Source organism: Puribacter membranae (assembly GCF_055380425.1).
Window position 1 is genome coordinate 1,146,067 of record NZ_AP040167.1, and the last position, 57,671, is coordinate 1,203,737.

Here is a 57,671-nt window from a genome sequence, read left to right on the forward strand (position 1 = left end):
GAAATGTCCCACGAAAAAAGGCTCGTTCATGGTCACGTTTTTAATCGCCACCAAACGCTTTTGAGGCTCGACCTCAATCACCCGATCAATCAATAAAAAGGGATAACGATGCGGCAAGCGTTTTACCACTTCATTAATGTCGTACCCCGAATCTGTCATAGTCAAGCTCATGTCTGCCTCTCAATGCTTACTTATTTTCTGTATCTGATACATGCTCAGATTTTCTTTCCAAACCACGAATCCGCTTACGCAAATCCGCCAGATGACGAACCAACGAAGCATTTCGTTCCCATTCGCGATGTGTGCTGGCTGGGTAAACCCCTGTATATTGTCCTGCGACTGTCACGTCCGAGGTAATCGCTGTGCCACCGGACACCACCGTATGATCGGCAATCGTCAAATGCCCGCCCAGCATGGCCGCACCCCCAATCATACAGGACTTGCCAATGATCGTGCTACCGGCAATGCCCGCACAGGCCGCAATCGCCGTATGCGCACCGACTACGCAATTATGCGCAATCTGCACCAGATTATCAATTTTGACATCGTCCTCGATCACGGTATCGGTCAGCGCACCCCGATCAATCGTGGTATTCGCGCCGATTTCCACGTCATTGCCAATCATCACGCGGCCAACCTGAGGAATTTTTTGCCAGCCATTGCCCGTCGGGGCAAAGCCAAAGCCATCCGAGCCAATCACCGTACCGGCATGAATCACACCACGCTCGCCAATTTCACAACCCTGATAAATCGTGACGTTCGCATAAACTCGTGTCCGCGCACCAATGCGTACCTGCGTACCGACGCGCACTCCCGATTCAATCACCACGCCATCGCCAATCTGTGCATCGGCTTCAATCACAACATACGCGCCAATCCGCACATTTTGCCCGATCTGTACCGTATCGGCAATCACCGCCGTCGGGTGAATTTCGCTTGATTGTGGCGCTTGAGGCAGGTAACAGCGTTGCGCCACCATCGCATACAAAGCATACGGCTGACGGCAAACGGCAAACGTGGTCTGTGTGCCGTTAAATGTCGGTTGGGTCTGCAACCATTCGTAGTCGGCCTCGCTCAAGGCGATCACGCTCGCTTGACAATCGAGAAGTTGCGCGCGCATTTTGGCATTGCTCAAAAAGGCAAACGCGCCCGCACCTGCCAGATTCAGGGGTGCCACATGCGTAATGCATACATCGCCCAAAGCCACGCCCGACGCCAAATGTATCTGTGCTTGTACCGCTGAAAATAAATCAGCCAGTGCTTGTGGTTGAACCAACACTGGCTTGAATGAAGTTACCGTACTCATCTACCTGACTTTCCCGCATGGGTCATTTTGACTAAAACAACCAACAATGGCCCATGCTCCGATTGCATTATTTCAAACGTTCCAATACACGTTGGGTCATGTCGTATTGCGGTTTGATGTACACTGCTTCTTGCACCACCAGATCATAACCATCTTTTTCCGCGATGTCGCGAATCACTGTATTGGCGTTTTTGAGTAAATCTTGCAGCAATTTATTTTGAGCTTGGGCCAATTCGGTCTCAAACGCAGTACGCTCAACGTCAAACGCTTCCACCGCCTTGCCGATTTCGGCTTCGCGTTGTGCGCGTTGCTCATCAGTCAACTTGGGGAAATCTTTCTCATAAACCTGTTGCTTATTGCGGATGTCTGCGGCCTTTTGCTCCAAACCGCGCTCGCGCGATTTAAAGTTTTTATCCAAAGTCGCGCGGGCATTTTTTGCAGGCGCCGATTCGGCCAGCAGTCGATCCAAGCTCACATAACCAACCTTGAAGTCCTGAGCCATCGCCGAAAAAGACGGAAGCGCCAAAGCGATCGCCAAACCAACCGCGACTTTTTGAGTTGCCCATTTATTCGTCCATTTTCTTGCATTCATCACTTCCACCTTTATCATCATGTTCATTCATATACATTAAACAGATACAGCCTGCATCATAGCAGATTAGAACGAGGTACCAATCTGGAATTGGAAACGTTGCTCTTCATCACCCGCTTTTTTCTTGATCGGAATACCATAGCTGAATTTCAGCGGTCCAATTGGCGATGCCCACAGCAACCCTAAACCGGCTGAATAGCGCATGCCTTCGCTACCTGCCACATAGGCGCTGGATTTTTGATCTGCCCAGACACCGGCCGCATCAGCAAAGACAAACAATCGCGCCGCCTTGCTCTTGGTCATCCCCGGGAATGGGAACTGCAATTCCACATTGGCAATCGCTCGTTTGTTACCGCCGACATAGTTATAACCGGTTTGCGTCGGATCATTCGGGTTCCGGGTTTCACGAGGGCCAACGGTGCTGCTGTCGTAGCCGCGAACCGACCCCAAGCCACCGGCAAAGAAGCCATTGTAAAACGGATAAACCGAGCTGCCCAAACCTTTACCGTAGTCAAACTGGGTGTTCAACGCCAGAGTGAAGCGCTTGCTCAACGGCACATATTGCTGGTACTGATACGACAACGTGTAGTATTTCAAATCACCAAACGGCGCAATGGAACCCAATACTTTCTGGTATTGACCACGGCTCGGCATCACCACCGAATCACGCGTATCGTAGCTCCAGCCCAAGGTCATGGCGTAGGTCATGAAATGATTTTTATCTTTACCGTACTTTTTCATGAAGTCCAAATAACCCACAGGACTTCTGGTTTGGTCCAACTCAATTTTGTTGTACTCAGGGTTCATCCCCAAATACAAACGATGACGTTCAGTCAAAGGAATGCCGTAAACCAAATTCAGACCGGCTGTGGTATACACCGACGTTGACAAATTCAGCTTCGATTGATCGGTCCGACGATAGTACGCACCCACCGTTTGGCTAATACCATCTTTGGTAAAGTAGGGATTGGTAGTGGAAATGCTGATATTGCGCGATGATTTGCTGGTGTCAATCGCCACGGACAATGACTGACCGCTGCCCATAAAGTTGTTTTCGGTAATCGAGCCGGACAAGGTGACTTTATCACTGGTGCTGTAGCCCAAACCGAGCTTCAAGTCACCGGTTGGTAATTCGTTCACACTGTAATTCACATCTACCTGATTATTAGTGCCTTGCACGGGAACCACTTCAACGTCCACCTTGTCAAAGTAACCCAAACGGTCAATACGGTCGCGCGACAAGCGTACTTTCGCTCCGTCAAACAGGCCGCTTTCCATCTGGCGCACTTCACGACGAATCACGAAGTCTTGCGTTCGGCTATTACCCGTAATATTCACACGGCGCACATACACGCGCTCCATCGGATTAACCGCGATGACGACATCGACCGTATGATCGGCGCTGGGCTTCGGTTGAACATCGACCTGAGCCAATGCGTAGCCGTCTTCGCCCAAACGATCATGAATATTTTCGACAATTTTGCTGATTTTTTCACGCGAATAGGCACTGCCCATGCGGTATTTCAATAATTTTTCAATGTCGGCGCGCGGTGTGCCTTTGGTGTCGCCGACCAGCGTCAAACTACTCACGCGATAGGGTTCACCTTCTTTGACCGTCAAATTCAAATCCACACCATTTCCTTTGGCCGATGGCATCACGCGTACATCCGTGAAGTCAAAATCCAAATAGCCACGATCATAGTAATACGCACGGATGTTTTCCAAATCCGCTTTCAAACGTTCTTCGGAATAAACGCTGTCCTTGGTGTACCACGAGAAAATACCGTTTTTGTCCATTTCCATCTGATTACGAATGGTGTAGTCGGATACATGGGTATTGCCTTCAATATTGATGCCACGAATTTTTGTACTTTTGCCTTCTTCAACCTTGACATTGACGATGACTTGATTGCGATCTTGTTTAATCACTTCGGTAGTCACCGATGCATCAGTCAAACCGGAGTCACGATAGGCTTGGGTCAACTCGGCTTTGATTTGCTCCAATGCCGCCGGATTGTACGGCATCCCTTGTGCAAAGCCTTTCGATTTCAGGGTTTCTCGGAAGGCTTTGACATCCAAACGTTTCATGCCGGTGATTTTGAACTCCGAAATAACCGGACGTTCGCTAAGCTTGATGTGCAAAACCGAGCCGCTCAAATTCGCACTCACATTTTCATATAAACCCGAGTCGTATAGGGATTTCACGACCACGGCTTCGGAATCCTTGGAATACGTGTCTCCGACCTTGATCGGCAAAATATTGAAAACCGTGGTCGGGTCGCTGCGCTCCAAGCCATCTACCGTGATATCCGAGAGGACTGTGCCTACCGCAGCCTTTTGAGCAGTGGCTTTGGCTGGTACCGCAACGGCTTTTGCTTTGGGCTGTGATGCAGTCACCGCGGTCTGTGCCCACGCAGGACTGGCTGCCAAAGCCCCTACCATGATGATGGCCATATATCCGGGTGTGAAGCGCAGGGTATGTTGTTTTGCAGACATGTTATTCCTATTTTCCATATGAGTTAACGTCTTTTGGCTTTCTGAACCGACTGATGCGATGTGTTCCAATTGGATCACGCAAACCAATGCGCGTCATTGAACAGTGCAATACCCATCAGTAGCAGCAACAGTAGAAAGCCTATTTTTTGTCCAACCACTAAAAATTGTTCTGGCAAAGGCCGCCCTCGGACGGCTTCTGCGGCGTAGTATACCAAATGACCGCCGTCTAATACAGGAATTGGCAATAAATTTAACGTTCCAAGACTGACGGATAATACGGCCAAAAAACCGAGAAATTGTGTGAAGCCGCCATGTGCGCTATTGCCCGCATGCTTGGCAATCGTCACCGGTCCACCGATGTTTTTCACACTCAAATGGCCTGTGAGAATTTTATATAAACCCTTTAAATTCAAGCCCATTTGTTCGATCGTGGTGTTCACGCCCAAATAAATCGCCTTGAAAAATCCACGATGTTCGGTCACCATCGGCACATCCGCAGCAACCTGTATACCCACACGCCCAACCGTGATTGGAGCTTGTCCGGGTTGATTGACCGGCAGCGTTTCGGCCTTCGGCGTGATTTCCGCAGAAAAAGTTTCGTTTTGGCGCTGAACCATCAAGGTCACCACGCGATTCGGACTGGCATGAATGGTATTCAAAATTTGATTGCCGCTGGCACGAACGCCATTGACACCGATCAAAACATCACCGACCTTCAATCCCGCCTGCTCCGCCGGAGAACCGGCCACCACCAGACCAATCGGCGCATTTTTTTGGTACAGCGCCAAACCAACCTGCTCTTGCCAATTTTGTTGATCCAAACTGATCTGAGCCAAGGACAATGGCGAGCTGGTGTGCTCATTGCCTGCCGTGTCGCGCCATTTCAGCGTGATACTGCCTTGATCCAACAGGGTTTTAATCACCGTAGTTTGAACATCTGCGTAGTTTTTAACCGGCTCTTGATTGATTTGCAGCACCGTATCGCCATCTTTGATGCCGGTTTGTGCCAATACCGACTGCGTATTCGGCGAGGCCAACACTGGCGCAGGCATTTTCGCCGTGCCATATTGCAGCCCCGCAAAGACCACAGCGGCAAAAATTAAGTTCACCAGCGGACCGGCCGCGACAATCGCCATGCGCTGCCACACCGAGCGCGAAGCAAAGCTGCCTGCAACGGCCTGTGACTGCGACTCTTTGGTCGCTATGCTGTATTCGCCACGCATTTTGACATAACCGCCCAGCGGAATGCTAGCGATGCAAAACTCCGTGCCTTCACGGTTTTTCCAGGTGTACAAGGGTTTGCCAAAACCGACGGAGAATTTTTCAATCGCCACGCCCGCACGTTTGGCCACCCAATAGTGTCCCCACTCGTGGATGGTCACCAGCACCAAGATGGCGACTAAAAAGGAGAAAAACTCGATCATATAATATTCCTATCGCAGACCAAGCCAAAGACTGACATGGTCTGTCACTATTGAATGGACGCTTTAATATACGCATGCGCCCACGTTCTAACCTGCGCATCAACGGCACAAACGGCCTCTAAACTATCCGGCGCATCGGGATGTAAGGCATTGAGCGCCTGCTCGTTGACCCGCGCGATGTCCAAAAAGGCGATTTGACCGTCCAAAAACGCAGCCACGGCCACTTCATTGCTCGCATTGAGCACAATCGACGCCGCGCCGCCCGTTGTGAGCGCGTCAAACGCCAAACGCAAATTGGCAAATTTCTGCAAATCCGGCTCAAAAAACGTCAGTTGTCCGACGCTGGCCAAGTTTAACAGATTCACTCCCGAGTTCATCCGCGCCGGCTCCTGCGCGGCGTGTCCCAACGCATGGGCAATCGGCACCCGCATGTCGGGATTGCCCAACTGCGCCAAACTCGAGCCATCGACATAATCGACCAAGGAGTGAATCACACTCTGCGGGTGAATCACCACATGGATGCGTTCTGCCGGTACACCAAACAACCAATGCGCCTCAATGACTTCCAAACCCTTATTCATCATGGTCGCCGAATCCACTGAAATCTTGCGCCCCATTTGCCAACGCGGATGCGCGCACGCCTGATCGGGCGTAATATCGCGTAACTGCGCCAGCGGCGTATGCAAAAACGGCCCACCGGAAGCGGTCAAGGTCAAACTTGCGACACCGCGCGCATTCACGCCGGTGATTGATTCGCCACACGGCGGCAAACATTGGTACAGCGCATTGTGCTCACTATCAATCGGCAACAGCGTCGCGCCATGCTCGGCGACCGCCTGCGTCATCAGCGCACCGGCCATCACCAGCGACTCTTTATTCGCCAATAACAATTTTTTACCCGCGCGCGCCGCCGCCATGGTTGGCAGCAACCCCGCCGCACCGACAATCGCCGCCATCACGGTGGTGACTTCGGCAGCACTGGACACGTCACACAGCGCTTGTACACCGACCAGAACTTCAGTTGCACATCCGGTTTCATTGGCCACCGCCTGCAAACGCGCCCGCACATCCTGCGCCACCGCCTCATCCAAAACCACGGCATATTTCGGCTGAAATTGCACGCACTGTTTGACCAACAATTCCGCCTGAGCATTACCCGTCAGTGCAAATACCTCAAACTGCTCGGGATGACGCGCAACCACGTCCAAGGTTGAGCAACCGATCGAACCGGTCGCGCCCAATACCGTAATGACCTGTTTATTCATAAAGCCAATTCAATTCAAAATGATTAACCGCGATGCATCGACAACCAACTGAGCAAAACGATCTGCAACGGCAGCACCGGCAAAATGGCATCAATACGATCCAAAATCCCACCATGACCGGGCAGGCTGGAACCGCTGTCCTTCACGCCCGCGCAGCGTTTGAGCCACGACTCAAACAAATCGCCGATAATACTCTGATAGGTCAAGAAAAACGCCATAATCAGCACCACGCTGACCGAAATGCGCAAATCAGCAAAGCCATCTGGCTTGAGCCACAGCGCAATCACCGCCAAATAAATCGTCACACCAATCCACGCGCCCGCAGCACCCTCAATCGTTTTACCCGGACTGATAGATGGCGCCAATTTATGTTTGCCCAAGGCGCGACCCGTGAAATACGCAGCAATATCCGCGATCCAAACCACTGCCAACAAACCGAGCAAAAACCAACCTTCCTGCGGCGATTGACGAATGTACAAAAAGCACAAACCGGCAGGCAGCAGTACCAAGGCACCACACAGCATCAACAACCAACGATTGCTCACTTTCCAGCCAAAATACAACCACAGCGGCACGATAAGCAGCCAAAAAGCCACTGAAACAAACATCGCCATAGAAAAGACCCAAGGATGGTAATGGTTGGCAAACGAGATCCACAGCAAGGCCAGTAAAACCGGCATCAGCATGACATACAAAGCCTTTGGAATCTGTGGCAGCTTGGCCAAATTCGCCCATTCCGCCGCCGCCCACGCCATCAAAATACCCACGCCCGCAAACCACACGCGATTCGGCGCAAAAAACACCATACCGGCAAAAACCAGCAACATAATAATAGCGGTGATGATGCGTTCTTTAAGCATCTCGTCTCCCAATCATTCTAAGATTTCCGTTCAAATCAGTCGTCACATAAATAATCAGGCCAATTCCGTTATTCGTCCCTTAGCACGGGCGCTGTTGGAATTGGCCGTTATCTGAAGCATTCGATTTATGCACTGACATTCTGCACTTGCGCACTGGTTCGACCGAAGCGGCGTTCGCGCTGTTGGTACGAATCAATCGCCTTGGCAAACTGCTCGCGGTCAAACTCAGGCCAATACACCGGCGTGAAATACAATTCAGTATAAGCCAGCTGCCACAACAAGAAGTTCGATACGCGCGCCTCACCACCGGTACGGATGAATAAATCCGGCTCCGGCAAATCAGACAGTTGCAAATACGGGCGCAATTCGCTTTCTTCGACAAATGCATCAACCGCCACACCTTGACGCGCGCGCTCGGCCAGCATTTGATTCATTGCATTCAAAATATCCCAACGGCCACCGTAATTCGCACATACGGTCAGCGTCATCACTTCGCCATCCACCGTGGTGTCGTGCGCTTGCTTGATCAAGCCCTGAATCGTCTGGTCAAACGCCTCCAGCGCACCAATCACGCGCAAACGAATACCATTGTCAGCCAAGGCCTTGATTTCACGGCGTAAACTGCGCATGAACAGCTTCATCAAAAATGACACCTCGGTCGGCGGACGACGCCAGTTTTCCGAGCTGAACGCAAACAAGGTCAAATGACGCACGCCCATATCCACGCAAGCGCGCACCACTTCGCGCACCATTTGCACACCGCGCTTGTGCCCCCAAACACGCGGCAAGCCGCGCGAAGTCGCCCAGCGACCATTACCATCCATGATAATCGCGATGTGTTGGGGAATCGCCCCGACCTCAGGAACGACTTGGGTGCTGCTGACCGCTGAAGCTGGCACGGCGGATGAAGGGGACTGTGTACTCATAATATTTTCTGCTCAATAATCCAACGCGGCGCTCGCCACGCGGAAGGGACATTGTGACGATGGATGACGTCAACGCAAATCGTGACTACAAAAACCAACTCACTCGAACGCTCACTCGTCATCCACATACGCAACAATGATTAAACCGTCATGATGTCGGCTTCTTTTTGTGTCACCAGTTTGTCAACTTCCGCCACAAATTTATCGGTCATTTTTTGCACATCGTCCTGCGCACGACGCTCATCGTCCTCAGAGATGTCTTTGTCTTTCAACATTTTCTTCAAATGCTCGTTCGCGTCGCGGCGGATATTGCGCACCGCGATTTTGGCGTTTTCGCCCTCGTGTTTGACCACTTTCACCAGCTCTTTACGACGCTCTTCGGTCAAAGCCGGCATCGGCACGCGAATCAAATCGCCCATGGACGCAGGATTCAAGCCCAGGTCCGACTCACGAATGGCTTTTTCCACCGGCGCGATCATATTCTTTTCCCACGGCTGAACGCCGATGGTGCGTGCGTCGATCAAGGTCAGATTGGCCACTTGTGACAACGGCGTGGGCGAACCATAGTAATCAACGTGTACTTGATCGAGCAAGCTCGGATGCGCACGGCCGGTGCGCACTTTGCTCAAATCATTTTTGAGCGACTCGATGGATTTTTGCATTTTTTGGTCGGCGTTTTGCTTGAGTTCTGACACAGACATAATGGCTCCTTGAATGGGTATTTTCACTATTTTTCAGGTATTAACCACTTCTGGTTAAATGCTCGGCGCGAGCACTCTGGCTCGCGCGCGTGAACTACGCTATTTTACTTCATTTTTCAGGGGAATCGGTAAAAATGCGGCGCAAGGACATGAGAAAACGCGAGGCATTTGCCTCGCGTCTCTCGCGTTTACCGTAATGGAGTGTTATTGAAGCGCTTTTAAAAATCGCCTGCTTAGAAAAACGCCTGAATACCGGTCTGCGCACGCCCCAAAATCAGGGCATGAATGTCGTGCGTGCCTTCGTAGGTGTTGACCACCTCAAGGTTGACCAGATGACGTGCGACGTTGAACTCATCGGAAATGCCATTGCCGCCAAGCATATCGCGCGCCAGACGCGCCACATCCAGTGCTTTACCGCATGAGTTGCGCTTCATCATCGATGTGATTTCCACTGCCGCCGTACCCGCCTCTTTCATGCGTCCCAGACGCAAACAACCTTGCAGGCCCAGCGTGATTTCCGTTTGCATATCGGCCAATTTCTTTTGAATCAATTGGTTAGCGGCCAACGGGCGACCAAATTGCTGGCGATCCAGCACATATTGACGAGCGGTATGCCAGCAATCCGCTGCCGCACCCAATGCCCCCCAAGCAATGCCGTAACGCGCCGAGTTCAAGCACGTAAACGGCCCTCTGAGACCGCGCACATCAGGAAAGGCGTTTTCAGCAGGGACAAATACCTCGTCCATGACGATTTCGCCGGTGATTGAGGCGCGCAGGCCGACTTTGCCGTGAATCGCCGGTGCGGACAGACCTTTCATGCCTTTTTCGAGGATGAAGCCGCGAATCTCGCCCGCATCGTCTTTCGCCCAAACGACAAACACATCGGCGATGGGTGAGTTGGTGATCCACATTTTGCTACCGGTGATAGAGAAACCACCGTCCACCGCGCGGGCGCGGGTGAGCATACCGGCGGGGTCAGAGCCGTGGTTCGGTTCGGTCAAGCCAAAGCAACCGATCCATTCGCCTGCTGCGAGTTTGGGTAAGTATTTTTGCTTTTGCGCCTCGGTACCAAAGGTGGCAATCGGCAACATCACCAAGGAACTTTGCACGCTCATCATCGAGCGATAGCCTGAATCCACTTGCTCAACGGCATAGGCGATCAGACCATAACACACGTCGTTCAAACCCGAACCGCCATACTGCGGATCGATGGTCGCGCCGAGTAAACCGAGTTCGCCCATTTCTTTGAAAATCGCGGGGTCGGTGGATTCGTTGCGGAAGGCATCACGCACGCGCGGCGCGAGCTTTTCCTGCGCATACGCCGTCGCGGTATCCAGCACCATGCGCTCTTCATCAGAGAGTTGGTCACGCAACAGCAGAGGATCGTCCCAGACAAAGCTGGCTTTAGTGGTAGCAGTCATACAGGCCTCTTTAACAAGTTGGAAAAATTAAAACTGTGTTTATCATCAGCCAAAATGTTTACAAACGCAAGCACCACTTAAATCAGCGCATTCAACCACCGACTCCAATGACCGATGATGCCAAGCCTCAAAACAACGCGACATACTGCAACAACAATTTTTCGACCCACGAACGGATATTCAGCGGATGATCGGCCGCGCGCTTTTCTTGCGCCAATTGCTGGGTAAAAGCGTGCAATTTCAGCAAAAAACCATGATGATGCGTTTGCGTGAGTTGGCGCAATGCGGCTTGTGTCTTGGGATAATAGCGCGGCACACCACCGTTTTGCGCCACCATCGCCAAATCGTACAACCAGCGTTGCAGCCACGTCATCAGCGCGAGCATATCCACCGTGCGCTGCTCTTCGCCTGCCAGACGAGCTTTATTCGCGTCGGCAATATGCTTTTCAAATGCCGCTGCTGTGGCGACCACATCCAATTTTGAACCTTTGCTCAGCGCTTGAATCCATTGATTTTGGATGGTGAAATAATCGGTATCAATCAACTCGGCCACGCGCATCACTGCGCCGTTTTCCTGCTGTAAATATTCCGCCCAATTCGGATTGGGTTTGAGCGCGTTCAAATAGGCCAATGCGTCTTCGGCGGACGGCGCAGGCGCGTTGACCAACTGACAACGGCTGACTATCGTCGGCAGCAATTGCCGCACATCATGCGCCAATAGAATAAATACGGTGTGCGCAGGCGGCTCTTCCAGCGTTTTGAGCAGCGCATTGGCCGCATTGCGATTGAGTTTGTGCGCCGGATACAGCACCACCACGCGCTGACCGCCGCGATGGCTGGTCTGGTTGACCATATTGTCCAGCGCGCGAATATCATCAATCGTGATTTCTTTGGATGGCTTTTCGGGACGCAATTCTTCAATCGGATGCGCCGTATTCATAATGCTCGGGCGCAACAGCCGATAATCGGGGTGGCTGAATGCAGCCAACAAATCACAAGCCGCGCACTGCCCGCACGCATGATGCGCCGACGTTGGCGCATCGCACAGCAAACTAGCGGCCATCGCCTGCACCAATTGCTCACCGCCGGTATCTTCGGGCACAATCAGCAAATACGCGTGCGCCGCACGCTGAGAGTGCTGACGCTCAAACCATTGCTGAAAAACCGTCTGATGCCAACTCAATGGCGTGGAAACACTCTGGGTCATATCGTTATTCAATCGTCAATTGTAATTGCGGTCGCGCCACAATCGCCGCGCGAATCTGCGCCTTCACCTCATCCAGCGAGCGCGTGCTGTCGATCACCGCCATGCGTTGCGGCGATTGCTCGGCGCGTTGTAGATATGCCTCGCGCGTGCATTTGAAAAATCCAAATGATTCTTGCTCAAATTTATCCAAAGCCTCTTGCGTCTGCGCCGCACGTTGGGTCAAGCGCGCACGCGCTACATCCAGCGGCACATCGAACAGCAGCGTAAAGTCCGGCTGCAAATCGCCCTGTACCCAACGCTCCAACTGCGTAATTTTATCAAACGCCACACCGCGTCCGCCGCCTTGATAGGCAAAGGTCGCGTCGGTAAAGCGATCCGAAATCACCACCTCACCCCGCGCCAACGCAGGCAAAATGACCTGTGCAATGTGTTCACGGCGCGCGGCGAACATCAGCAGGGTTTCGGTTTCCAAATCCATTTTCTCGTGCAGCAGCAACTCACGCAAACACTCGCCCAGCGGCGTACCGCCCGGCTCGCGGGTCAAGACGGTAGTGCGCTGTGCGGTGATTTGCTCGGCCAGCCACGCCATCGCAGTGGATTTGCCCGCACCATCCACGCCCTCAACGGTAATGAATAAACCCTTTTTGTTCGAATCGTTCATGCTTATTGTTTCAAAATATATTTGCGTACCGCCGCATTGTGGTCGGCCAAATTATTGGTGAACACGCTGCTGCCGTCCCCTTTGCCAACGAAAAACAGCACATCGCTGTCCGCCGGTAAAAACGCCGCGCTGATCGAGGCTTGGCTCGCGGTGGCAATCGGCGTTGGCGGTAGGCCGCGCCGTGTGTAGGTGTTGTACGGCGTGTCGGTGCGCATCATCACCGTGGTCAAATCGCCTTTGAATGCCTCGCCCACGCCGTAAATCACCGTCGGATCGGTTTGCAACGGCATGCCTTTTCGCATTCGATTGACGAACACCGCCGCGACCATTGGACGATCCGCATCCAAGCCCGTTTCCTTCTCAACGATGGATGCCATGATCAAGGCCTCATACGGCGTTTGGTAAGGCAAATTCGGCGAATGCTTTGGCCACAACTCGGCTATTTTTTTGTTCAACAGATCATGCGCGCGCTTGAGTACCGAGGTTTCCTTCTCGCCTTTGCGGTACAAATAAGTGTCGGGGAAAATCAGCCCCTCGATGCTTTTCGCATCCGCCGGTTCGGTAATGCCAACGGCCCTGACCAAATCCGCATCGGACAAATCCTGCGCATCGTGCTGCAAATCGGCTTTGGCAAACGCTTGCTTGATTTCACGCCACGTCACACCCTCGGCAATACGAATTTTGCGTTGGGTGATTTGCCCCTTGGACAGACGCGTGAGCAATTGGCTCAACGTCGCTTTGCTGTCAAACTCGTATTCACCGACTTTGTAATTACTCGAACGGCCGGTCAATGTGGCCAATAACTTCACCTGAAACGCACTGAGTTTGCCACCATTGGCCTGCGAAATTTTGGCCAATTGATCATAGGCCGATTGCGCAGCTTCACCACGCTCCAAATAAATGCTCTGCGGCTCGGCCATCGTTGGCGCGACGGGCGCAGACAGGCGCATGTTCGCCCAGATCGCAAAAATCAGCAGCAGTAAAGCCACGCCCAGCAAACGTTTGAACCATTTCATCAATCTATTTACCTCATTGTTGAATCGCCCGAAAAGGCGAATTTTTCATGTGACCGGCATCATTTTAAAGAACTTATCGCCCGCACATGATGTTTTTCGAGTTTTATTGCGACCCCTCTCCCTCCATGGCCTCATCGGGGTGCGACCAATTCGGCTGCTGTCGTATCGCCACCAGCCAACGCGCTATCTGCGGATAATCTGCCACATCCACATCAATTTGATCCAACCAAAACAAATACGCCGCGCAACTGATATCGGCAATCGAAAAGCCCGAAGGTAACAAATACTCTGACTTAGACAACGCACGGTCCAAGGTATCCAAATCCACCAAAACTCGCCGACGCAGATACGCCAAAACCTCTTGTGGCTGAGCTGACAGATGTGGCCAGAGCATAGCAAAACGCAGATTCGGTACGCTAAAGCCAACCCGATTTGCCTCCCAGGCCAAACACTCGACGATCGCCAACCAATCAGCCTGCGTTGTGCCACACAACTTCTGAGTTTTTTGCGCTAAATACTGCAAAATCGCGTTCGACTGACACAAAGTATACGCGTCATCGAGTAAAACCGGCACTTCGCCAAATTTGCTTGACTGCGCAAAAGATTCGCCGCGTTCAGTTGGGGGCAAAGACAAATCAACCCAACGATACTCATGCGCCGTCTGCGTGAGCAGTAAAAAAAGACGCACTTTGTAGGAGTGCCCCGAATCGGTACTGCCGAATAAAGTCACCATTGCTTGGCTCAATATTGCTCGTGCTTATATCGCTCAAACAGCCCGCTCAACCGTCAGCGCCACACCCATGCCACCGCCAATGCACAGGGAAGCCAAGCCTTTTTTCGCGTCGCGGCGTTGCATCTCATGCAGCAGCGAGACCAAAATGCGGCAGCCTGACGCGCCAATCGGATGACCGAGCGCAATCGCGCCGCCATTGACATTAATAATATCGGTGTTCCAGCCCATTTCCTGATTAACTGCGGCCGCTTGCGCGGCGAAGGCCTCATTGACCTCCATCAAATCTAAATCCGCCGCCGTCCAACCGGCTTTGTCCAAAGCTTTGCGCGAGGCGTACATCGGTCCCATGCCCATGATCGCGGGGTCAATCGCTGCACTGGCAAAAGCTGTGATCGTGGCCAACGGTGTCAAGCCGAGTTCTTTCGCTTTGTCCGCGCTCATCACCATCACCGCTGCCGCACCGTCGTTGATACCCGAGGCATTACCTGCCGTCACCGTGCCCGCTTTGTCAAACGCAGGACGCAGTCCGGCGAGGCTCTCGGCATTGGTTTTACGATTGATATATTCGTCGGTATCAAACACAATCGGGTCGCCTTTGCGCTGCGGAATGCTCACGGCGACGATTTCGTCTTTGAATTTACCGGCGTCCTGCGCGACGATGGCTTTTTGCTGTGACGCAAGGGCAAATGCGTCCTGCGCCTCGCGACTGATGCCGTATTTTTTCGCCACATTTTCAGCGGTAATGCCCATGTGGTAGTTATTGAACGCGTCCCACAAGCCGTCATTAATCATGGTATCGACCAAAGCGGCATTGCCCATGCGGAATCCGTCGCGCGAATTCGGCAATACATGCGCCGACGCGCTCATATTCTCCTGTCCACCGGCGATGATGATATCCGCATCACCGCAAGCGATGGCTTGCGCCGCGAGCATCACGGCTTTCAGCCCCGAGCCACACACTTTATTGATGGTCATGGCCGAAACGGTGTTCGGCAAACCGGCTTTAATCACGGCTTGGCGCGCGGGGTTTTGCCCAGCACCGGCGGTCAAAACTTGCCCCAAAATCACTTCGTCTATCGACTCCGGCGACACGCCCGTTTGCGCCATCAGCGCTTGAATCACCGTTGCGCCCAATTCCGGCGCAGAAACTTTGGCCAAAGAGCCACCAAATTTGCCGATGGCCGTGCGTTTGGCCGCGACAATGACAACTGATTTCATCTGTTCCTCACTTCATTAAAAAATTCATAATACGATCAAAAGTTTTGCCATACGGTGGCGCGAGCAAACTGGCCGCACTCCAACGCGCTTGGTAAAACACCGGCCGCAGTTTGCTAAAGGTCAAAAATCCTTCGTAACCATGATAATGCCCCATACCGCTCGCACCCACACCGCCAAACGGCATATCGGTCTGCGCGACGTGCAGCAGCGTGTCGTTCACACTCACACCACCGGAAATCACATGATTGAGCAAATAATCCCGCTTTTTGCCATCATGGGTGAAGGGGTAAAACGCCAGTGGACGCGGGCGCGAATTGATGTCCTTGACCACCGCCGACAGATCCGTGTAGGGAATCACCGGCAGAATCGGGCCGAAAATTTCGCGTGTCATCAATTCTATATCCATCGGCGGATTGATCAGCAAATGCGGCGCCATTTTGCGCGCGGACGCATCAAGCGCCTCGCCGTCAAACACAGGAATCACCCGCGTTCCAGCACTTTTCGCCTCATCCAGTGCCTGCGTCAAACGATCAAACGATTTGCCATCAATAATTGCGGTGTAATCCACGCTGTTCTTGCCCGTGTAGCGCTGTTGCACAATGGCGCGCGCGATTTGAATGAACTCTTCTACCTTGTGCGCGGGCACATACACATGATCGACCGTGACACAAATTTGCCCTGCGTTCAAACATTTGGCGTACATGATGCGTTCCACCGCCAGCTTGAAATCAAAGTCGTCCAAAATAATCGCTGGTGATTTTCCGCCCAGCTCCAACGTCACCGGACACAGGTTCCGCGCCGCAGCGGCCATCACCGCGCTGCCGGTTTGCCCCGAACCGGTGAAAATCAAATGATCAAACGGCTGCTTGGAAAACGCCTGCCCCGCACCCTCTTCGCCCTCAAAAAAGCACAGCTTTTCAGGCGGAAAATAATTCGCCAACTTATCCTGCAACAGCCGCGTGAGGTGACGCGAGTTCTCCGACATTTTCACCATCGCGCGATTGCCTGCGGCGAAAATCCCAATCAGCGGCCCCAAGGATAAAAACAGCGGGAAATTCCACGGCACGATCACGCCAACCACACCCAGCGGCTGGGCAATCACCCGATTTTTCGCGCCGAAAAAGCTTTTTAAATCGACCGTGCGCCGTTGCGGTTTCATCCATTGTTTCAAATGTTTTTTACTGTGGTGAATTTCATTGAGCGTCGGCAAAATTTCGGACAGCAGGGTTTCATGACGCGAGCGGTTGCCAAAGTCTTGGTTAATCGCGTCGCAAATGGCCTCTTTGTGCTCGCGTACAAACTGCGCCAAGCGATCCAGCTCAGCGATTCGCTCAGCATAGTCCGGCACAGGATGCGCTAAATACGCCGCGCGCTGCGCAGCCAAGGTCTGCGCCATGCGCTGCTCTATTTCCTGTGCGCTTATGTCCTGCGCGCTTATATCCTTCGTGATTGACTGAGCTAAATTCGTGTTTTCTGTATTCATGCTTATGTTTCTCCCGCTCAAACGATTATTTCAATAAGAAACACCGCTCAAAATTATCCGTGGTGATACGCCCAACATCCTCCAGACGCATGCCTTTCAAGTCGGCAATCGCCTGCGCCACATGACGTACATACGCCGGCTCGTTTTGTTTGCCTCGATATGGCATCGGCGCAAGGTACGGCGAATCGGTCTCAATCAGCAGTCGATCCATCGGCACATACGCAGCGGTTTCATGCACGACTTTGGCATTTTTAAAACTCACAATCCCCGAGAACGAAATATAAAACCCCATGTCCAAGGCTGCTTTCGCCATAGCCACATCCTCGGTAAAACAGTGCATCACACCACCAATTTCATCGGCTTTTTCTTCACGCATGATGGCAATGGTGTCATCCTTCGCATTGCGCGTGTGGATGATCAACGGTTTGCGCGTCTGTTTGGCCGCCGCGATGTGGGTGCGAAAACGCGCACGTTGCCAATCCAACGCATTGCCCTCGTTTTTCGTCCAGTAGTAATCCAAACCCGTTTCGCCCGTAGCGATCACCTTGGGATGTGCGAGCATAGCGATCAGCTCGTCATACGTCGGCTCATGCACGTCCGCGTAATCGGGATGCGTACCAACCGATCCATAAATATGCGGATGCGCTTCGATGATCGTCCGAATCCGCTCCCAATCCGAAATATCCACGCTGATCGCCAAGGCGCGCTCCACCTGATTGGCGCGCATATTCTCCAACAGCTTGGGCAAGTTGTTGTACAAATCTGGAAAATCAATATGGCAATGGCTGTCTACAAACAAGGTATGGCTCGCAAAAATAATGATTGAAGGTATGGTTTTCGTTGCGTCGATTATACAAGCGATTACCGAGCATCACATAAAAAAGAACGGTCATCCGAAAATGACCGCTCTTTAACACATCAAACGGATTTGTCAGGTTTTAATCAAACGTTTGCTCGCCGCGTCGTCCACTGTCCAACACGTGACTCATACCCGGACGGCTCACGATCAAGCTGTCCGGCGGCGCAACCACGCTGGTGTCTTTATTGGTGTATGGCAGCAGATGCAACACATGACGCATCGCGTTCAAACGTGCACGTTTTTTACAATCGGATTTGACCACGGTCCACGGCGCATCGGCGGTATCGGTGTGATAGAACATCGCTTCTTTGGCCACGGTGTATTGATCCCATTTATCCAATGAAGCCAAATCGACTGGCGACAATTTCCACTGTTTCAACGGATGGTGTTTGCGCTGCATGAATCGACGACGTTGTTCCACACGGCTGACCGAGAACCAGAATTTGATCAGAATGATGCCGCTGCGTACCAAGTTGCGCTCAAACTCCGGACATTGACGCATGAATTCGGAATATTCGGCATCGTTACAGAAGCCCATCACGCGTTCCACACCCGCACGGTTGTACCATGAGCGGTCAAACAAAACGATTTCACCGGCGCTTGGCAGGTTTTGGATATATCGTTGGAAGTACCATTGCGAACGTTCGCGGTCGGTTGGTTTTTCCAACGCAACCACACGCGCGCCACGCGGATTCAAATGTTCCATCATGCGCTTGATCGTACCGCCTTTACCGGCTGCGTCACGACCCTCGAAAATAATCACGACGCGTTGACCGGTTTCTTTGACCCAGTTTTGCAGTTTCAACAATTCGACTTGCAAACGGTATTTTTGTTCTTCATACGTTTCGCGTTGCATACGGTTTTTGTATGGGTACGCGCCTTCACGCCATTTGTCGGACAAGATGTCATCCGGATGGCCTTGTTCTTTCAACGCTTCTTTGCGCTCCGCCACCACTTGACCACGCAGGATGCGATACATCAGCGCTTTGTCATCAGACGACCATGTGTCCACAATGCTTTTCACCGCATTGTGCGCTACGGCTTTTTTGTTTTTCGCTGTGCTGTTGGCAACAGCGTGTTTCATCATATCAGACACGCCTTGCATTTGGCCGTGTGCACGACTTTGTTGGCGCTCATCCAACTCGAATTTCACTTGCTCTGGCAATGGCTTTTGTGCCGCCGGTTTGCGTGCTGTTCTGCTTGTCGCTGCTTTTGCAGCAGGCTTTGCCGCTGCAGCGCGCGTTGGTGTGCGAGTGGATGTGCGCGAAGTTGTGCTTGATGTCGCGCGGGCGGCTGGTTTTTTGGCCGCAGTGCTGCGTGCGCTGGCTGTTGTTTTCGCTGCGGCTTTTGCTGGGGTTTTTGCCGATGCTTTTGCTGCGGCGGTTGTTGCCGCTTTTGCTGCAGTCGTGGTACGCGCTACGCGACGGACTGGCTTGGGCAAAACCGCCGGATTGACATTTGCCTCTGTTGACGTTTGTGCTGCTGTATCGGATTTGTTGCTTTGAGTTGCCATCTATTTCTCCTAACAAACGATGAAAATTGAAACCTATACTGCGAATCATTATACGCCTAAGCATTGTGTATACGCAAAAAACATTGTGCAAAATGTGTATGGTTTTTCTGATGAATCAAACACATTGCATCAATATTGTTGAGCAACTGTTGCGCCCCAACAGGTATACAAACAGCAAACAAAAATCCAACGATTTAAACTCACCCACATCAATGACTTTGTCGCAAGCAACAAACCTCCGCGATTATTTGGTTTCCAGTTTGGCAATGTTCAAAGCCAAGCATTTGATGCCAACACCTGTTCCAAAGTTAATGTACGCGCGCGAATCTTCACCGCTGCCTTCGAGTTTAACAATCACACCATCACCAAATTTTGCATGACGCACCGACTGTCCCATGCGATAGCCGAGCGTGGTGTTTTCCTTCGCTTTGTACGAGCCGAACGATGGCGCGCTGTTCTCACGCTCAATCGCCGTTTGCTCCCATGCGCTGTATTGCGACACGCGCGGCGTGAGCCATTTCAAATGCTCTTCGGGCAATTCATCCAAAAAGCGCGACTGAATGCCGTAGCGCGTTTTACCGTGCAACATACGATTGCGCGCCAAGCTCATATACAATTTATTGCGCGCGCGCGTGATCGCGACGTACATCAAACGACGCTCTTCTTCCACGCCATCGCTGTCGCTCAAACTGTTCTCATGCGGGAATAACCCCTCCTCCAATCCGAGGATAAACACGCTGTGAAACTCCAAACCTTTGGCAGCGTGTACGGTCATCAACTGCACCGCATCCTGTCCTGCTTGCGCTTGATTATCGCCTGCTTCCAAAGCCGCATGACTGAGAAATCCGGCCAGCGGTGTGAGTATGCTCGCGTCTTCGTTCGCACTGCTGGCTGTCACGTCGGTGGCGTAACCCTCAATCTGTGTGAATGCGGCCGCAGCCGTGACCAATTCGTTCAAGTTATCCACGCGATCGGCGCCCTCTTTTTCCGCTTTGTAATGCGCAATCAAACCGCTGTGTACGATGATGTGATCGACCAATTCCGGCAGCGACAAATGTTGCGTATCAAAACGCATGCCATCAATCATGCGATTGAACGCGCTCAACTTCGCACCCGCCGCGCCACTCATGGATGATACCGCCGAGAACAGCGAACATTGATGCACACGCGCCAAATCCTGCAACTGCTCTAAAGTGCGTGAGCCGATGCCACGCGCCGGAAAATTCACCACGCGCGAGAATGACGTGTCATCGTGCGGATTATCAATCAGTCGCAAATACGCCAGCGCGTGTTTGATTTCAGCGCGCTCAAAAAAGCGCAAACCGCCGTACACGCGATACGGAATTCCCGCATTGAACAGCGCGTGTTCGATCAAGCGCGATTGTGCATTCGCCCGATACAGCACAGCGATTTCGCTGCGCGTAATGCCGTTGGCAATCTGCGCCAAAATTTCATCCACCACAAACGCCGACTCGGTGAAATCCGATTCCGCTTCGTACACGCGCACCGCTTCGCCATGCCCGCGGTCGGTCCACAACTCTTTGCCCAAACGATTGCTGTTGCCACGGATCAGTGCATTGGCCGCGCCCAAAATATGGCCGTAGGAACGGTAATTTTGCTCCAGTTTAATCACATTGCCCTGCGCAAATTCCTGCTCGAACAAACGCATATTTTCCACGCGCGCGCCGCGAAACGCATAGATGGATTGGTCGTCGTCACCCACCGCCATCACGGCGGTATTTTTTCCGGTTAATAGTTTGAGCCATGCGTATTGCAAAGCATTGGTATCCTGAAATTCATCAACCAAAATGTGTGAAAAGCGGTTTTGATAATGCGTGCGCAGCGCTTCGTTATGGTTCAAAACTTCATACGAGCGCAACAACAATTCAGGAAAATCAACCACGCCTTCGCGCTGGCATTGCGCTTCATACGCTGCGAAAATTTCCTGCATCCGGCGTTGAAACGGATCGCTCGGCTCGATGTCGTGCGCGCGCAGACCTTCCTCTTTCGAGCCGTTGATGAAGTATTGCACTTGTTTGGGCGGATAACGCTCGGTGTCAATATTCATGCTTTTGAGCAGCCGTTTGATCGCCGAGAGTTGATCCTGCGTATCGAGAATTTGGAAGGTGGCGGGCAAATTCGCATCGCGGTAGTGCGCGCGTAAAAAGCGATTGCACAGTCCATGAAACGTGCCGACCCACATGTGTCGCGTATTGATCGGGATCAATGAGGACAAGCGCGTGGTCATTTCCTTCGCCGCTTTGTTCGTGAACGTCACCGCCAAAATCGACGCGGGTGACGCTTGACCGGTTTGCATCAGCCACGCCATGCGCGTGGTCAGCACCCGCGTTTTACCCGAGCCTGCTCCCGCAAGGATAAGCGCGGATTGATGCGGCAGCGTGACCGCTTCGAGTTGAGTGGGGTTAAGCGAGGAGAGGTTTTGTTCTAATACGGTCATTGTGTGCAACTTCGTTGAAATTCATTAAGGTTGCATTCTACCGTGTTTCCTTCCTGCTCATAAAGAATTGGGGCTGCACAAGCAGCCCCAATTAACCCTCGATATACGGTACGCGCTGATTTACGCCACCGTATCCAATACCCGAATAATCGTATCGAAAATCTCGCTGATTTGCGCTTCGTTGATAATCAGCGGCGGTGAAATCGCAATGATGTCGCCGGTCACGCGAATCAATACGCCTGCCTCATAACATTTGACAAAGGTTTCGTATGCACGCGCACCGACTTGCCCATCGCGGGTATGCAGCTCGATACCTCCGACCAAGCCGAGATTACGCACGTCTTTAACGTGTTTGTGACTGTCCAGTTTGTGAATTTCGTTTTCAAAATGGGGCGTGAGCTGCGCCGCACGCTCAAACAATTGTTCATCCTGATATACGTCCAGCGTCGCGCATGCCGCCGCCGCTGCGATTGGATGACCGGTGTAGGTGTAGCCGTGGAAAAACTCGATCGCGGTAGCGGGTGCACCATTGACCACGGTGTCGTAAATTTCGTTTTTGCACACCACCGCGCCCATCGGCACCGCGCCGTTGTTCAAGCCTTTGGCCATGGTCATGATGTCCGGCGTAACATTGAAATACTGCGCGGCAAACGGCGCGCCGAGGCGACCAAAACCGGTAATCACTTCATCAAAAATCAACAGCAAACCGTGCTTGTCGCAAATCGCACGCAGTTTTTCCAGATAGCCTTTCGGTGGAATCAATACGCCGGTGGAGCCCGCCATCGGCTCGACAATCACACCCGCGATGGTGGAGGCGTCGTGCAGCGCAACGAGGTTTTCCAGAGCATCGGCCAGATGTGCGCCCCACTCGGGCTGCCCGCGGCTGAACGCCGCATGTTCGATGCTCAACGTATGCGGCAGATGATCCACGCCCGGAATGATATTGGCAGAGAAATGTTTGCGGTTGTTACCAATCCCGCCCACCGAAATACCGCCAAAGCCCACACCGTGGTAGCCACGTTCACGCCCAATGAATTTCGTGCGCTGCGCTTCGCCTTTCGCACGATGATAGGTCAATGCCATTTTCAGCGCTGTGTCTACCGCTTCGGAACCCGAGTTGGTGAAAAACACTTTGTCCATGCCTTCCGGTGTGATTTGCGCCAACTTGGTCGCGGCTTCAAATACCTTCGGATGTCCCATTTGAAACATCGGCGCGTAGTCCAATTCCTGTGCCGTTTCACAAATCGCCTGAACGATCGGTGCGCGGCCATGACCGGCATTCACACACCACAGTCCCGCCGTACCGTCTAAAATCGCACGCCCATCGTCCGAGGTGTAGTGCATGTCTTTGGCTGACACCAGCACGCGCGGAGCGGCTTTATACTGTTTATTCGCAGTGAACGGCATCCACAGATGCTCGGTATTGATACTCATGGCTGCTCCTTGAAATAATAGAATTTATAGCAATAGTCAACGCATCATACCCGAAAATTGGTTCAAAAATAGATACACTTTTTCAAGCAAACACACACCATTTAGGCGTACAAACGCAGCATCGTAAATAATCCCATACTCACCAACAGCGCCAAAATAAAGCTGTTGCGCCAGGCAAATACCGCCACCGCGACGATTCCGGCCAGTAACTCAGGATTGTGCCACGTCAAATTCACCTGCCCTTGGTGCATCAAAATATCCGGCGCAATGACGGCCATGATCGCCACAGTGGGCGCGTAGCGCAGGGCGCGCTGAATGCCGCGCGAGAACTCAAAACGACTGGGTGTGAGTAGAAAAAAACTGCGCGTTACCACCGTCACCGCGCACAGCCCAATGATCGCTGTCAGCAACCATGCATGTTGTCCCCAGCTCATCAGGTATCCTCCAAAGTTTCGCGCTCGTGAATACGCTTCGGCCATGCCTTCGGCCACAATTTCGGCCCGACGACTTCGGCAAACATGGCCACCGCCACACCAACCACAATCGCACAAAAAACCCATAACTTATTCGGCAGACCATGCAAAAACACAGCCGTTAATGACGATGCCACGCATCCGGCCAGCGCAGGCCAGTTATCCACCATTTTCACAATCAAAATCAGCAAGGTCAACGAGGCCACCAAAGCCAAACCCCAATCGCTCGGCACAAAACTGGCCAGCACCACGCCCAGCAGCACACCGATTTGCCACGCCACAAAATTCGCCAGACCCAAGCCTATGAAAATCGCCTTTTGCTGCACATCCGCGCCAGTAACCGCATTCGCAGGACCATGCTTAAAACGATTCAGAAAAATCATCAGCGGCACATCACCGGTCAAAAAACCATACAGCAGGCGAAAACGCAGAGGCAAGGCGCGGAAAAACGGCTTGGTCGTACCGCTAAACACCACAAAACGCAGATTTACAATAAACGCCGTCAAAAAGATCAAAGGCAAACTCGCGCCGAGCACCAACATCGAGAGCACCGCCAACTGCGCCGAACCCGCGTACACCAGCCAATTGATCAGCACCACATAGCCCGCAGGCAATCCCGCCGCCACCATCGCCACCGCTGTCACAATCGCCCAAACCAGCATCGCCGGCACGGTGGGCAACAGCAAGGTAAAGCCCTCGCGCAGCCACGCCTTCGCCTGAGCACGCTCTGCTTCACTCTCGGTACTCTGCTCATATAAATTAAAAAACCGCAACAGCGCATCCATGCCTATCCTTTCACCATGCGCCACATTATATCTGAGCGCTCCAACGCAAAACTATCGCTCAAAAATTAAACTGTATCGCGCCAACGCACAATACAGCCGCCATTGCCGTGCATTCGTAACGCGCATTTGTGACGCCATCAGGCCATAAGAACCATGTACAGAAATGTAAAGAGACCAATCATCGTCAACGGATCGGCAGACGACTCATTAGAGAAATACGTAGAACACATCAAGCGCAAGTTTACGCTTCACACACAGGAGGAAACATATGAAGGTGTCAATAACAACCAAAGCCCTATTGCTCTCACTCTCATTGATCGGTATCAACGCCCAAGCCCACAACCTAAACTGGGGCAACAACCCCAGTTGGTCAATGAGTGGACAGAACGGACAGCAGCGTGCCCATCCATACAGCGCACCGCAAAATCGACCGGATGCACAATGGCAGGCGCAACACAGCCGCCAAGCGCAAAAATACGGACACGATCAGCGCTATGGCTACAAAAAACCGAAAAATCCGTACAACAACGGTATCAACAGCCCGAACCACAAGTTTTATCGCGGTGGCCAACTGCCTGCGCAATATCGCGGTGATCGAGGGCAACGCTACGTCATTGTCAATTGGCACGACCATCGCGGCCTATACGCACCACCGGTCGGTATGCGCTGGAATTACATTGACGGCCGCTACATCCTCGCGACCATCGCCACGGGAATTATCTACAACATCATTTATGGTAGCTAATAGATTATCTTGATGATTGTTTATCAATGATTTGGGTGCGTATCACGCACCCATTTTTCCACCAAGCAAAGAAAGTCAAACCCAAACTGCAAAGCCTAAGACTGGCAGTCACACCATCGCCACAAGGCTATTGCCAACACGCAACGGAATTGCCCTCGCTCGCCGTTCGCTTATCCTGTTGATCAATACTGAGTGTGCCGCAACTCATATCACCACCGTCATTTGCTATGGGCGTCGCCTTCAACTCGTACACCGTCGGCACCGTTACAGTGCTGCTGATGACGTAGCCTTTGATGGTTTGATCGGCAATTCTCAAATACTGCCCCGATTGCAGACGATTACGCTCCATGGTTTGTTGCAAAGCGTACAATTGCGCCACCGCCGCGCGCCGATTCGACTCCTGCACATGGCGATTGTAGCGCCCCACCGAAACCGTCGCCAAAATGCCGATCAGGGCGATCACTAACAACAATTCCAACAAGGTAAAGCCGGACTGATTCGCCCCCTTCGTTTGCCCCACCTGCCAGCGGCTGTTTTTAAAACCCTTTTGATTGATCTGATTCATCACACACCTGTTATAAACGTTGACGCGCAGTGCTGATTGAGCCGGGGCCATATTGCGCATTGAGCAGTGTTTTGAGCTGTCCATCATCTTGCAACGATTTGACCGAGCGTGCGGCGCACACTTGCTCCGCCGGACACGCTGGATAGCGCCACTCACTGACTTCCAAAACCATTTGACCATTGACCTGCACGCGCGATGTCACGCGAATATGCGGCGTCCATGCATCAGCACTGTTCTTCGGTAGTTGATACCATTCAAACAGGCAATTGTCGCTACCCCAACGCGAATCGCTTGTTCTGGCAAGAGCGGTTTTACCCTCAAACCCTGCCAATGCGTCCGCCTTCGGGACGGTACTCTCAATGCCTGTACGCATACGCACTACGCAAGCATCATGCGCCACGGCAGACGCCGCGTTTTGATCGAGTACCTCCAGCCGATCGGCCATCTGCCGCACCGCACCGCGCTGCGATTGAATCAGTGCAACCGACGCCGCAGCCAGCACGACCAATAGAATCAACACGGTCAACAGCGCTACGCCGCTTTGTCGTTCACTCCGAGCCGAAGGTTGAGTCAAATGATGCGACGCGCTCATTTCGCTGACTCCTGAGGAACGGCGGCCAATGGTATGGTTTGCGGCCGCACCAACACATCCAATTCGGTGGTTCTATAAGCTTTTGCAATGGACAGTTCAATATCATTGGAACAACTTTTGGCTTGACTGCCACCCGCCACTTGATCCGCTTTATCCATTTGGGTGGTTAGGCAAATACGAAGCAATTGACCTTTACCCTCATCTTGACCAAGCATCCATGAATGACTATGAACATTATTTAATAGAGCAAATGTATCCGTGTCCGTACCACCATTGCCACTGCATGCCAACTCACCACTGGTGCGAACACGGTAGATATTTTCAACCAGCCCCCAATTATTCGTTTTCTTAACCTCATGCCCCACGCAGTCATAAATAGCACCAGAGGCATATTGCCAATATTGAATAATCAACTCATCGCCTTTGCACTCATTGATGGTGCATTTTTGGACTGTAACGGGCTTTGCCAGCGCCGCACTTGGATGCGCAGCCACAGGTGTAAAACCAGCTCGTGCAACGTCACGCTGAATATTGCCCATAACGATGAATGCCTGTGAGGTTTGATCTTGTTGCTGAGTCAAATGTTCCTGATCCGAGGTCACGCCCGCGACATAACGCTGCACCGCGACCACGATCACCAAGGTCAGCGCCAAAGCGATTAATAGCTCAATCAGCGTGAAACCGGACTGACGCGGATGCGACGAATGGTGCCGTTCCATCATTTCACCTTCACCTGAATACAACTATTTCCCGCGCCAGCGACACAGCCGCCGCGCTGAACAACGGTGCGTTCATTCCAAGCTTGCCATTGCAGACCCACTTCACGACCCGTATCAATGATTTGCGCCGAACCTAAACCCGCAGTATTTGCCTGAGCGATTAAATCCGACTTATCGACCTCACTAAGAGAATGATTGAGTTGACTTCGCTGCTGCGCATTGAAAACAACCCAATACGCCCGTTGCAGCTCATCATTGGCCGCCGTATCCTGCAAATTGCGTGTGTGCAAACCCATTACACCTGCGACCGCCACTGCCAAAATCAAGGCAGCAATCAGCACCTCAAACAGGCTAAAGCCTTGTTGCATCGGCTGGCTGGGTAATGGCTTTAATTGAATCATAATGAAGTTATTGGCCCGAAGCCGGAGAAATGATCGTTTTGGGCAATGTTAAGCTACTATTCGACTGACTATTCGCGGTTTGAATCCGTCCATCTGCGGCAATGGATATTATTTTCGATATTTGATTCGTACTATTCTGCACAAGCACGGAACCATTATAGCCATTGGCCCCACCTCGTTCGTTAAAAACAAACCTGTCACGACTCCCAGAGTCAATCGTCAATCCATCGGCTAAGGGCTGACTGCGCGCCAAAATGACCCCGCCTGCGGTTTTCACCACCCATGCTTGCCAACCTTGCGCATTACCGTTACAAGCCGGCGACACTGCATTTAACTGATCGGGGGTTACTGGACAGATTTCCACCTTGGTCTGATGAGCTTGCGCATACGTTCGCGCTAACTCGATATGATCACGTAACTGCAATGCCGCTTGATCCACTGCCCGACGCGCCATGAGTCGTTGATAATTCGGCATCGCCATAGAAGCCAAAATCGCGATCACAGCGATGACCAATAGCAATTCGAGCAGAGTAAATCCGCCGGAGCGACGCGAATTGCGGAGTGGATGGGCATGGAGATTCAATTGGGTTCAAAACACTAAAAAGAAAATTGCATTAAACATGTGACAATAAACCGTGCGCATCATACCAGAGTTCAAAATCGGCTGGTAATTCTTTACACACCACTGTTTATAAGGCTTTTAGCCTAAAACACTGTTCACTTGGTCAAAAATAGCACCATTTTCAGCATACTTGACCAGAAACTATCAAAATCCCCTCATTTCCTAAATATTTATGTGCATAATTCATATTAACGATCAGAACAAGCCAACGCCTTCTGAACCGACGAGACAATAGTATTTCAAATACTATATTACCCATGCAAAACCATTTATTTAAAAGGATTGACGATGAATAATGCTGACTTACTCGCTCGCAAAAATGCTGCTACCCCACGCGGTGTGGGTGTGATGTGTGAATTTTACGCTGAGCGTGCCGAAAACGCCGAAATCTGGGACGTTGAAGGCAAACGCTACATCGACTTTGGCGGCGGCATTGCCGTGGTCAATACCGGTCATCGCCATCCTAAGCAAATCGCCGCGATTGCCGAGCAACTGAATCATTTCACCCACACCTGCTATCAGGTCGTGCCATACGAATCCTACGTTCGCTTGGCCGAACGCGTGAACGAAGCCGCGCCGATCAAGGCTGCGACCAAAGCCACCTTCTTCACCACCGGTGCAGAAGCCGTGGAAAACTCGATCAAAATTGCGCGTGCCTACACAGGCCGCTCCGGCGTGATTGCCTTTTCCGGCGGTTTTCATGGTCGCACCATGATGGGTTTGGCCTTGACGGGTAAAGTCGTGCCGTACAAAGCAGGCTTTGGCCCGTTCCCTGCCGAAGTATTCCACGCACCCTATCCGGTGGAATTGCACGGCGTGAGCGCGCAAGACTCCTTGGACGCCATTACGCATATTTTCAAATCCGACATTGACCCGGCACGCGTGGCCGCGATCATCCTCGAACCGGTTCAGGGCGAAGGCGGTTTCTACGCAGCACCAGCCGAATTCATGCGCGGTTTGCGCAAAATCTGTGACGAACACGGTATTTTACTGATCGCCGACGAAGTACAAACCGGCTTTGGCCGCACCGGTACACTGTTTGCCATGGAGCACTACGACGTAGAGCCGGATTTGGTCACCTTTGCGAAAAGCTTGGCCGGCGGTATGCCGCTGTCCGGCGTGGTGGGTCGCGCTGAAATCATGGATGCGCCTGCCCCAGGCGGTTTGGGTGGCACCTATGCCGGTAACGCACTGGCCATTGCCTCTGCACACGCGGTCATGGACATCATCGAATCCGAAAACCTATGCGAACGCGCGAATCAATTGGGCGACAAAATCAAAGCCTTCTTGACCGCCCTGCGTCCGCAAGTGCCTCAAATCTCCGACGTGCGCGGTCCGGGCGCCATGAACGCGGTTGAATTCATTGATCCGGCGACCGGCAAACCAAGCCCTGAATTCACGCAAAAAGTGCGTTTAGCCGCATTGAAACGCGGGTTGCTATTGCTCTCATGCGGCACCTATGCCAACGTGATTCGCTTCCTCTACCCATTGACCACTCCGGATGCTGTATTTGACGAAGGCTTGGCGATTTTGAAGGACGCACTGCTCGAAGCAGCACAGTAATTTTCTACGCAGGGGCGCAAGATATGCGCCCCGCGTCACAAACACCAAGGATACAATATGCTCAAACTCAAAGACCCTTCATTATTCAAACAACAATGCTACCTCAACGGCGAATGGGTATCCGGCACGGACACCACCGAAGTGACCAATCCGGCCACCGGCGAAGTCATCGGCCATGTGCCGAAACTCGGTCAAGCTGAAGCAGCCAAAGCCATCGCTGATGCCAACGCCGCATGGCCCGCATGGCGCAAAAAAACCGCGAAAGAGCGCGCAACCATACTGAAAAAGTGGTTCGACCTGATGATCGCCAATGCCGATGACCTCGCATTGATCATGACCAGCGAGCAAGGCAAACCACTGGCCGAAGCCAAAGGCGAGATCATGTACGCCGCCAGCTTCATCGAATGGTTCGCCGAAGAAGGCAAACGCATCTACGGCGACACCATCCCGACACACGCAGGGGACAAACGCATCATGGTCACCAAAGAGCCGATCGGCGTATGCGTGGCGATCACCCCATGGAATTTCCCATCCGCCATGATCACGCGCAAAGCAGGCCCTGCGCTCGCAGCCGGCTGTCCGATGATCGTGCGTCCTGCCGACTTGACCCCATTCTCCGCACTCGCATTGGCCGAATTGGCACAGCGCGCGGGTATTCCGGGCGGCGTATTCCAAGTCATCACCGGCCGCTCCACCCTCATCGGTGCGGAATTCACGACCAACCCAACCGTGCGCAAACTCTCATTCACCGGCTCCACCGAAGTGGGCCGCAAGCTGATCGAACAATGCGCGCCAACGGTGAAAAAAGTATCGATGGAACTGGGCGGCAACGCACCGTTCATCGTATTTAATGACGCCGATCTGGACGCAGCAGTCGAAGGCGCCATCGCCTCCAAATACCGCAATGCCGGTCAAACCTGTGTCTGCGCGAACCGCCTGTATGTACAAAGCGGCGTTTATGACGCATTCGCGCAAAAGCTCGCCGATGCCGTAGGACAACTGCACGTCGGTAACGGCGTAGATGCAGGCGTCACCACCGGTCCAATGATTGACGAGAAGGCCGTGGAAAAAGTCGAAGAGCACATCGCCGATGCCGTCGCCAAAGGCGCAAGCATCAAGATGGGCGGCAAACGCCACTCACTTGGTCACTCATTCTTCGAGCCAACCATTCTCACCAACGTCACACAGGACATGGCTGTCGCAAAAGAAGAAACCTTTGGCCCACTGGCACCACTGTTCAAATTCGAGAGTGAAGATGAAGTCATCGGCTATGCCAACGACACCGAATTCGGCCTCGCCTCGTATTTCTACAGCCGCGATATTGGCCGTATTTTCCGCGTATCCGAAGCACTCGAATACGGCATGGTCGGCGTTAACACCGGTCTGATTTCCAACGAAATCGCACCGTTCGGCGGTGTGAAGCAATCCGGCCTCGGCCGTGAAGGTTCCAAATACGGCATCGAAGACTACCTCGTCATCAAATACACCTGTTTGGCGGGCTTGGATAAATAAATCCCTCACTGAAATTTAAAATCCGCACAAAAAAATAGGCAAATGAAAATTTGCCTATTTTGTATTTCATTGTCCGATGACTTCGAGCCTTAACCTTAACGCGCTTTGAAATAATCAACTTTTTGCACACTCGCCAAAGGAACTTCCCAAACCACCCCTTGTACCGACCAAGTGGATGGGTCTGGGATCAGGGATAAATCAAAAATTCGTTGCCAGCTCTGCTCTTTGATCTGTGCCAACTGCGCTGCACTCAGCTGACCGCTCTCTGCCAATTGTTCAAACCACTCATAATCTGCATCATCCAATGCATGGTAATGATCATTCAGCACTGCGTGCCAAGCATCAAAATTACTCAACAATACGCTTTCTGGTGGCAAATCCAACTCAAGCCGAACCCCCAAAGTCCCACGTGGCAGCATCGTGCCGCAGCGCAAATCAGGGCGAGCACGGGCTGTACCCGCCCAATAACGCCACACCCAAACGGGATAGCGCACATCCTGCGACGGAACCCCGACCCGAGTGCTTAACTGCTTGCTCATCCAATCATAAGCTCGGCAAAAATCCGGATCACTCAACGCTGCATTTGTGCGCAAAATCCCTTCACGCTGCAAAATGCCCCACTCATCCACCGTTCGAATGGTCCACAGTTTCATACAGCGCACACGACTTTACAGCGCCTCGCGCATTTGATAAATAACCGTTAATAGACTCCCACCCAGCTGTGCGGAGCGCTCCCCATTCCAACCCACACTTGGCACCGGCGTATCCGCGGTGTCTTTGAACGGCATTTCGATGGTAAAGGCCACACAATCAAACTGGCTGCCCACCCAATTGCTTGCCAATTTCAGCAAATCCTCATCACCAAAAGTCTTATCGGTATAGCCGTGCACCGTCTGGAAATCCGGTGTGATCGCCTGCCAAGTCGATTTGAACTGATTTTGTAGCTGCTCTTGTTTTTTAGAAAAGCTGCTGTTGTACTCACAGCCCGCGACAAACACATGCGGAATTTCCTCATCCCCATGAATATCGAAAAAGGCATCTACACCCGTTTGCAGCATTTTCTCTCGCACCCAATACACCTCTGGGCTGAGTTCCAATGTCGGCGTGAGCCATTCACGATTCAAGTTCGCGCCTTTTGCATTGGTACGCAGATTACCGCGCACACTGCCGTCGGGATTCATATTCGGCACAATGTAAAATACAAATTGCTTGAGCAATTCACGGCTCACGCCATGCTGCACATCCAACAATGCATCCAAAACCCCTTCGACAAACCACTCAGCCATGCTCTCACCCGGATGCTGACGCGCGGTGATCCAAATATTTTTTTTGCCCTGAGCGGGTTGGCCCACACGAACCAAATCCAAAGTGTGACCGTCGGGCGTAATGCCCAGACACTCAACTGAAACCGCATCCGAATAGGTCATCGCGCGGCCAATCAACGCCTGATGTTGTTCCCAACTGTATGGCTCAAAATACGCCACCCACATCACATCGTGCTCGGGCGTATGTTTCATGGTCAGCACCTGCCCATCGCAAGCGGTATCAATGCGGAACCAATACGCGCGATCATAGCTCGCCACCGCCTGATAGCCTGTCCAAGCCTTCGGATAGGCACTCTGCCCGACGTTTTCAATACGCATCACGCACGCTTCGCCCTTCACACCCGAAAGGCGAAAATGAAACCACTGCATGAATTCGGATGCATTGTCGGGTTTTAAATTTAAGCGAATATTGTCGGGCGTTTCGGCCTGAATCACATCAATCGAACCCGAGTCAAATTGGCTGGAGATATACAACATATGAAAACCTTATAAAAAATACTCAATCAAATCAATATCAGTCAGTAATGAGTGCCGCAGAGCCAAGTACTTGGAATTGCGCTGCGTCTGATCGCGCCGTTGATAAGGTAAACAACATTTTTAGAGTCGCATTTGGCAGAGACCACTGATAAGCAACCATTTTGATAGCACCATTCGGTACTGTATTCATTTCTTCATTCACTCTCTGTTTAACCATGAATGGAGCTGGCGCTTGTGCAACCATTTTTAGAAATTGCTGTTGTGCTACGACGCTATCCGCCTTTAGTCCATAAACAGCACAGAAATGGGTTTTTTCCGGAATCGCCAATACAAATGTACCGTACATATCTGGAACCGGCCAAGCATCACCAGCACGTCCTTGTAAAAATTTTTTGGCTTTTTCTGGCGGCAGTTTAGGCAACGGTGCTAATTTTCGACGTAACACATCTAATTCAGTCAGATGTTTTACGCAAGTAGAAACATAGATATTGATAAAAGAATGGGCTTGGCATTGTGCCAATTTATCTGCGGAAGAATTATTTGCCGAGACGCCTTCGCAATTAATATCCTCGGCAAAAGCGGATTGCGCAAGGAGAGAAATCACTCCACCCATGATTATTTTCTTCCACATAGTCAATCCCTTTACAAGAACCATTGCACAATTTGTGCCAAGCGCACGGCTTTCCAAACCATAGTAATGTCGATGAGTATATCAAGCATTCGCGTAGATTAACACTCAATAACCCATGCTTAATAAAAAACGGAGCATACCGCGCTCCGTTTTTCGTTGATTTACACTTCTTCGCGCGACGCACGTTTGCGTTCGTGCTCTTTGAGGAAGCGCTTGCGCAGACGAATGGATTTCGGTGTGACTTCAACCAATTCGTCGTCCTCGATGAATTCCACCGCGTATTCAAGCGACATCTGAATCGGCGGCACGAGGCGCACCGCTTCATCGGTACCCGAGGCGCGCACATTGGTGAGCTGTTTACCTTTGACCGGATTGACCACCAAGTCGTTATCGCGTGAGTGAATACCGATGATCATACCTTCGTACAGCGGGGTGTTGTGCTCGACGAACATACGACCACGGTCTTGCAGTTTCCACAGTGCGTAGGCAACAGCCGCGCCGTCCTCTTGCGAAATCAGCACGCCATTGCGACGACCCGGCATTTCGGCTTTGGTATCCACGGCTTCGTATGCGTCAAACACGTGACTCATCAGGCCGGTACCGCGCGTCATGGTCATGAAGTCGCCTTGGAAACCGATCAAGCCACGCGCCGGAATGCGGTATTCGAGACGCACACGGCCTTTGCCGTCCGGTTGCATGTCTTGCAGATCGCCACGACGACGACCGAGTTCTTCCATCAGTGCGCCTTGGTGGGTTTCTTCCACGTCCACGGTCAACATTTCGTATGGCTCGCATTTCACGCCGTCGATCTCTTTGAATACCACGCGTGGACGCGATACGCCTAGCTCAAAGCCTTCGCGACGCATGTTTTCAATCAAAATGGTCAGGTGCAATTCGCCGCGACCGGACACTTCAAACACGGTGTCGTCGTCGGTGTCTTTCACACGCAAAGCGACGTTGTGTTTCAATTCTTTTTCCAGACGGTCGCGAATCTGACGGCTGGTGACGAACTTGCCTTCGCGCCCTGCCAGCGGCGAGGTGTTCACCATGAAGTTCATGGTCAGGGTCGGCTCGTCCACCGACAGCATTGGCAATGCTTCCGGCGCATCCGGCGCACATACGGTCGCACCGATGTCCAAATCTTCGATCCCGTTGATCAACACGATGTCGCCTGCTTCGGCTTCGGTCACCAGTACGCGATCCAAGCCTTGGAATTTCTGCACTTGGTTGATCTTGCCGGTGTTGATTTCACCCTCGGGGCCGTTCATAAACACCACGCTTTGTCCAGCTTTGATACGACCACGCGCAATACGGCCAATGGCGATTTTACCGACATAGCTGGAGTAGTCCAGCGAGGTCACTTGCATTTGGAACGGTAAATCAGGGTCTGATTCACGCGTTGGTACGTATTGCAAAATCGCTTGGAACAGCGGATCCATCGTGCCTTCGCGCACGCTGTCATCCAGTGAGGCAAAGCCGTTGAGCGCCGATGCATATACCACCGGAAAGTCCAGCTGCTCATCGGTCGCGCCAAGCTTGTCAAACAATTCAAAGGTTTCGTTAATCACCCAATCCGGGCGCGCACCCGGACGGTCAATCTTGTTAATCACCACAATCGGTTTCAAGCCGAGCGCCAAAGCTTTGCGCGTCACAAAACGCGTTTGTGGCATTGGCCCTTCGACCGCATCGACCAACAACAACACGCCATCAACCATGGACAAGACGCGCTCGACCTCGCCACCGAAGTCCGCGTGACCCGGGGTATCGACGATGTTGATGTGCGTGCCTTGATATTCCACGGCACAGTTTTTCGACAAAATCGTGATGCCGCGCTCTTTCTCAATATCACCACTGTCCATCACGCGTTCATCAATTTTTTCATTGTCGCGGAAGGTGCCCGATTGACGCAATAATTGATCAACCATGGTGGTTTTGCCGTGGTCAACGTGGGCGATAATTGCGACGTTGCGCAGTGCGCGTTGCTGTTTCATAAATCACTCTTTCTATTAAAAAATCTTTACTGCTGACTTGACTCCGGCAACGCCGTCATCAGTACCTTTTGTGGTGACAAAGTGCCATGCGACACGCTTGCCAAGCCAATTAATCGTTCATGCCAATACACCCGAACGGTATCACAATCCGCGTGCGTCATTTTTAGCCGCTGTCCTTGCACAAAGCGCGCAGCCTCGGTCTGTGGCAACTCAATCGCCGGACAGTTTTGCAACAATGCGTCCAACGGCAATAGCGCTTGCGCACGCTCATCCTCGGCCATCGCTTCCAACTGTTCCAGCGTCATGGCGTCCTGCAAATCCAAGTCGCCCACACCGGTGCGCTGCAATGAACTCAAATGCGCGCCCACACCCAAAGCCTTACCCATATCCTCGGCCAGCGTGCGAATGTAGGTGCCTTTCGAACACCGCACTTTCAGCACCACATTCGGATACGCAAAACTCAGCGTTTCCAGTGAAACGATGGTCACCTGCCGCGCTTCGCGCTCCACTTCGATGCCTGCCCGCGCCAACTCGTACAACGGTTTTCCATCTTTTTTCAGTGCCGAATACATCGGCGGCACCTGCGCGATCTCGCCCGAAAACTGAGGCAATATCGCATCCCATTGTTCCCGCGTAATCACGGTATCGGATGAAAACGTTGTTTCACCCTCCATATCGCCCGTCGTCGTGCTTTTACCCAGAACGATACCTGCCACATAGGTTTTATCCGCATCCAGCAGATCATTGGCCAACTTGGTCGCATGACCAAAACACAAGGGCAGCAAACCATCGGCCAGCGGATCGAGCGTACCGGTATGCCCCGCCTTGTCCGCGCCGATCAGCCATTTCGCACGCCCCAAAGCCTGCGTACTGGAAATCCCTCGTGGCTTATTGAGCAACAATACGCCGTGTATCGCACGACGCTTGCGTTTATTGGCCGCCTGACTGCTCATCGTTTTCTTCAAAATCCACCGCGCGGCTGGCATTCGCCTGCGTAATCAACGCGGACAAATCGGCAGCCTTCGCCTCGGTGCTGTCGTATTTAAAATGTAAGGTCGGCACAGTATGAATACGCAACATTTTGAACAAAGCATTGTGCAAAAAACCTGCGGATTCGTTCAGTGCCTTTTCCACCTGCGCAGGCTCCGCACCCATGACGGTGAAATACAATTTCGCATGGGCGTAATCCGGTGTCAATTGCACTTCCTGTATCGTCACCATGCCAATGCGCGGATCGCGCAACTCACGCTGAATCAGCACCGAGACATCCTTTTTGATCTGCTCGGCGATGCGGCGCATGCGCTCTGTCGGTGCTTTTTTTGCCATCTTTTTTCTCCAAACGAACGAAAAAGCGGGGTTTTGACACACCCCGCATTTTCCGTTCACACATAATTACAGGGTACGAGCGACTTCTTTGACCTCGAACACTTCCAATTGATCGCCTTCGGCAATGTCGGTGAAGTTCTTGATCGACAAACCACACTCGAAACCTTCTTTGACTTCTTTCACATCATCCTTGAATCGTTTGAGTGAGTCCAGTTCACCGGTATGTACCACAACGTTGTTGCGCAGTACGCGAACCATCGCGCCACGTTTGACCATACCTTCGAGTACCATACAGCCGGCAATCGTACCGATTTTCGATGCGCGGAATACTTGACGAATTTCAACCAGACCGAGGATTTCCTCTTTCTTGTCCGGTGTCAACATGCCGGTCATCGCCGCTTTCACCTCGTCTACCGCGTCGTAAATCACGTTGTAATAACGAATATCCACGCCCAAATGCTCGGCCAGCTTACGTGACGAAGCATCGGCACGGGTATTAAAGCCGAGAATCACGGCGTTCGATGCGCTGGCCAAGTTGACATCCGATTCGGAAATGCCACCCACGCCCGCGTGCACGACGTGCACCTTGACTTCGTCGGTCGAGAGTTTTTGCAGGGATTGGCTCAAAGCCTCTTGCGAACCCTGAACGTCGGCTTTGATCAACAAGGTCAATGTCTTCACATCGCCCGCCGTCATTTGCTCGAACATATTTTCCAGTTTCGCCGCCTGCTGTTTGGCCAATTTCACGTCGCGGAATTTGCCCTGACGGAACAAGGCGATTTCGCGCGCTTTGCGCTCATCGGCCAACACCAACAGCTCTTCACCCGCCGCCGGAACATCCGACAAACCTTGAATTTCCACCGGAATCGACGGACCGGCTTCGTTCACCAATCGGCCATCCTCGTCCAACATCGCACGCACGCGACCGTACACGCTGCCCACCAAAACGTTGTCGCCCTTTTTCAGCGTACCGCTTTGTACCAAAATCGTGGCGACCGCGCCCTTACCTTTGTCCAACTTGGCTTCAATCACCAAGCCTTTGGCAGGCGCATCCACCGGCGCTTTTAATTCCAAAACTTCGGCTTGCAACAACACGTTTTCGAGCAATTCATCAATACCCATGCCTTTTTTGGCCGACACTTCGATGAACGGTGCATCGCCACCGTATTCTTCCGGCACGACCTCTTCGGCCACCAACTCGGTTTTCACGCGTTCGGCATTGGCTTCCGGTTTATCAATCTTGTTGACCGCCACCACGATTGGCACGCCAGCCGCTTTCGCATGTGCCACCGCCTCTTTGGTTTGAGGCATCACGCCGTCGTCCGCCGCGACCACCAAAATCACAATATCGGTCGCCGCCGCACCACGCGCACGCATCGCGGTAAACGCTTCGTGACCCGGGGTATCGAGGAAGGTAATCATGCCGCGTTCGGTTTTCACGTGGTACGCGCCAATGTGCTGAGTAATGCCGCCGGCCTCACCGGAGGCAACACGCGCACGACGAATCGCGTCGAGCAAGGAAGTTTTACCGTGATCCACGTGCCCCATAACGGTCACGACCGGCGCACGGGGGAACAATTCCACATCGGCGTGCTCTTCATGTTCATCCAAGAACGCATCCGGATCATCCAATTTCGCCGCAAAGGCTTTGTGACCCAATTCTTCTACCACAATCATCGCGGTGTCTTGATCAAGTACTTGGTTGATCGTGACCATCTGCCCCATTTTCATCAGACATTTGATGACTTCGGAAGCTTTGATCGCCATTTTGTGCGCCAAATCGGCCACGGAAATGGTTTCCGGCACGTGAACCTCGTGAATCACCGGCTCGGTCGGAGCGGTAAATCCACCTTGATCTGCATCGGCCTGATGGCGGTTTTTGTGTTTGGACTTACCGCCCGCACGCCAGCCACGATCATCGCCCACTGCCCCACGGGTTTTCAAGCCGCCACGGCCGCGACCGCCATCATTTTGATCCTTGCCCGAAACCCCTTTTTTAGGTTTTTTGTCTGCTGTGGTAGAGGTGCTTGTTTCGGTGGTTGCCGGTTTTGCTGCGGGTTTGGCTTCGCCTTCCGGTTTGACCGGCTTGTGCAAAGTGCCTTCAGCTTTGGCCACGAGTTTTTTCGCTGGCTCTTCTTTCCAACGGTTGAGTTTTTCGGCTTCGGCCTGCGCCTCACGGCGACGGCGTTCACGCTCGGCGTTTTCTTGGTTTTGCAGTTCACGATCAGCGCGTGCTTTTTCGAGCGCAGCTTGCGCTTGTGCGGCGTCTTGACGCGCTTGCTCCAAGGCTTTATCCAAACGTTTTTGCGCTTTGCTCTCAGCACCGTCCGCTTTTTTGGCATCAACCGCAGCTGCCGCAGGTTGAACGGCTGGTTTTGCAGGTGCAACTGGGGCAGGCGCTGTATCAACGGACGCAGCCTCAATGGACGTTACCTCAGCAGGCGCGGTCTCAGCGACTGCTTCCACAACCGGCGTTTCCGGTGTTTCAACGGCTGTCGCCGTCTCTTGTTCCGCTTGCGCACGCACTTTGGCATCGGCCTCTTGGCGCGCTAATAATTCTTTCGCGCGAGCCAATTCGGCTTCGCGTTTGGCGATTTCGGCCTCATCAATGACCGCTGCCGCCGGCTTTTGCTCTACCGCAGGCTCGGTTGCCGCTGTTGTTTCGGCCAGGGCGTCACGCGCCACGAACGTGCGTTTTTTCTTCACTTCCACCTGCACGGTACGGGTTTTGCCCGTTGCATCGGCTTGACGAATTTCGCTGGTTTGTTTTTTGGTAATGGAGATTTTTTTCTTGGCACCATCTGCTGAACCATGCGCGCGTTGTAGCGATGCCAGCAACAGGGCTTTGTCGGCCTCGGTTACTTCGTCGGTGGCAGATGCTTTGTTCACGCCCGCACTGTTGAACTGCTCAATCAGCAATTCAACCGGCATTTTGAGTTCTTGCGCAAATCCGGCCACGGTCATTTCAGTCATAGATATTTCCTTTTTTGTCGATGTCTGCCCGATTATCGGCACAGACATCATCACTTCGTTGTGTTTCTCAGTACAGCTGGGGCGGGTTTATTCAAACCAATGTTCACGCGCTTTCATGATGATGGCGCTGGCGTCATTTTGCGACAGCGAGCTCATTTCCATCAATTCGTCTACCGCCAAATCCGCCAATTCATCGCGCGTGGTGATGTTGTGATCGGCCAACTGCGCCGCCAAGGCGGTGGTCATGCCTTCCAAAGCGAGCAAATCCTGAACGGTGCTGGCTTTTTCTTCCTGCGCAATTGCTTCGGTCAAAATCGCGGCGCGGGCGCGTGAGCGCAACTCTTCGACGATTTCTTCGTCAAACGCTTCGATTTCGAGCATTTCCGAGACCGGCACGTAGGCCACTTCTTCCAAGCTGGTGAAACCCTCTTCGATCAGAATTTCCGCGACTTCTTCGTCCACATCCAATTTGCTGGTGAACAAATTGAGCAGGGTTTTGTTTTCTTGCTCGTGTTTGGCGGAGGATTCTTCTTGGCTCATCACGTTGATTTGCCAACCGGTCAACTGGCTGGCCAAACGCACGTTTTGACCGTTGCGGCCAATGGCAATCGCCAAATTATCTTCGTCCACCACGACTTCCATCGCTTTTTGATCTTCGTCCACCACGATGGAGTTCACCACCGCCGGGCTCAAGGCGTTCATCACGTATTGCGCCGGTGATTCGTCCCAAATCACGATATCAATCGCTTCACCGCCCAATTCGTTGCGCACGGCGGTTACGCGCGAACCACGCACACCCACGCAAGTACCCACCGGATCAATGCGCTGATCTACTGCGTGTACCGCGACTTTCGCACGCACACCCGGATCACGCGCCGCGCCTTTGATCTGCAAGCCACCTTGTTCGATTTCAGGTACTTCCTGCGTGAACAATTCGATCAAAAACTCTGGACAAGTGCGTGACAGGTGCAATTGACGTGCGCCGCGCGCCGTTTGATCAACCTCTGCCACATACGCACGCACGCGGTCACCTGAACGCAAATTCTCACGTGGCAACATTTGATCGCGCGGCAAAATCGCCTCTACACGACCCGATTCAACAATCGCTTGTACTTTATCCACGCGTTTGACCGTACCCATCATGATTTTATCGCCGCGCGCGAGAAAGTCCTGTAACAACTGATCGCGCTCCGCATCACGGATACGCTGCAAAATCACTTGTTTTGCGGTTTGCGCACCGATGCGGCCGATTTCCACCGACTCGACTTCTTCCTCGATGTACTCGCCCACGCTGATGTCGGCAATTTCCTCTTTCGCTTCCCATTCCAAAATTTCGCGATCCGGCTCTTGCAAACCTGCTTCGTCCGGAACAACTTGCCAACGGCGGAAGGTTTTGTATTCGCCCGTTTCGCGGTCAATGTGTACGCGCAGATCTAAGTTGTCTTCTTCAAAACGACGCTTCGCCGCAGAAGCCAATGCCGCTTCCAGCGCGCCAAAGACGATTTCCAAATCGACATTTTTCTCACGCGCCAAAACATCGACCAATTGCAACACTTCACGATTCATTTTTGTTTTCCTTTGAAATTATAAACGGGCACCAAACGCGCCTTATCCACATCCATTAAGCCGAACGTCAACACCTGCTCAGCACCCTCATGTTCAAAAACCATACTTAACTGTTCGGTCTCCGGCGCAGACTCATTCACAGCCTGCAAAACACCGGTAAAATTTTTACGACCATTCATCGGCAGTTTTAATTTAACACTCGCCTCAGAACCCGCAAAACGCACAAAATCACTCAGCTTTTTCAGCGGTCGATCGATACCGGGCGACGACACCTCCAGCCGCTCGTAATTCACATTTTCCACCTCGAACACATACGTCAACTGACGGCTGGCTGCTTCGCAGTCCTCCACCGTGATGTCGCGCTCATGCTTCGCATCATCCATGAACACACGAATCAAGCCATTCGCCGCGCGCTCCAAATCCACCAATTCATAGCCCAAACCAGCTATGGTTTGCTCAATCAATTGTTCCAAATTCATCTCAAACCCATCAAATATGCATCAAAAAACGCATAAAAAAATGGGCTCCACGCATGGTGCCCATCTTTCTCTGAACTGCGTAGCCCGATCAATACCACTCGATCTGCGGACGGCCACGCCCTTTAATTAAACTGCAATTATACGCGCTAAATCCTTAATTATCAAGTATTTTTCAACCATCTACGCACAATAACGCCACACCCCGCACATATTTCACAAATAATCTTTCAGTCGATAATACGCCATCCCCAAAACCTGTGCCGGCGTGCGCAGATATTTCCCACCTGGGAACGGCAAATGCTTGATTTTACTGAACATATCAAAGCGTTCCGCTTGACCGCGTACCGCTTCTGCGGCCAGCTTACCCGCGATACCGGTCAAAATCAGACCATGCCCTGAAAAGCCTTGCAGATAATAGACATTGTTTGCCAAGCGGCCAAAATCCGGCGCACGATTCATGGTTACATCGACAAAACCACCCCAGCAGTACTCAACCTTAGCTGATTCGAGCTGTGGAAAGGCACGCAGCATGGTTTTGCGCATCGCTACCGGCAAATTCGGCGGCGTGATGCCCGAGTAACTCACGCGCCCACCGAACAGCATGCGATCGTCGTTGGTCACGCGGAAATAATCCAGCACAAAATTATTGTCGCACACCGCAATGCGGTTTTTGATCAGGCTATCCGCCGTCTCTTTCGGCAAATGCTCGGTCGCGATGATGTAGGTACCGACCGGCATGATGCGTTTGGCGATTTTCGGCACCAGCTCGTCAATATACACATTGCCCGCCAAAATCACAAATTTGGCCGTCACCTGCCCTTGCGCGGTTTTCACCACAGCCGGATCGGTGTACGCGATGTCCGTGACCATGCTCTGCTCAAAAATACGAACACCCGCGTCCAGCGCGGCACGAGCCACGCCCAGCGCGTATTTGAGCGGGTGCAAATGTGCAGAGTTTTTATCCAAAACCCCTGCGTGGTAGCGTTTGGACGCAACCCACTCCGGCATTTCATCCGGCTGAATTTTTTGCAAATGCGGATAATCGTACGCTTCGCCCAGGCGATCCGCCCATTCAAACAAACCCGCGGTGGACTTGGGTTTGACGCTCGCGGTCATATAGCCGTCTACCCAGTCGCAATCTATGTTGTACTGACGAATGCGCTCACGCATCAAATCCAACCCTTCGATGGTCAGATTAAATGCGCGTTTGGCCTCATCCATCGACATGGCTTTTTCAAACGGCTCTTCGCCGCAGGCATAACCGGCAATCGCTTGCCCACCATTGCGCCCCGAAGCGCCCCACGCGATGCGGCGCGCCTCGAGCAGCACCACATCAAACCCCGCATTGGCCAACTCCAATGCCGCGGACAATCCGGCCAACCCCGCGCCAACCACGCAAACATCGGCGGAGATCGTGCTTTTTAAAGGCGCTTGTTCGGGTAAGGCCTGAGCGGTCGCGGCGTAATAGGAGTTTTGAATCAGTTGGGCGTCTTTGGTAAACATGGCTTTGAGAAAGAATAAAAGTAATGGTGCATAGGGTAAAACAAAAACCGCCGCCATGCACAATCGGATGGCGGCGGCGAATTAAAGCGGCTGGTGTAAACAGTCGGATTACTTCGGCATGCGTTCCACATAGGCTTTGCACTGTGGCGTCTCCGCCGCCTCCAACCAGTAATTTTCAAATTCAGGCTGGTCGGATACGTCGCCCAGCGCACTCAAGGAGTTCTTAACCACAGGATATCCCCGTTCGCGTAAAACAACTGCCAGTTGCTCAAAACCCTGCCCCGCCAATTCATTCACTTTCTGTTCATCGGTCTGCTGCATTGCCTGAGTCATCGTATGATCAAACAGTTTGAGTTGCGCGGCATTTTGAGGCAAAGCCAATTGCTGTTCCAGCCATGCAATATCTGAGCGAGGTGATCGCTCGATAATCCGATTGAGTACCTCAGGACGAAAATACACCTGCCGCATACACCCAAAGCCGATCGGGGTAAACTCCAAAGCGTTCGGCTCCTTCAAGCGATTCACCTGTACGCCCGCCGAAAATGCCTGTTTCAGCACATGTGAAATATTTGGATATTTCAACGACGCTTGCGCCGTTTGCGCCAGCGCCGTCTGCGTTACGCCCAACAGCAACAGCGTACCGAACGCTGCGACCCATCGATTGAAACCATGCCGAGTTTTCATATAGCCTCCTTATCGATATCAACATCAGGTGTGTCGCAGCCCTGTCACGGCTGATTTACTTAGAATGGAAACTTCATCCCTCCCGGTAGATTCATGCCTTGGGTCACTTTACCCAAATGCGCCGCACTGGCTTCCTCGACGCGACGCACCGCATCATTGACCGCCGCAGCGACCAAGTCTTCCAGCATATCTTTGTCGTCTTCGAGCAGCGACGGATCGATTTGTACCCGCTTGACGTCGTGTTTGCAATTCATGGTTACTTTAACCAAGCCAGCGCCCGATTGACCTTCGATTTCAATGCTGGCCAATTCGTCTTGTGCCTTTTTCATGTCGTCTTGCATTTTTTGCGCCTGCTTCATCAAGCCGGCCAATTGATTTTTCATCATGATATTTTCCTTTACAGTCAATAGCTTATTAAATATTTATTTATTCTGGCATGATCGAATTGGGCAAAATCATACCATCAAATTCATGCACGATCTGCTGAATCGTCGGATGCTGGGTGATCGCTGCGCGCGCCTGCGCCAGATGTGCCTCGCGCTCTTGCAAAGCCAATTTTTGTGGGCTAAAGCGCACTTGGCCACTCTCAGCAATATGCACACGCAGTGTCGGCGTCGGCTGGTGGCGCGCGCTGAAATAGTCGTCCAAATTCTGCCGCAGGACTTTGAGCGCATTGTCATCGGTCGCCAAGCTGGCCTTTTCACAGCGCAGAACCAAGCGGGTCGCGCTCAATTCGATCAATTCGCTTTGATACGGCAGTTGACGCGCGTAGGCTTTCAGTCTGAGTTGATTCACGATGGTTTGCCATTGTTCACCCAATGTCGCTAAATCGTTGCTACCACTAACGTTTGATTCAGAGCGGCGCAAATCGGAAGATTCGGGCAGTGCGACTGACGATGCGAACGCCGCAGCCAATTCAGTCTGATTCTCGGTCAAGCGCGGTGTGTTTGTTGGCGCATGATTGGGAAGACTCGATTCAGCGGGCGCTGCCACCTTTTCTCTCGGCGCAGCAACAGCCTCGATGCGCGCCACAGGCGCAGCATCGAACGTAGCATCGAACCTATTATTGGGCACAGTTTTGGATGGTGGTCGCGCAACTTCAGGACGGATATTGGGCTTGACCGACGGCGCGCTCACGGCGGCCTGCGGTTTTGAAGTTGCGCCGACTACTTTTTTGCAGCATCAGCCTGAAATTGTTCGGGGACGAACGCCAACAGCCGCAGCAGCATCATGGTAAATCCTGCCTGCGGGTCGGGCGCGAGGTGCAGCTGCTCACGCGCCTGCGTGACAATGCTGTAATACAGTTGTACCTCATCCGCGCCCATGTGCGGCGCGAGCTCGCGCACCATTTTGCTCAACTGCCAGTCCTCAGGCAAAGCATCGGGCACAATTTGCGCCAAACTAATGCGATACAAGACTTGCGCCAATTCGATGGTCGCGTCGTAAAATGAGGCCGATCCGGCCGCCATTTGCTCGGCCACCTGCACTAACGCCACGCCATCGCGCGCGATCAAGGCGCGCAAAATCGCCTCGATCTGCGCCGAATCGGTCGCGCCGAGCATTTCTTTAACCGCGTTCGCACTGACATTGGACGCGCTGTACGCAATCGCCTGATCGGTCAAGGACAGCGCATCACGCATACTGCCGCGCGCGCCTTTGGCGATCAAATGCAGCGCTTCTTCGTCAAATGCGACATTTTCGGCACTGAGAATTTTTTGCAAATGCGTCACGATGTCTGCGGGCGGCATTTGCTTGAGGTTAAATTGCAAACAGCGCGAGAGCACCGTCGGCAGCACTTTTTGCGGATCGGTAGTCGCCAAAATGAACAGCACATGCGCCGGTGGCTCCTCCAGCGTTTTCAACAGCGCGTTGAAGGCATTTTTCGAGAGCATGTGTACCTCGTCAATGAGGTAGACTTTGTAACGCCCTGCAGTCGGCATGTATTCGGCATTTTCGATCAATTGGCGCATATCATCCACGCCGGTATTGCTCGCCGCGTCGATTTCGAGCAGATCCACAAATCGCCCTGCATCAATCTCCTGACAGGTCGCGCACACGCCGCACGGAGTGGCGGACACGCCGGTTTCGCAGTTTAAAGATTTGGCCAAAATGCGTGCGATGGTGGTTTTACCCACGCCGCGCGTGCCGGTGAATAAATACGCATGATGCAAACGCTGAGCATCCAAGGCATGAGACAAGGCTTTGACCACGTGATCCTGCCCGACCAACTCGGCAAATGATTTGGGACGCCATTTTCGCGCAAGGACTTGTGAACTCATGTTGTGCTTTCCGTATGCTCCAAAATGCTGCAAAAGAAATAGGCGATGGACTATTTGCCATCGCCCATTGGGGAATTAGTTGGCGAGCCTGACTCCGGCACTTGAGTAAAACGGCTGTGGCTGCTTCCTTCCGGACCTGACCCGATTCACCGTCCCCCAATGCGAAGGGACCCGCCAACGCGAATTATAACACGAGCCGTTTGGCAGGCACAGAATTCTATTAAAAAATTAGCAAAAGCCACCCAATATAATTACTTTTAAAAATAAAAGAATAAACCTTATATTCAATTTAATAATAATAAAAGTAGGATAAATTCGTTTGCAATCAGAGACAAGACCATTAAAATGATCGAAATTTTTTATAAAAAATAATTATTTTTATAACTTTTAAATCTAAATTTTCTATTCAATTGAAATCAAAAGGAATTCTATTATGAGCCGTCTGACCATCCACACCGTCGAATCAGCCCCCGAAGCCGCACAAGCACGCGTGGCCACCGCCTTGAAAAACAACGGTTTTTTACCGAATCTGATCGGCGTATTGGCCAACGCCCCGACCGCGCTCGAAATGTACCAAGAAGTCGGCGCGATCAATGCGAAAACCAGCCTCACGCCTGCTGAACGCGAAGTGGTGCAAATCACCGCCGCCGTCACCAATGGTTGCGGCTTTTGCGTGGCCGGTCACTGCGCGCTGAGCACGAAGAAAAACCTGATGTCGCCCGAGTTGATCGAAGCATTGCGCCACACCAGCGCATTGAGCGATGCGAAATTGAACCAACTGGCGCAATTCACCCTCGCCGTGATGCACAACAAGGGCAATGTCAGCGACGCCGAGTTCAACGATTTCATCGCCGCCGGCTACAACCAGCAGCAAGCGGTCGAAGTCATCCTTGGCGTGGCCTTGGCAACCCTGTGTAATTACACCAATAATCTGGCGCAAACGCCGATCAACCCTGAATTACAGCCATACGCTTAAGGAAGCACTATGTCTGTCGAAACCTTATTACACACCATCAGCGAGCACGCTCAATCGCACTTACGCCCCTTGGTCGGTGAGATTGACTGCAAAGGTCTGTACCCCACCGAGTACCTGCATGAATTGGGTGCGATCGGCGGTTTTGCTGCAATCGGTGGCCGCGAATTTGGCGGTTCGGATTTGGGATTGGCCGCGCAAATCCGCGTTTTGAGCGCGGTCGGTGCGGAATGCGGCGCAACGGCGTTCATGGGCTGGTGTCAATCAGCCTGCGCGTGGTATCTGCGCCAAAGCAGCAACGCTGCCGTACGCGCGAAATATTTACCCGACATTTTGAGCGGTAAACAATTGGCCGGAACCGGCATGTCGAACACGGTCAAGCATCTGGCGGGCATCGAAAAGCATTTGTTGCAAGCGCAGCCCGTTGAGGGCGGCTATGTGATCAACGGCGTTTTGCCGTGGGTGTCGAATCTGGGCGCCGATCATGTGTTCGCGGCGACGGCGCAATTGCCCGATCAACGCTATGTGATGTTTATGGCGGGCGGTCAAAGCGCAGGCGTGACGCTCAAGCCGTGCGCGGAATTTTGCGCGCTCGAAGGCACCGGCACGCTGAATGTGCGCTTTGAAAACGTCTTTATCTCACACGCCGACGTGCTGGCCGAACCCAACGAATTTGCGGCCTATATTCAACGCATCAAATCCGGTTTTATCCTATTGCAAATGGGCATCGGCGCGGGCGTGATCGAAGGCTGCTTGAACGTGATTCGCCAGAGCAATATCGGCGCGGTCGCCGAGGTCAATGCCTTTTTGGACGACGACGAGGCCAGCCTGCGCGCCGAGTTGGACGCGATTTTGGCGCAAACCTTGCCATTGGCCGACGCCGTGTACGCCGGCGCGATCAGCGACGAGCAACGTTTACAGGTACTGAAACTGCGCTTAGCCGCGTCCGAATTGGCCTTGCGCGCGGCGCAGTCGGCCGCCCTGCACGCAGGTGCAAAGGGTTATCAAGTGCGCCACGCAGCCCAACGCCGCACCCGCGAGGCAATGTTCGTCGCCATCGTCACACCGGCGATCAAACACCTGCGCAAGGAAATCCATGCGCTGGAGCAAGCGTCAAAATCACCTGCCGAAACCGCGTTGGAGCAGGCATCATGAGCGCAGCACCGATTTTACAAGCGCACGACATCGCTTTGGGCTACGCGCAGCCCAAAGCGGAATTCAACCTCGTGTTACAGGATTTTTCGCTGGATTTGGCGCATGGTGAATTGGTCGCGCTGCTCGGTCCGAGCGGCGTGGGTAAATCCTCGCTGCTGCGCGTTTTGGCCGGGTTGGATCAACCGCACCGTGGTCAGGTACAGATTTTCGGACAAACCATCAGCCGCCCTCATGCGCGCGCGGCGTTTGTGTTTCAACAGCCCAGCTTATTGCCGTGGCTGACCGTGCGCGAGAACATCGCGTTTGGCCTGTCGTTCAAAAACCAACCGCAGATCAGCAAAAACGAGGCTCAGCAGCGCGTGCAATCGGCCATGCAGGAAGTCGGCTTGAGCCACGCGGCCAATGCCTACCCTTCGGCCTTGTCCGGCGGGATGGCGCAGCGCGTGGCATTGGCACGCGCGTTGGCACGTCAGCCGGAGATCATTCTGCTGGACGAACCGTTTTCCGCACTGGACGAGATCACCCGTGGCGAGATGCAGGAATTGCTGCGCCAAATCGTTGAACGCCACCACACCGCCGCGGTATTGGTCACGCATGATATTGACGAAGCGCTGACCGTAGCGGATCGCGTATTGCTGCTGGGCAATAAACCCGGCCGCTTGATTGGGCAATGGTCGATCAATGCGCCGTATCCGCGCCAAGAGGTCGCGCTGAATATGAATGCGCTGCGCGTGGATATTTTGCAAACCTTGCACCGTGGCCGTTTGAATGCCTCCGAGGCCATCGAAGACTACGTGATTTAAATGCGATTGACCTTACCCACTTTAAGGAAGCACGGAACAGCCCCTATTCTGGAACAAAGTTCTGGGTATTTTTTGCCAGAACCCTTCGGGCTGGAGACGGTAGGGGTTACTCCGTACTTCCTTAATCATTTTTAACCACTTTTACCTCATAAAAAGGCTCACCATGATCTCTCGTCGTGAAATGCTCAAACTCAGCAGTTTATTCATGCTCAGCGGCAGCCTGCCGTTATTACAGGCGTGCAATCAGCGCGCGGAAAAATCGCCCGATGCGCCATTGCGTATTGGTTATCTGCCAATCACCGATGCAACGCCACTGTTGGTCGCGCATCAGCAAAAATTATTCGAGGCCGAAGGCGTGGCGGTAGAAGCGCCAAAAATGTTCCGTAGTTGGGCGCAGTTGGTCGAGGCGTTTATCAGCGGCCAAGTGAACTTGGTGCATTTGCTCTCGCCGATGACCGTTTGGGCGCGCTATGGCAGCCAAAGCCCGCTCAAAGTTTTGATGTGGAACCACATGGCTGGCTCTGCCTTGACCGTAGCGCCGAGCATCAACAGCATCAAAGACCTCGGCGGAAAAACCGTGGCGATTCCATTCTGGTACTCGATTCACAATGTGGTATTGCAATATTTGCTGCGCGAAAACGGCCTCGAAGTCACCGAGCAAGCAACACCAACAGCCAAACAGGTGAAATTGGTGGTCATGGCACCATCGGACATGACACCGGCTTTGGCGGCGAACAGCATTGCTGGGTTCATCGTCGCCGAGCCGTTCAACGCCTCTGCCGAGCAGCTCGGCGTCGGTAAAGTCTTGCGCTTTACTGCCGACGTGTGGCGCGATCACGCCTGCTGCGTATCGGTGATGCACAGCCGCGATGTGGAACAGCGCCCCGAATGGACGCAAAAAGTGGTCAATGCGCTGGTCAAAGCGCAATTGTGGACGCAGGAGCACCGCGTACAAACGGCAGCCTTGATGTCCGCTTCGGGCGAACACAAATACACGCCGCATTTGGAACCGGTTTTGCAAAAAGTACTCGCGCCGAACAGCAAAGATTGGCAAGGTTATATTGATCGTGGCGTGATTCGCCATCCCGATTGGCAACAATCGCGCATTGACTTTCAGCCGTATCCGTATGCCAGCTACACCGAAAAATTGGTGCAAATCCTCCAGCAGACTTATATCGCGGGACAGCACGATTTCTTGGCAAAACTTGATCCGCAAACCGTCGCCAAAGAATTGGTGGATGACCGTTTTGTGCGTCAGGCAATTTTGGCGACGCAAAGTCAGGCCAAATTCAATATCCCCGACAGTTTTAGCCGTCAAGAAACCTTGGTGGTCTAATTCGGCACTATATGATGGACAACACCATGAGCAACCACATCGCACACCCCGTTAATCAATCAACGAACGCGCCAACGGTCGGAGCAAAAACGCTGCTCTCGCCAACGACGACACCGCATCTGCTGGCCGTGATCGGCCTGCTGGTTTTGGTCGTGCTGTGGCATTTCGGCGTGCAGTGGTTGCAGGGCAGTATGCCGATTGCGTCACAATTGGCGCCTGCGCCCACGGCGGATAGTTTGTGGCAATTGCTCAGTCAGGGGCAATTGAACGCGCACCTGATCGCCAGCCTGCGGCGGGTTTTGATCGGATTGGCTTTGGCCTTGCTGATCGGTATTCCGATTGGCCTGTTGGTGGGTCGCTCGGCCTTGTTCGAGCAGACCAGCACCGGCGCCTTTCAACTGCTGCGCATGATTTCGCCGCTGTCATGGATGCCGGTGGTGGTGATGTTATTTGGCATTGGCGACGCGCCAATTTATTTTCTCCTGACCTTTGCTGCGGTCTGGCCGATTATTTTGAATACCTCCGCGGGCGTTAAATCGATTGATAAACAGTGGTTACAACTGGGTGCATCGCTGTCGGCGACGCCGTGGGAAACGCTGTCGCGCATCATTTTACCCGCGGTGTTCGGCCATGTCCTGACCGGCCTGCGACTGGCGATCGGCGTGGTGTGGATCGTGCTGGTGCCATGCGAAATGCTCGGCGTGACCAGCGGCTTGGGCTACTTCATCCTCGATACCCGCGACCGCATGGCGTATTCAGAGCTGATGGCAGCGATTGTGCTGATCGGTCTGATTGGTTGGCTGCTCGATGCCAGTGTGCGCTATTTGCACCGACGTTGGGGTTAAAAACCTTCATCATTTAAAATACACCCGCGTAAATGTTGTAGACTGCGCGGGTGTTTTTTCTTCAATGATGCGCCCACATGTACTTTAAAAATACTCCTGTCAAACTGACCGACTCGCGCCGCCACGGTGCGGGAACGGAACTATTCATCGTCGAAGGCGATTCGGCCGCCAGCACGGTTGCGGCATTGCGCGATGGACAATTTCAGGCGGTTTTGCCCATGCAAGGCAAACCATTAAACGCGATCAAAGCCTCAGCCGAGAAAGTGGCTGCATACCCGCTGTTCAAAGCTCTGAACGAGAGCTTGGGCATTGACCACTCGCGCCCAACGGCGGATTTATTCGTCTGGGATGATTTGCGGTTTGAACGGCTGGTGTTGCTGTTTGACCCCGATGCGGACGGTATCCACAGCGGTGCGCTGATGTTGATGTTTGTCTACCAATACTTACGACCACTGCTCGATCAAGGCCGTGTACTGATGATTCATGCGCCGTGGGTGCAAATCAGTTTGACCGAACAGCAACCGCTCTACGCCTACTCCGAAGCGCAGGCTTTGGCACTGACGCAGCAACTGCGCGCGCAAGGCAAAACCCCGCAAGTCGTGCGCTATCGCGGTTTATCGGGCATTGATCGGGCGATTCTGATGCAAACCTGCATTGACCCCGCCACGCGCAACGCGCGCGTGATGACTGAGCAAGATGCCTTGGCGGCGATTGAAATATTCGGGGCAAATGCCTGACGAAAAATCCTCTATGTACCCAAACCCGCCGACTCGGACATCTGCACATCCGCACGCTTGAAAATCACATGCACGATACAGCCGGGTTTGAGGTAGGCATTTTCCAACTCAACGTTTTCGGTGATTTTCAGTTCAGCAGAGTGCAGGCGTGCGATTTCCTTGACAATCGCCAGCCCCAGACCGCTGCCGCCTTTGTTCTCGCCCAATACGCTGTAAAATGGCTCAAATACCTGCTCGCGCTCATGCGCGGGAATTCCGGGGCCATTGTCCAGTACGTACAAATGCGCGGCCAAATGATCCTGCGTCACGCGCACGGTGACATCGGACTGGGTGTAGTGACAAGCGTTATCAATCAGGTTTTTGATCAATTCACCGAGCATCACCGGCTGGGCAAACACCGGTACTTCCCAATCGGGCGCTTCAAACGCGATCAATAGCCCCGCCTGCATCGCGTGGTCGGCAGCATTGACCAATTGATCACGCGCCGCCTGCACCAGATCGACGTTTTTCCAGTCTGTGCCTTCGTTGCTGATGTGTTCGGTACGCGCCAATGCGATCAATTGCGATACCAAGCGCGCCGCACGATCGGCGGAGCTGCTGATGTGCTCCAGACTCTCGCGCCGTTGTAGCGAGCTTTTGGTATTGAGCGCCAACTCAGCCTGCGCTTTCAGTCCGGCCAGCGGCGTTTTGATTTGATGCGCGGTGTCGGCCAAAAAGCGTTTTTGCAGACCGACGTTGCGCCGCAAGCGACTGAGAATATTGTTAAAACTGCGCACCAGCGGCTGCACTTCCTCAGGCGTATCGTCCAAAGATAAATTGCTCAAATCGTTTTCATTGCGTTGTAAAACGCTCATTTGCAGGCGATTGAGCGACATGATCCCGCGCGTCAAGCCAAACCAAATCAGCATCACCGCAATCGGCAGAAACATCAATTGCGGCAAGGTCACGCCCTGCAAAATTTGCCGCGCCAGCGCGCGGCGCTTATTCAGCGTTTCGCCGATTTGCAGCAATACCAAGGTGTCAGGTGAAAATTTCACCGTCAGCGGCGAGGTGGCGTTCAATTGCAACCACACATACGCCATGCGGTAGGGTTCGCCATCAATTTTGGTATTGTAAAATTGCACGCGGTTCAACTCAATCGAGTCAAGCAAAGGCGGCTGCGGCAGCTTCGCCCAGCCTTCAATCGACACGCCATCGGCGGTGATGAGCTGAAACACCCGCTTGTCCGTGCCATCATCGGCCACCACATGCCACGGCGTGCCGACTTGCTCAGTGTGCACACGCTGCTGCAACAGTTGGATTTGATTGTTCAGACTCTGATCGAAGGGTGAGTCGGCAATGCTGCGCCCAATCGGATAGGAAATCAGCATGGACAGCGGCCACAGAATAATCAGCGGCAACAGCATCCACAGCATGATTTGCCCAAACAGCGATTTGGGGCGGGAGGTTTGGAGTCTACGCCACATTGGCTCGGTTCAATGCAAGTTAGGGACTATATTAGAGAGATTTAAGGAACCGCATCCGGCACCTCTTTCGGTTTTTCCAGACAATAGCCCAGACCGCGAATGGTGGTAATGTTCAAGCCCGACGGCTCCAACTTTTTGCGCAGACGGTGCACATACACCTCAATCGCGTTGTGACTGACCTCTTCGCCCCACTCGCACAAATGATCGAGAATCTGCTCTTTGGACACCAAACGCCCCGTGCGATTGAGCAAAATTTCCAATACGCCCAATTCGCGTGCCGACAGATCGATCAACTGATCGTTCACCTGCGCGCTGCGCGAGACCAGATCAAAGCTCAAATTACCCAACTGAATGCGGCTTTGACCAAACCCCGCTTGGCGGCGCGTGAGCGCCCGCACGCGCGCGAGCAATTCGTGCAGGGAAAACGGCTTGGCCATATAGTCGTCCGCCCCCAAATCCAAACCCTGGACGCGTTGTTCCACCGAATCGGCAGCGGTCAAAATCAGTACCGGCGTGTACATGTGACGCGCACGCGCGCGACGCAAAACCTCCAAACCGGACATTTTCGGCAAACCCAAATCCAGAATCAGCAGATCGCATTCCTGCGTGGACAGCGCAGCATCGGCCTGCTGGCCATCGTTCACCACATCCACCGCGTAGCCGGTTTCGCGCAAGGCGCGCGAGAGACCGTCTGCGAGCACTTCATCGTCTTCTGCTAACAGTATGCGCATATCCACTACTCCACATTAAATGAACCGAGGCATTCCATTCACGCAAATTTACCCCAGTAAACGCCGATTCAATTGAGATAATTGCTCAGGCGTACCTACATTCTCCCACAAGCCGTCGAAAAACACACCCTGCGCGCGACCCTGCTCAATCGCTTGACGATAATAAGGGCTCATCGCTACTTTTTCACCGGCTTGGATCGCGGCAAACTCGCGCATATCGTACAGACCGATATTGCCAAAGGTCAATGCACGCGCCGCATCTGAGCGCATCGGATCATTCAAGGCCAACAAACGTTCACCATCCAGCGCAAAATCACCCTGCGCATGAAAATCGGGATTGTCCACCATCACCAAAAACATTTGCGGCTGCTCGCTGCGCGCCAACTCTGCGGCCTTGCCATGCAATTGCGCATAATCATAGTCCGTGTACACATCTCCGCTGACCGCCAAAAACACCGAATGCGCACTGAGCGTGGTCAATATCGGCAATGCCTGTGCAATACCGCCCGCCGTTTCCAGCGCCGCGCGCTCCGCCGAGTAATACAACTGCACCCCGTAGCGCGAACCATCGCCCAAATACGCCGGAATTTGCTCGCCCAACCACGCATGGTTAATCACGATTCGGCGTATACCCGCGCGCGCCAGCGCTTCGATTTGCCACACGATCAGCGGCTTACCACCGACTTCGAGCAAGGGTTTGGGCGTCACATCGGTCAAAGGACGCATACGCTCGCCCCGTCCGGCGGCAAAAATCATCGCGACATCAATCATGCTGCACCCTTAAAAAGTATAACCGACCTGCGTGGTATCATCTGTCCCTGCTTTCTGTGCCACATCATCGAGCAGGCGCAACAGCGGCGCAAACTCGCGGTAACGCGCGGCCACCTGACGCGTGTATTTGAGCACCAGCGGCAAGTCTTTCAAATAGCCCGATTTGCCATCGCGGTGATATAAGCGCGCGAAAATACCCAGAACTTTCAAATGACGTTGCAAACCCATGAACTCAAAATCGCGGTAGAACACGTCAAACGTGTCCGGAACCACCAATCCGGCCGCTCGCGCCATTTCCCAATAGCGCGCAAGCCAATCAATCTGCACGTCTTCCGGCCACTCAATATACGCGTCGCGCAACAACGACACCGCATCATAGGTAATCGGGCCATAGACCGCATCCTGAAAATCAATAATTCCCGGGTTAATGGCCATATCATCCGGCGCGCCGTCCACCACCATCAAATTGCGGCTGTGATAGTCACGATGCACCCAAACTGAGGTTTGCGCGGTGTTGTTGTCTAATAAAGCGTTGAATACCTTGGTCAAGGCGGCCGTTTGCTCATCCGTCAATGAATATTGGTAATGCACGCCCAAATACCACTGCGGAAACAACATCATTTCATCCAGCAAGCGTTGGCGGTCATAATCGGGCAACACATTCGGCTGACTCGCAGTTTGCAACTGAACCAGTGCTTTTAACGCCTGCCGATACAACGCATCGGCCTGCGACATATCCGCATTGAGCGCGGTCAGATAAGTGGTATTGCCCAAATCGCTCAACAATAAAAAGCCCTGTGCCAAATCCTGCGCCAGAATTTTCGGCACATTCACGCCGCTGCCACCGAATAACTGCGCCACATGAATAAACGGCGCGCAATCCTCGTGCGTTGGCGGCGCATCCATGACAATCAGGCTCGGCTGAGCGGACTGCGTTGTTTTCACCCGGAAATAGCGGCGAAAGCTCGCATCCGCCGAAGCCACCGCCAAGCTATCCACCTGTATGCCCCATGCTGGGGGCAGCGTGTGCAACCATTGCTGGAGCAGCGCGACCCGTTCATCGTTCGGTAATGCTAATTCTGTATGTGCTGTCGTAGTTGTCATTGTTGATCCATTATCCATTGATCCGTTTCAAAACGTTATTTTCTCGGCGAAAATCCACCATCGCCAAAGCCAGCGCACTCAATAATCAGGTACAATGAGTCCGCTTTTGCTGTCGTCGCGTATTCTACTCGATTTTATGTGGTCAATATAGCCCATCACCGTTGCAATCCGGCGTTACAATTGGCTGCTCACTTGTGCCAAGCGCATGGAGCAGCACAGCAATCCCTTTACTTGAACCATTGCTTAAAACATTGATCGCCCATGCTATTTGCCGGAAAAACAGTCACTGCGTCGCATACCCCATTGGTCAATCCCTTGACCAAACACGTTCTGCGCGCCTTGGTGTTGCTCTCCTGTGCAAGTGCCTTGGTGGAGCCGGTGAGCGCGCAAACCATTTCCGAAGAAGTCTGGGTAGCACCTGCGCCGAAAACCGCGCCGCCCGCCGAGGAGGTTTTGCCCTATTGCCAAGATCTGCAAGATGCAAAAACCGTTGGTGCGACCGACAACACCGGCAATACCTTAGCGGTGTCCGATAGCGTCACCGCCGTGGTCAATCAGGACATCTATCTCAAAGGCAAAGCCTGCATCAGTCGCGAAGACACACGCGTGCAAGGCGACACGATTCATTACGATTACCCGAGCGAGCAAGTATCGGTCAACGGCAATGCGAAAATGGTCAAAGCCGACGGTGGCTCCATCGCCGGTCAAAACCTGCAATACAATCTGTCGAGCGAAACCGGCCGCGTGACACCGGCGGACTTCACCGTCAGCAAAACCGATGGACGCGGCAAAGCCGAATCCTTGACCCTGCTATCCAGCCGCCGCGCCCTGCTCTCGCAAGCGCGCTACACCACCTGTCAGGCGGAAGACCCCGATTGGTACATCAAAACCGACTCGTTGATTTTGGATCAGGACACAGATCAGGGCATCGCGCGCAACGCCACGCTGGTATTCAAAGACGTACCG

55 protein-coding genes and 1 other RNA gene (2 of these 56 only partly in view) are annotated in these 57,671 nt (G+C 52.9%); 10 read left to right on the plus strand and 46 right to left on the minus strand.

Annotation, left to right across the window (positions count from 1 at the left end; translation table 11 throughout):
• From fabZ to ACZ41M_RS05725, 22 genes are all read right to left on the minus strand, one after another.
• Nucleotides 1–165, minus strand: partial view of a 3-hydroxyacyl-ACP dehydratase FabZ gene (gene fabZ, locus ACZ41M_RS05620; protein WP_464732191.1) — the beginning only. The gene continues 297 nt to the left of window position 1, outside the view; only the first 165 of its 462 coding nucleotides appear in the window; the start codon lies at nt 163–165; its stop codon lies off the left edge, out of view.
• A gap of 22 nt (nt 166–187) precedes the next feature.
• Nucleotides 188–1,306 carry a UDP-3-O-(3-hydroxymyristoyl)glucosamine N-acyltransferase gene (lpxD, locus tag ACZ41M_RS05625; protein ID WP_464732098.1) on the minus strand — a complete coding sequence of 373 codons (1,119 nt, stop codon included), beginning with the start codon at nt 1,304–1,306 and terminating at the stop codon, nt 188–190.
• A gap of 67 nt (nt 1,307–1,373) precedes the next feature.
• A complete protein-coding gene (locus ACZ41M_RS05630; protein ID WP_464732097.1) occupies nt 1,374–1,898 on the minus strand; it encodes an OmpH/Skp family outer membrane protein in 525 nt (174 codons plus the stop codon).
• A gap of 66 nt (nt 1,899–1,964) precedes the next feature.
• Nucleotides 1,965–4,394 (minus strand): outer membrane protein assembly factor BamA, encoded by a 2,430-nt coding sequence (gene bamA / locus ACZ41M_RS05635; RefSeq protein WP_464732096.1) that lies wholly within the window; start codon nt 4,392–4,394, stop codon nt 1,965–1,967.
• Between the two features lie 74 nt (nt 4,395–4,468).
• A complete protein-coding gene (gene rseP, locus ACZ41M_RS05640; RefSeq protein ID WP_464732095.1) occupies nt 4,469–5,818 on the minus strand; it encodes an RIP metalloprotease RseP in 1,350 nt (449 codons plus the stop codon).
• 47 nt (nt 5,819–5,865) lie between these two features.
• The gene (ispC, locus tag ACZ41M_RS05645; RefSeq protein WP_464732094.1) at nt 5,866–7,083 is read right to left on the minus strand and encodes a 1-deoxy-D-xylulose-5-phosphate reductoisomerase; all 1,218 of its coding nucleotides are present in this window, start codon (nt 7,081–7,083) and stop codon (nt 5,866–5,868) included.
• Between the two features lie 23 nt (nt 7,084–7,106).
• Complete coding sequence (locus ACZ41M_RS05650) at nt 7,107–7,943, minus strand: phosphatidate cytidylyltransferase (RefSeq protein WP_464737486.1); 837 nt, start codon at nt 7,941–7,943, stop codon at nt 7,107–7,109.
• Nucleotides 7,944–8,068: 125 nt separating this feature from the next.
• On the minus strand, nt 8,069–8,869 hold the full coding sequence (gene uppS, locus ACZ41M_RS05655; protein WP_464732093.1) for a polyprenyl diphosphate synthase: 801 nt from the start codon (nt 8,867–8,869) through the stop codon (nt 8,069–8,071).
• Nucleotides 8,870–9,009: 140 nt separating this feature from the next.
• Complete coding sequence (frr, locus tag ACZ41M_RS05660) at nt 9,010–9,570, minus strand: ribosome recycling factor (RefSeq protein WP_464732092.1); 561 nt, start codon at nt 9,568–9,570, stop codon at nt 9,010–9,012.
• Nucleotides 9,571–9,803: 233 nt separating this feature from the next.
• Complete coding sequence (locus tag ACZ41M_RS05665) at nt 9,804–10,991, minus strand: acyl-CoA dehydrogenase (protein ID WP_464732091.1); 1,188 nt, start codon at nt 10,989–10,991, stop codon at nt 9,804–9,806.
• 127 nt (nt 10,992–11,118) lie between these two features.
• Nucleotides 11,119–12,198: a DNA polymerase III subunit delta' gene (gene holB / locus ACZ41M_RS05670; RefSeq protein WP_464732090.1), complete on the minus strand. Its 1,080-nt coding sequence runs from the start codon at nt 12,196–12,198 to the stop codon at nt 11,119–11,121.
• Nucleotides 12,199–12,202: 4 nt separating this feature from the next.
• Nucleotides 12,203–12,859, minus strand: coding sequence for a dTMP kinase (gene tmk, locus ACZ41M_RS05675; protein WP_464732089.1), 657 nt, complete (start codon nt 12,857–12,859; stop codon nt 12,203–12,205).
• A 2-nt stretch (nt 12,860–12,861) separates the two neighbouring features.
• A complete protein-coding gene (mltG, locus tag ACZ41M_RS05680) occupies nt 12,862–13,875 on the minus strand; it encodes an endolytic transglycosylase MltG (RefSeq protein ID WP_464732088.1) in 1,014 nt (337 codons plus the stop codon).
• A 103-nt stretch (nt 13,876–13,978) separates the two neighbouring features.
• The gene (locus ACZ41M_RS05685) at nt 13,979–14,608 is read right to left on the minus strand and encodes a glutathione S-transferase family protein (protein ID WP_464732087.1); all 630 of its coding nucleotides are present in this window, start codon (nt 14,606–14,608) and stop codon (nt 13,979–13,981) included.
• A 33-nt stretch (nt 14,609–14,641) separates the two neighbouring features.
• Nucleotides 14,642–15,826, minus strand: a complete 1,185-nt coding sequence (locus ACZ41M_RS05690; RefSeq protein WP_464732086.1) for an acetyl-CoA C-acetyltransferase — start codon at nt 15,824–15,826, stop codon at nt 14,642–14,644.
• 7 nt (nt 15,827–15,833) lie between these two features.
• Entirely contained in the window at nt 15,834–17,309 is a 1,476-nt protein-coding gene (locus tag ACZ41M_RS05695; protein ID WP_464732085.1) for a coniferyl aldehyde dehydrogenase, read from the minus strand.
• 25 nt (nt 17,310–17,334) lie between these two features.
• A complete protein-coding gene (locus ACZ41M_RS05700; protein WP_464732084.1) occupies nt 17,335–18,108 on the minus strand; it encodes a TatD family hydrolase in 774 nt (257 codons plus the stop codon).
• Nucleotides 18,109–18,247: 139 nt separating this feature from the next.
• Complete coding sequence (ppk2, locus tag ACZ41M_RS05705; RefSeq protein WP_464732083.1) at nt 18,248–19,681, minus strand: polyphosphate kinase 2; 1,434 nt, start codon at nt 19,679–19,681, stop codon at nt 18,248–18,250.
• A gap of 244 nt (nt 19,682–19,925) precedes the next feature.
• Nucleotides 19,926–22,139, minus strand: a complete 2,214-nt coding sequence (locus ACZ41M_RS05710; protein WP_464732082.1) for a UvrD-helicase domain-containing protein — start codon at nt 22,137–22,139, stop codon at nt 19,926–19,928.
• A 120-nt stretch (nt 22,140–22,259) separates the two neighbouring features.
• Nucleotides 22,260–23,573 carry an omega-aminotransferase AptA gene (aptA, locus tag ACZ41M_RS05715; protein WP_464732081.1) on the minus strand — a complete coding sequence of 438 codons (1,314 nt, stop codon included), beginning with the start codon at nt 23,571–23,573 and terminating at the stop codon, nt 22,260–22,262.
• 101 nt (nt 23,574–23,674) lie between these two features.
• Nucleotides 23,675–24,007, minus strand: coding sequence for an AzlD domain-containing protein (locus ACZ41M_RS05720; protein WP_464732080.1), 333 nt, complete (start codon nt 24,005–24,007; stop codon nt 23,675–23,677).
• On the minus strand, nt 24,007–24,831 hold the full coding sequence (locus ACZ41M_RS05725) for an AzlC family ABC transporter permease (RefSeq protein WP_464732079.1): 825 nt from the start codon (nt 24,829–24,831) through the stop codon (nt 24,007–24,009). The genes ACZ41M_RS05720 and ACZ41M_RS05725 overlap by 1 nt, the downstream gene beginning before the upstream one ends.
• Nucleotides 24,832–25,099: 268 nt before the next feature.
• Here ACZ41M_RS05725 and ACZ41M_RS05730 point away from each other — a divergent pair, with 268 nt between their 5' ends.
• Nucleotides 25,100–25,576, plus strand: a complete 477-nt coding sequence (locus tag ACZ41M_RS05730; RefSeq protein ID WP_464732078.1) for an RcnB family protein — start codon at nt 25,100–25,102, stop codon at nt 25,574–25,576.
• 127 nt (nt 25,577–25,703) lie between these two features.
• On the opposite strand, the gene ACZ41M_RS05735 is transcribed toward ACZ41M_RS05730, so the two are convergent.
• The 5 genes from ACZ41M_RS05735 to ACZ41M_RS05755 are packed head-to-tail and all read right to left on the minus strand — an operon-like array spanning nt 25,704 to nt 28,436.
• Nucleotides 25,704–26,141 carry a type IV pilin protein gene (locus ACZ41M_RS05735; RefSeq protein ID WP_464732077.1) on the minus strand — a complete coding sequence of 146 codons (438 nt, stop codon included), beginning with the start codon at nt 26,139–26,141 and terminating at the stop codon, nt 25,704–25,706.
• A 10-nt stretch (nt 26,142–26,151) separates the two neighbouring features.
• The gene (locus ACZ41M_RS05740; protein ID WP_464732076.1) at nt 26,152–26,733 is read right to left on the minus strand and encodes a hypothetical protein; all 582 of its coding nucleotides are present in this window, start codon (nt 26,731–26,733) and stop codon (nt 26,152–26,154) included.
• Complete coding sequence (locus tag ACZ41M_RS05745; RefSeq protein ID WP_464732075.1) at nt 26,730–27,455, minus strand: prepilin-type N-terminal cleavage/methylation domain-containing protein; 726 nt, start codon at nt 27,453–27,455, stop codon at nt 26,730–26,732. Before ACZ41M_RS05745 ends, ACZ41M_RS05740 begins: the two co-directional genes overlap by 4 nt.
• A complete protein-coding gene (locus tag ACZ41M_RS05750) occupies nt 27,452–27,853 on the minus strand; it encodes a prepilin-type N-terminal cleavage/methylation domain-containing protein (RefSeq protein ID WP_464732074.1) in 402 nt (133 codons plus the stop codon). The genes ACZ41M_RS05745 and ACZ41M_RS05750 overlap by 4 nt, the downstream gene beginning before the upstream one ends.
• Nucleotides 27,854–27,860: 7 nt before the next feature.
• Entirely contained in the window at nt 27,861–28,436 is a 576-nt protein-coding gene (locus tag ACZ41M_RS05755; RefSeq protein ID WP_464732073.1) for a GspH/FimT family pseudopilin, read from the minus strand.
• A 327-nt stretch (nt 28,437–28,763) separates the two neighbouring features.
• Here ACZ41M_RS05755 and gabT point away from each other — a divergent pair, with 327 nt between their 5' ends.
• Both gabT and gabD read left to right on the plus strand, forming a co-directional pair.
• Nucleotides 28,764–30,038, plus strand: a complete 1,275-nt coding sequence (gabT, locus tag ACZ41M_RS05760; protein WP_464732072.1) for a 4-aminobutyrate--2-oxoglutarate transaminase — start codon at nt 28,764–28,766, stop codon at nt 30,036–30,038.
• 57 nt (nt 30,039–30,095) lie between these two features.
• Nucleotides 30,096–31,550 carry an NADP-dependent succinate-semialdehyde dehydrogenase gene (gene gabD, locus ACZ41M_RS05765; RefSeq protein WP_464732071.1) on the plus strand — a complete coding sequence of 485 codons (1,455 nt, stop codon included), beginning with the start codon at nt 30,096–30,098 and terminating at the stop codon, nt 31,548–31,550.
• A gap of 95 nt (nt 31,551–31,645) precedes the next feature.
• Here the strand turns inward: gabD and ACZ41M_RS05770 are convergent, their stop codons facing one another.
• From ACZ41M_RS05770 to ffs, 15 genes are all read right to left on the minus strand, one after another.
• Nucleotides 31,646–32,203 carry a DUF3841 domain-containing protein gene (locus ACZ41M_RS05770; RefSeq protein WP_464732070.1) on the minus strand — a complete coding sequence of 186 codons (558 nt, stop codon included), beginning with the start codon at nt 32,201–32,203 and terminating at the stop codon, nt 31,646–31,648.
• A gap of 15 nt (nt 32,204–32,218) precedes the next feature.
• Nucleotides 32,219–33,352, minus strand: a complete 1,134-nt coding sequence (locus tag ACZ41M_RS05775; protein WP_464732069.1) for a M14 family metallopeptidase — start codon at nt 33,350–33,352, stop codon at nt 32,219–32,221.
• 37 nt (nt 33,353–33,389) lie between these two features.
• Nucleotides 33,390–33,983, minus strand: coding sequence for an NMCC_0638 family (lipo)protein (locus tag ACZ41M_RS05780; protein WP_464732068.1), 594 nt, complete (start codon nt 33,981–33,983; stop codon nt 33,390–33,392).
• 161 nt (nt 33,984–34,144) lie between these two features.
• A complete protein-coding gene (gene typA / locus ACZ41M_RS05785; RefSeq protein ID WP_464732067.1) occupies nt 34,145–35,974 on the minus strand; it encodes a translational GTPase TypA in 1,830 nt (609 codons plus the stop codon).
• Nucleotides 35,975–36,000: 26 nt separating this feature from the next.
• Nucleotides 36,001–36,927, minus strand: a complete 927-nt coding sequence (gene truB / locus ACZ41M_RS05790) for a tRNA pseudouridine(55) synthase TruB (protein WP_464732066.1) — start codon at nt 36,925–36,927, stop codon at nt 36,001–36,003.
• Entirely contained in the window at nt 36,905–37,300 is a 396-nt protein-coding gene (gene rbfA / locus ACZ41M_RS05795; protein WP_464732065.1) for a 30S ribosome-binding factor RbfA, read from the minus strand. The genes truB and rbfA overlap by 23 nt, the downstream gene beginning before the upstream one ends.
• A 66-nt stretch (nt 37,301–37,366) precedes the next feature.
• The gene (infB, locus tag ACZ41M_RS05800) at nt 37,367–40,273 is read right to left on the minus strand and encodes a translation initiation factor IF-2 (RefSeq protein WP_464732064.1); all 2,907 of its coding nucleotides are present in this window, start codon (nt 40,271–40,273) and stop codon (nt 37,367–37,369) included.
• 87 nt (nt 40,274–40,360) lie between these two features.
• Complete coding sequence (gene nusA, locus ACZ41M_RS05805) at nt 40,361–41,839, minus strand: transcription termination factor NusA (RefSeq protein WP_464732063.1); 1,479 nt, start codon at nt 41,837–41,839, stop codon at nt 40,361–40,363.
• On the minus strand, nt 41,836–42,318 hold the full coding sequence (rimP, locus tag ACZ41M_RS05810) for a ribosome maturation factor RimP (RefSeq protein ID WP_464732062.1): 483 nt from the start codon (nt 42,316–42,318) through the stop codon (nt 41,836–41,838). The genes nusA and rimP overlap by 4 nt, the downstream gene beginning before the upstream one ends.
• 213 nt (nt 42,319–42,531) lie before the next feature.
• Entirely contained in the window at nt 42,532–43,821 is a 1,290-nt protein-coding gene (locus tag ACZ41M_RS05815) for an NAD(P)/FAD-dependent oxidoreductase (protein WP_464732061.1), read from the minus strand.
• Between the two features lie 108 nt (nt 43,822–43,929).
• Nucleotides 43,930–44,505: a hypothetical protein gene (locus ACZ41M_RS05820; protein ID WP_464732060.1), complete on the minus strand. Its 576-nt coding sequence runs from the start codon at nt 44,503–44,505 to the stop codon at nt 43,930–43,932.
• Between the two features lie 59 nt (nt 44,506–44,564).
• Nucleotides 44,565–44,891, minus strand: coding sequence for a YbaB/EbfC family nucleoid-associated protein (locus ACZ41M_RS05825; RefSeq protein WP_464732059.1), 327 nt, complete (start codon nt 44,889–44,891; stop codon nt 44,565–44,567).
• Nucleotides 44,892–44,931: 40 nt separating this feature from the next.
• Nucleotides 44,932–45,642, minus strand: coding sequence for a DNA polymerase III subunit gamma/tau C-terminal domain-containing protein (locus tag ACZ41M_RS05830; RefSeq protein ID WP_464732058.1), 711 nt, complete (start codon nt 45,640–45,642; stop codon nt 44,932–44,934).
• Nucleotides 45,643–45,671: 29 nt separating this feature from the next.
• Nucleotides 45,672–46,784 carry a DNA polymerase III subunit gamma/tau gene (dnaX, locus tag ACZ41M_RS05835; RefSeq protein WP_464732057.1) on the minus strand — a complete coding sequence of 371 codons (1,113 nt, stop codon included), beginning with the start codon at nt 46,782–46,784 and terminating at the stop codon, nt 45,672–45,674.
• A 78-nt stretch (nt 46,785–46,862) separates the two neighbouring features.
• Nucleotides 46,863–46,960, minus strand: an RNA gene (ffs, locus tag ACZ41M_RS05840) — signal recognition particle sRNA small type.
• Nucleotides 46,961–47,217: 257 nt separating this feature from the next.
• Here ffs and ACZ41M_RS05845 point away from each other — a divergent pair.
• The 6 genes from ACZ41M_RS05845 (at nt 47,218) to ACZ41M_RS05870 (ending at nt 52,633) form a co-directional block, all read left to right on the plus strand.
• The gene (locus tag ACZ41M_RS05845) at nt 47,218–47,760 is read left to right on the plus strand and encodes a carboxymuconolactone decarboxylase family protein (protein WP_464732056.1); all 543 of its coding nucleotides are present in this window, start codon (nt 47,218–47,220) and stop codon (nt 47,758–47,760) included.
• Between the two features lie 9 nt (nt 47,761–47,769).
• Nucleotides 47,770–48,912, plus strand: coding sequence for an acyl-CoA dehydrogenase family protein (locus ACZ41M_RS05850; protein ID WP_464732055.1), 1,143 nt, complete (start codon nt 47,770–47,772; stop codon nt 48,910–48,912).
• Nucleotides 48,909–49,715: an ABC transporter ATP-binding protein gene (locus ACZ41M_RS05855; RefSeq protein ID WP_464732054.1), complete on the plus strand. Its 807-nt coding sequence runs from the start codon at nt 48,909–48,911 to the stop codon at nt 49,713–49,715. The genes ACZ41M_RS05850 and ACZ41M_RS05855 overlap by 4 nt, the downstream gene beginning before the upstream one ends.
• Nucleotides 49,716–49,878: 163 nt before the next feature.
• Complete coding sequence (locus ACZ41M_RS05860; RefSeq protein WP_464732053.1) at nt 49,879–51,051, plus strand: ABC transporter substrate-binding protein; 1,173 nt, start codon at nt 49,879–49,881, stop codon at nt 51,049–51,051.
• 26 nt (nt 51,052–51,077) lie between these two features.
• Complete coding sequence (locus ACZ41M_RS05865) at nt 51,078–51,896, plus strand: ABC transporter permease (RefSeq protein WP_464732052.1); 819 nt, start codon at nt 51,078–51,080, stop codon at nt 51,894–51,896.
• A gap of 77 nt (nt 51,897–51,973) precedes the next feature.
• The gene (locus ACZ41M_RS05870) at nt 51,974–52,633 is read left to right on the plus strand and encodes a toprim domain-containing protein (protein WP_464732051.1); all 660 of its coding nucleotides are present in this window, start codon (nt 51,974–51,976) and stop codon (nt 52,631–52,633) included.
• Nucleotides 52,634–52,644: 11 nt separating this feature from the next.
• Here ACZ41M_RS05870 and ACZ41M_RS05875 read toward each other — a convergent pair whose 3' ends face one another.
• Genes ACZ41M_RS05875 through ACZ41M_RS05890 form a run of 4 tightly spaced genes read right to left on the minus strand, consistent with a single transcriptional unit; the run spans nt 52,645 to nt 56,705 of the window.
• On the minus strand, nt 52,645–54,099 hold the full coding sequence (locus tag ACZ41M_RS05875; protein ID WP_464732050.1) for a sensor histidine kinase N-terminal domain-containing protein: 1,455 nt from the start codon (nt 54,097–54,099) through the stop codon (nt 52,645–52,647).
• A 41-nt stretch (nt 54,100–54,140) separates the two neighbouring features.
• Entirely contained in the window at nt 54,141–54,830 is a 690-nt protein-coding gene (locus ACZ41M_RS05880) for a response regulator transcription factor (RefSeq protein WP_464732049.1), read from the minus strand.
• 48 nt (nt 54,831–54,878) lie between these two features.
• Nucleotides 54,879–55,601, minus strand: a complete 723-nt coding sequence (murU, locus tag ACZ41M_RS05885) for an N-acetylmuramate alpha-1-phosphate uridylyltransferase MurU (RefSeq protein WP_464732048.1) — start codon at nt 55,599–55,601, stop codon at nt 54,879–54,881.
• A gap of 9 nt (nt 55,602–55,610) precedes the next feature.
• Nucleotides 55,611–56,705: an aminoglycoside phosphotransferase family protein gene (locus ACZ41M_RS05890; protein WP_464732047.1), complete on the minus strand. Its 1,095-nt coding sequence runs from the start codon at nt 56,703–56,705 to the stop codon at nt 55,611–55,613.
• Nucleotides 56,706–56,966: 261 nt separating this feature from the next.
• On the opposite strand from ACZ41M_RS05890, the gene ACZ41M_RS05895 reads away from it, so the two are divergent.
• Nucleotides 56,967–57,671 carry the start of an LPS-assembly protein LptD gene (locus ACZ41M_RS05895; protein ID WP_464732046.1) on the plus strand. It continues 1,662 nt past the right edge of the window, so 705 of the gene's 2,367 nt are visible here — the first part of the coding sequence; it begins with the start codon at nt 56,967–56,969; its stop codon lies beyond the right edge, outside the window.

What these genes read in the sequence shown, in the direction of transcription:
- gabT (WP_464732072.1), top strand. Translation starts at nt 28,764, where the DNA reads ATGAATAATGCTGACTTACTCGCTCGCAAAAATGCTGCTACCCCACGC.
- ACZ41M_RS05865 (WP_464732052.1), top strand. Translation starts at nt 51,078, where the DNA reads ATGAGCAACCACATCGCACACCCCGTTAATCAATCAACGAACGCGCCA.
- rseP (WP_464732095.1), bottom strand. Translation starts at nt 5,818, where the DNA reads ATGATCGAGTTTTTCTCCTTTTTAGTCGCCATCTTGGTGCTGGTGACC.
- bamA (WP_464732096.1), bottom strand. Translation starts at nt 4,394, where the DNA reads ATGTCTGCAAAACAACATACCCTGCGCTTCACACCCGGATATATGGCC.
- ACZ41M_RS05815 (WP_464732061.1), bottom strand. Translation starts at nt 43,821, where the DNA reads ATGTTTACCAAAGACGCCCAACTGATTCAAAACTCCTATTACGCCGCG.
- ACZ41M_RS05825 (WP_464732059.1), bottom strand. Translation starts at nt 44,891, where the DNA reads ATGATGAAAAATCAATTGGCCGGCTTGATGAAGCAGGCGCAAAAAATG.
- rimP (WP_464732062.1), bottom strand. Translation starts at nt 42,318, where the DNA reads ATGAATTTGGAACAATTGATTGAGCAAACCATAGCTGGTTTGGGCTAT.
- mltG (WP_464732088.1), bottom strand. Translation starts at nt 13,875, where the DNA reads ATGAAATGGTTCAAACGTTTGCTGGGCGTGGCTTTACTGCTGCTGATT.
- rbfA (WP_464732065.1), bottom strand. Translation starts at nt 37,300, where the DNA reads ATGGCAAAAAAAGCACCGACAGAGCGCATGCGCCGCATCGCCGAGCAG.
- ACZ41M_RS05775 (WP_464732069.1), bottom strand. Translation starts at nt 33,352, where the DNA reads ATGTTGTATATCTCCAGCCAATTTGACTCGGGTTCGATTGATGTGATT.
- holB (WP_464732090.1), bottom strand. Translation starts at nt 12,198, where the DNA reads ATGACCCAGAGTGTTTCCACGCCATTGAGTTGGCATCAGACGGTTTTT.
- gabD (WP_464732071.1), top strand. Translation starts at nt 30,096, where the DNA reads ATGCTCAAACTCAAAGACCCTTCATTATTCAAACAACAATGCTACCTC.
- ACZ41M_RS05780 (WP_464732068.1), bottom strand. Translation starts at nt 33,983, where the DNA reads ATGTGGAAGAAAATAATCATGGGTGGAGTGATTTCTCTCCTTGCGCAA.
- ACZ41M_RS05750 (WP_464732074.1), bottom strand. Translation starts at nt 27,853, where the DNA reads ATGATTCAATTAAAGCCATTACCCAGCCAGCCGATGCAACAAGGCTTT.
- ACZ41M_RS05820 (WP_464732060.1), bottom strand. Translation starts at nt 44,505, where the DNA reads ATGAAAACTCGGCATGGTTTCAATCGATGGGTCGCAGCGTTCGGTACG.
- ACZ41M_RS05690 (WP_464732086.1), bottom strand. Translation starts at nt 15,826, where the DNA reads ATGAAATCAGTTGTCATTGTCGCGGCCAAACGCACGGCCATCGGCAAA.
- ACZ41M_RS05855 (WP_464732054.1), top strand. Translation starts at nt 48,909, where the DNA reads ATGAGCGCAGCACCGATTTTACAAGCGCACGACATCGCTTTGGGCTAC.
- ACZ41M_RS05685 (WP_464732087.1), bottom strand. Translation starts at nt 14,608, where the DNA reads ATGGTGACTTTATTCGGCAGTACCGATTCGGGGCACTCCTACAAAGTG.
- ACZ41M_RS05650 (WP_464737486.1), bottom strand. Translation starts at nt 7,943, where the DNA reads ATGCTTAAAGAACGCATCATCACCGCTATTATTATGTTGCTGGTTTTT.
- ACZ41M_RS05890 (WP_464732047.1), bottom strand. Translation starts at nt 56,705, where the DNA reads ATGACAACTACGACAGCACATACAGAATTAGCATTACCGAACGATGAA.
- truB (WP_464732066.1), bottom strand. Translation starts at nt 36,927, where the DNA reads ATGAGCAGTCAGGCGGCCAATAAACGCAAGCGTCGTGCGATACACGGC.
- ACZ41M_RS05850 (WP_464732055.1), top strand. Translation starts at nt 47,770, where the DNA reads ATGTCTGTCGAAACCTTATTACACACCATCAGCGAGCACGCTCAATCG.
- uppS (WP_464732093.1), bottom strand. Translation starts at nt 8,869, where the DNA reads ATGAGTACACAGTCCCCTTCATCCGCCGTGCCAGCTTCAGCGGTCAGC.
- ACZ41M_RS05665 (WP_464732091.1), bottom strand. Translation starts at nt 10,991, where the DNA reads ATGACTGCTACCACTAAAGCCAGCTTTGTCTGGGACGATCCTCTGCTG.
- murU (WP_464732048.1), bottom strand. Translation starts at nt 55,601, where the DNA reads ATGATTGATGTCGCGATGATTTTTGCCGCCGGACGGGGCGAGCGTATG.
- ACZ41M_RS05735 (WP_464732077.1), bottom strand. Translation starts at nt 26,141, where the DNA reads ATGAATCAGATCAATCAAAAGGGTTTTAAAAACAGCCGCTGGCAGGTG.
- ACZ41M_RS05725 (WP_464732079.1), bottom strand. Translation starts at nt 24,831, where the DNA reads ATGGATGCGCTGTTGCGGTTTTTTAATTTATATGAGCAGAGTACCGAG.
- tmk (WP_464732089.1), bottom strand. Translation starts at nt 12,859, where the DNA reads ATGAACGATTCGAACAAAAAGGGTTTATTCATTACCGTTGAGGGCGTG.
- aptA (WP_464732081.1), bottom strand. Translation starts at nt 23,573, where the DNA reads ATGAGTATCAATACCGAGCATCTGTGGATGCCGTTCACTGCGAATAAA.
- infB (WP_464732064.1), bottom strand. Translation starts at nt 40,273, where the DNA reads ATGACTGAAATGACCGTGGCCGGATTTGCGCAAGAACTCAAAATGCCG.
- typA (WP_464732067.1), bottom strand. Translation starts at nt 35,974, where the DNA reads ATGAAACAGCAACGCGCACTGCGCAACGTCGCAATTATCGCCCACGTT.
- ACZ41M_RS05770 (WP_464732070.1), bottom strand. Translation starts at nt 32,203, where the DNA reads ATGAAACTGTGGACCATTCGAACGGTGGATGAGTGGGGCATTTTGCAG.
- ACZ41M_RS05630 (WP_464732097.1), bottom strand. Translation starts at nt 1,898, where the DNA reads ATGAATGCAAGAAAATGGACGAATAAATGGGCAACTCAAAAAGTCGCG.
- ACZ41M_RS05740 (WP_464732076.1), bottom strand. Translation starts at nt 26,733, where the DNA reads ATGAGCGCGTCGCATCATTTGACTCAACCTTCGGCTCGGAGTGAACGA.
- ACZ41M_RS05695 (WP_464732085.1), bottom strand. Translation starts at nt 17,309, where the DNA reads ATGAATACAGAAAACACGAATTTAGCTCAGTCAATCACGAAGGATATA.
- dnaX (WP_464732057.1), bottom strand. Translation starts at nt 46,784, where the DNA reads ATGAGTTCACAAGTCCTTGCGCGAAAATGGCGTCCCAAATCATTTGCC.
- ACZ41M_RS05860 (WP_464732053.1), top strand. Translation starts at nt 49,879, where the DNA reads ATGATCTCTCGTCGTGAAATGCTCAAACTCAGCAGTTTATTCATGCTC.
- frr (WP_464732092.1), bottom strand. Translation starts at nt 9,570, where the DNA reads ATGTCTGTGTCAGAACTCAAGCAAAACGCCGACCAAAAAATGCAAAAA.
- ACZ41M_RS05710 (WP_464732082.1), bottom strand. Translation starts at nt 22,139, where the DNA reads ATGACCGTATTAGAACAAAACCTCTCCTCGCTTAACCCCACTCAACTC.
- ACZ41M_RS05875 (WP_464732050.1), bottom strand. Translation starts at nt 54,099, where the DNA reads ATGTGGCGTAGACTCCAAACCTCCCGCCCCAAATCGCTGTTTGGGCAA.
- nusA (WP_464732063.1), bottom strand. Translation starts at nt 41,839, where the DNA reads ATGAATCGTGAAGTGTTGCAATTGGTCGATGTTTTGGCGCGTGAGAAA.
- ACZ41M_RS05730 (WP_464732078.1), top strand. Translation starts at nt 25,100, where the DNA reads ATGAAGGTGTCAATAACAACCAAAGCCCTATTGCTCTCACTCTCATTG.
- ppk2 (WP_464732083.1), bottom strand. Translation starts at nt 19,681, where the DNA reads ATGGCAACTCAAAGCAACAAATCCGATACAGCAGCACAAACGTCAACA.
- ACZ41M_RS05745 (WP_464732075.1), bottom strand. Translation starts at nt 27,455, where the DNA reads ATGATGGAACGGCACCATTCGTCGCATCCGCGTCAGTCCGGTTTCACG.
- ispC (WP_464732094.1), bottom strand. Translation starts at nt 7,083, where the DNA reads ATGAATAAACAGGTCATTACGGTATTGGGCGCGACCGGTTCGATCGGT.
- ACZ41M_RS05720 (WP_464732080.1), bottom strand. Translation starts at nt 24,007, where the DNA reads ATGAGCTGGGGACAACATGCATGGTTGCTGACAGCGATCATTGGGCTG.
- ACZ41M_RS05880 (WP_464732049.1), bottom strand. Translation starts at nt 54,830, where the DNA reads ATGCGCATACTGTTAGCAGAAGACGATGAAGTGCTCGCAGACGGTCTC.
- lpxD (WP_464732098.1), bottom strand. Translation starts at nt 1,306, where the DNA reads ATGAGTACGGTAACTTCATTCAAGCCAGTGTTGGTTCAACCACAAGCA.
- ACZ41M_RS05845 (WP_464732056.1), top strand. Translation starts at nt 47,218, where the DNA reads ATGAGCCGTCTGACCATCCACACCGTCGAATCAGCCCCCGAAGCCGCA.
- ACZ41M_RS05870 (WP_464732051.1), top strand. Translation starts at nt 51,974, where the DNA reads ATGTACTTTAAAAATACTCCTGTCAAACTGACCGACTCGCGCCGCCAC.